53 protein-coding genes and 1 pseudogene are annotated in these 57,671 nt (G+C 45.8%); 27 read left to right on the top strand and 27 right to left on the bottom strand.

Annotated features, from left to right (window positions below; all coding sequences use genetic code 11):
- Positions 1-93: 93 nt before the first annotated feature.
- The gene (locus EMM73_RS12785; protein ID WP_127686857.1) at positions 94-363 is read left to right on the top strand and encodes a hypothetical protein; all 270 of its coding nucleotides are present in this window, start codon (positions 94-96) and stop codon (positions 361-363) included.
- 153 nt (positions 364-516) lie between these two features.
- On the opposite strand, the gene EMM73_RS12780 is transcribed toward EMM73_RS12785, so the two are convergent.
- The 6 genes from EMM73_RS12780 to EMM73_RS12755 form a co-directional block, all read right to left on the bottom strand.
- Complete coding sequence (locus EMM73_RS12780; RefSeq protein ID WP_127686855.1) at positions 517-1,752, bottom strand: ABC transporter permease; 1,236 nt, start codon at positions 1,750-1,752, stop codon at positions 517-519.
- Between the two features lie 10 nt (positions 1,753-1,762).
- Positions 1,763-3,073 (bottom strand): ABC transporter permease, encoded by a 1,311-nt coding sequence (locus EMM73_RS12775; RefSeq protein WP_127686853.1) that lies wholly within the window; start codon positions 3,071-3,073, stop codon positions 1,763-1,765.
- A 9-nt stretch (positions 3,074-3,082) separates the two neighbouring features.
- On the bottom strand, positions 3,083-3,787 hold the full coding sequence (locus EMM73_RS12770; RefSeq protein ID WP_127686851.1) for an ABC transporter ATP-binding protein: 705 nt from the start codon (positions 3,785-3,787) through the stop codon (positions 3,083-3,085).
- 27 nt (positions 3,788-3,814) lie between these two features.
- Positions 3,815-5,089, bottom strand: coding sequence for an efflux RND transporter periplasmic adaptor subunit (locus EMM73_RS12765; protein ID WP_127686849.1), 1,275 nt, complete (start codon positions 5,087-5,089; stop codon positions 3,815-3,817).
- Between the two features lie 246 nt (positions 5,090-5,335).
- Entirely contained in the window at positions 5,336-6,187 is an 852-nt protein-coding gene (locus EMM73_RS12760; RefSeq protein WP_127686847.1) for a DMT family transporter, read from the bottom strand.
- A 519-nt stretch (positions 6,188-6,706) separates the two neighbouring features.
- Complete coding sequence (locus EMM73_RS12755) at positions 6,707-7,735, bottom strand: serine hydrolase domain-containing protein (RefSeq protein WP_127686845.1); 1,029 nt, start codon at positions 7,733-7,735, stop codon at positions 6,707-6,709.
- Positions 7,736-7,867: 132 nt separating this feature from the next.
- Between EMM73_RS12755 and EMM73_RS12750 the strand changes: the two genes are divergently transcribed.
- Positions 7,868-8,629 carry a helix-turn-helix domain-containing protein gene (locus tag EMM73_RS12750; RefSeq protein ID WP_127686843.1) on the top strand — a complete coding sequence of 254 codons (762 nt, stop codon included), beginning with the start codon at positions 7,868-7,870 and terminating at the stop codon, positions 8,627-8,629.
- Between the two features lie 314 nt (positions 8,630-8,943).
- Positions 8,944-9,390: a hypothetical protein gene (locus EMM73_RS12745; protein ID WP_127686841.1), complete on the top strand. Its 447-nt coding sequence runs from the start codon at positions 8,944-8,946 to the stop codon at positions 9,388-9,390.
- An 80-nt stretch (positions 9,391-9,470) separates the two neighbouring features.
- On the opposite strand, the gene EMM73_RS12740 is transcribed toward EMM73_RS12745, so the two are convergent.
- The 6 genes from EMM73_RS12740 to EMM73_RS12715 form a co-directional block, all read right to left on the bottom strand.
- Positions 9,471-13,892, bottom strand: a complete 4,422-nt coding sequence (locus tag EMM73_RS12740; protein ID WP_315851045.1) for an EAL domain-containing protein — start codon at positions 13,890-13,892, stop codon at positions 9,471-9,473.
- Between the two features lie 216 nt (positions 13,893-14,108).
- Positions 14,109-15,068 (bottom strand): cobalamin biosynthesis protein CobD/CbiB, encoded by a 960-nt coding sequence (locus EMM73_RS12735; protein WP_127686837.1) that lies wholly within the window; start codon positions 15,066-15,068, stop codon positions 14,109-14,111.
- On the bottom strand, positions 15,069-15,782 hold the full coding sequence (mtnN, locus tag EMM73_RS12730; protein WP_127686835.1) for a 5'-methylthioadenosine/S-adenosylhomocysteine nucleosidase: 714 nt from the start codon (positions 15,780-15,782) through the stop codon (positions 15,069-15,071).
- A gap of 102 nt (positions 15,783-15,884) precedes the next feature.
- Complete coding sequence (locus EMM73_RS12725) at positions 15,885-16,769, bottom strand: pirin family protein (protein ID WP_127686833.1); 885 nt, start codon at positions 16,767-16,769, stop codon at positions 15,885-15,887.
- 164 nt (positions 16,770-16,933) lie between these two features.
- Positions 16,934-17,413: a methylated-DNA--[protein]-cysteine S-methyltransferase gene (locus EMM73_RS12720; protein ID WP_127686831.1), complete on the bottom strand. Its 480-nt coding sequence runs from the start codon at positions 17,411-17,413 to the stop codon at positions 16,934-16,936.
- Positions 17,410-18,813: an AlkA N-terminal domain-containing protein gene (locus tag EMM73_RS12715; RefSeq protein WP_127686829.1), complete on the bottom strand. Its 1,404-nt coding sequence runs from the start codon at positions 18,811-18,813 to the stop codon at positions 17,410-17,412. The genes EMM73_RS12720 and EMM73_RS12715 overlap by 4 nt, the downstream gene beginning before the upstream one ends.
- A 203-nt stretch (positions 18,814-19,016) precedes the next feature.
- Between EMM73_RS12715 and EMM73_RS12710 the strand changes: the two genes are divergently transcribed.
- The 3 genes from EMM73_RS12710 (at position 19,017) to EMM73_RS12700 (ending at position 21,396) form a co-directional block, all read left to right on the top strand.
- On the top strand, positions 19,017-20,348 hold the full coding sequence (locus tag EMM73_RS12710; RefSeq protein WP_127686827.1) for a PP2C family protein-serine/threonine phosphatase: 1,332 nt from the start codon (positions 19,017-19,019) through the stop codon (positions 20,346-20,348).
- A 10-nt stretch (positions 20,349-20,358) separates the two neighbouring features.
- Positions 20,359-20,856: an STAS domain-containing protein gene (locus EMM73_RS12705; RefSeq protein WP_127686825.1), complete on the top strand. Its 498-nt coding sequence runs from the start codon at positions 20,359-20,361 to the stop codon at positions 20,854-20,856.
- Between the two features lie 78 nt (positions 20,857-20,934).
- Positions 20,935-21,396 (top strand): VOC family protein, encoded by a 462-nt coding sequence (locus EMM73_RS12700; protein WP_127686823.1) that lies wholly within the window; start codon positions 20,935-20,937, stop codon positions 21,394-21,396.
- A gap of 782 nt (positions 21,397-22,178) precedes the next feature.
- On the opposite strand, the gene EMM73_RS12695 is transcribed toward EMM73_RS12700, so the two are convergent.
- The 3 genes from EMM73_RS12695 to EMM73_RS12685 all read right to left on the bottom strand — a co-directional run bounded on the left by EMM73_RS12695 (position 22,179) and on the right by EMM73_RS12685 (position 24,249).
- A complete protein-coding gene (locus tag EMM73_RS12695; RefSeq protein ID WP_127686821.1) occupies positions 22,179-22,526 on the bottom strand; it encodes a hypothetical protein in 348 nt (115 codons plus the stop codon).
- 160 nt (positions 22,527-22,686) lie between these two features.
- The gene (locus EMM73_RS12690) at positions 22,687-23,130 is read right to left on the bottom strand and encodes a hypothetical protein (protein WP_127686819.1); all 444 of its coding nucleotides are present in this window, start codon (positions 23,128-23,130) and stop codon (positions 22,687-22,689) included.
- A gap of 93 nt (positions 23,131-23,223) precedes the next feature.
- The gene (locus EMM73_RS12685; protein WP_127686818.1) at positions 23,224-24,249 is read right to left on the bottom strand and encodes a hypothetical protein; all 1,026 of its coding nucleotides are present in this window, start codon (positions 24,247-24,249) and stop codon (positions 23,224-23,226) included.
- Between the two features lie 74 nt (positions 24,250-24,323).
- Here EMM73_RS12685 and EMM73_RS12680 point away from each other — a divergent pair, with 74 nt between their 5' ends.
- A complete protein-coding gene (locus EMM73_RS12680; protein WP_127686816.1) occupies positions 24,324-24,680 on the top strand; it encodes a HopJ type III effector protein in 357 nt (118 codons plus the stop codon).
- Here EMM73_RS12680 and EMM73_RS12675 read toward each other — a convergent pair.
- From EMM73_RS12675 to EMM73_RS12665, 3 genes are all read right to left on the bottom strand, one after another.
- A complete protein-coding gene (locus EMM73_RS12675; protein WP_127686814.1) occupies positions 24,677-25,060 on the bottom strand; it encodes a response regulator in 384 nt (127 codons plus the stop codon). The genes EMM73_RS12680 and EMM73_RS12675 overlap by 4 nt on opposite strands.
- A gap of 259 nt (positions 25,061-25,319) precedes the next feature.
- Positions 25,320-27,269, bottom strand: a complete 1,950-nt coding sequence (locus EMM73_RS12670; RefSeq protein ID WP_127686812.1) for a phytase — start codon at positions 27,267-27,269, stop codon at positions 25,320-25,322.
- 14 nt (positions 27,270-27,283) lie between these two features.
- On the bottom strand, positions 27,284-30,037 hold the full coding sequence (locus EMM73_RS12665; protein WP_127686810.1) for a TonB-dependent receptor: 2,754 nt from the start codon (positions 30,035-30,037) through the stop codon (positions 27,284-27,286).
- A gap of 198 nt (positions 30,038-30,235) precedes the next feature.
- On the opposite strand from EMM73_RS12665, the gene EMM73_RS12660 reads away from it, so the two are divergent.
- The 3 genes from EMM73_RS12660 to EMM73_RS12650 are packed head-to-tail and all read left to right on the top strand — an operon-like array spanning position 30,236 to position 33,133.
- Positions 30,236-31,135 (top strand): GGDEF domain-containing protein, encoded by a 900-nt coding sequence (locus EMM73_RS12660; RefSeq protein WP_127686808.1) that lies wholly within the window; start codon positions 30,236-30,238, stop codon positions 31,133-31,135.
- Entirely contained in the window at positions 31,135-32,151 is a 1,017-nt protein-coding gene (locus tag EMM73_RS12655) for a helix-turn-helix domain-containing protein (RefSeq protein WP_127686807.1), read from the top strand. The genes EMM73_RS12660 and EMM73_RS12655 overlap by 1 nt, the downstream gene beginning before the upstream one ends.
- 25 nt (positions 32,152-32,176) lie before the next feature.
- Positions 32,177-33,133 carry a metallophosphoesterase family protein gene (locus EMM73_RS12650; RefSeq protein WP_127686805.1) on the top strand — a complete coding sequence of 319 codons (957 nt, stop codon included), beginning with the start codon at positions 32,177-32,179 and terminating at the stop codon, positions 33,131-33,133.
- A 222-nt stretch (positions 33,134-33,355) separates the two neighbouring features.
- Here the strand turns inward: EMM73_RS12650 and EMM73_RS12645 are convergent, their stop codons facing one another.
- Both EMM73_RS12645 and EMM73_RS12640 read right to left on the bottom strand, forming a co-directional pair.
- Positions 33,356-33,583: a lipoprotein gene (locus EMM73_RS12645; RefSeq protein ID WP_127686804.1), complete on the bottom strand. Its 228-nt coding sequence runs from the start codon at positions 33,581-33,583 to the stop codon at positions 33,356-33,358.
- A 26-nt stretch (positions 33,584-33,609) separates the two neighbouring features.
- A complete protein-coding gene (locus EMM73_RS12640; protein ID WP_127686802.1) occupies positions 33,610-34,317 on the bottom strand; it encodes an SIMPL domain-containing protein in 708 nt (235 codons plus the stop codon).
- A gap of 148 nt (positions 34,318-34,465) precedes the next feature.
- Between EMM73_RS12640 and EMM73_RS12635 the strand changes: the two genes are divergently transcribed.
- Both EMM73_RS12635 and rlmC read left to right on the top strand, forming a co-directional pair.
- Positions 34,466-35,209 (top strand): dienelactone hydrolase family protein, encoded by a 744-nt coding sequence (locus EMM73_RS12635; RefSeq protein ID WP_127686800.1) that lies wholly within the window; start codon positions 34,466-34,468, stop codon positions 35,207-35,209.
- A gap of 91 nt (positions 35,210-35,300) precedes the next feature.
- Positions 35,301-36,452, top strand: a complete 1,152-nt coding sequence (gene rlmC / locus EMM73_RS12630; RefSeq protein ID WP_127686798.1) for a 23S rRNA (uracil(747)-C(5))-methyltransferase RlmC — start codon at positions 35,301-35,303, stop codon at positions 36,450-36,452.
- 23 nt (positions 36,453-36,475) lie between these two features.
- Here rlmC and EMM73_RS12625 read toward each other — a convergent pair whose 3' ends face one another.
- Complete coding sequence (locus EMM73_RS12625; RefSeq protein WP_127686796.1) at positions 36,476-37,105, bottom strand: outer membrane beta-barrel protein; 630 nt, start codon at positions 37,103-37,105, stop codon at positions 36,476-36,478.
- A gap of 292 nt (positions 37,106-37,397) precedes the next feature.
- On the opposite strand from EMM73_RS12625, the gene EMM73_RS12620 reads away from it, so the two are divergent.
- From EMM73_RS12620 to EMM73_RS12585, 8 genes are all read left to right on the top strand, one after another.
- Positions 37,398-38,966 carry a methyl-accepting chemotaxis protein gene (locus tag EMM73_RS12620; protein ID WP_127686794.1) on the top strand — a complete coding sequence of 523 codons (1,569 nt, stop codon included), beginning with the start codon at positions 37,398-37,400 and terminating at the stop codon, positions 38,964-38,966.
- A 295-nt stretch (positions 38,967-39,261) separates the two neighbouring features.
- The gene (locus EMM73_RS12615) at positions 39,262-39,888 is read left to right on the top strand and encodes an energy transducer TonB (RefSeq protein WP_222422659.1); all 627 of its coding nucleotides are present in this window, start codon (positions 39,262-39,264) and stop codon (positions 39,886-39,888) included.
- A 54-nt stretch (positions 39,889-39,942) separates the two neighbouring features.
- On the top strand, positions 39,943-40,512 hold the full coding sequence (locus EMM73_RS12610) for an RNA polymerase sigma factor (RefSeq protein WP_127686793.1): 570 nt from the start codon (positions 39,943-39,945) through the stop codon (positions 40,510-40,512).
- Positions 40,505-41,071 (top strand): hypothetical protein, encoded by a 567-nt coding sequence (locus EMM73_RS12605; RefSeq protein WP_127686792.1) that lies wholly within the window; start codon positions 40,505-40,507, stop codon positions 41,069-41,071. Before EMM73_RS12610 ends, EMM73_RS12605 begins: the two co-directional genes overlap by 8 nt.
- A gap of 68 nt (positions 41,072-41,139) precedes the next feature.
- A complete protein-coding gene (locus EMM73_RS12600) occupies positions 41,140-41,646 on the top strand; it encodes a M48 metallopeptidase family protein (protein ID WP_127686791.1) in 507 nt (168 codons plus the stop codon).
- A complete protein-coding gene (locus tag EMM73_RS12595) occupies positions 41,643-42,146 on the top strand; it encodes a gamma-glutamylcyclotransferase family protein (RefSeq protein WP_127686790.1) in 504 nt (167 codons plus the stop codon). Before EMM73_RS12600 ends, EMM73_RS12595 begins: the two co-directional genes overlap by 4 nt.
- Before the next feature lie 4 nt (positions 42,147-42,150).
- Entirely contained in the window at positions 42,151-43,368 is a 1,218-nt protein-coding gene (locus EMM73_RS12590) for a serine hydrolase domain-containing protein (protein WP_127686789.1), read from the top strand.
- A 73-nt stretch (positions 43,369-43,441) separates the two neighbouring features.
- Positions 43,442-44,914 (top strand): hypothetical protein, encoded by a 1,473-nt coding sequence (locus EMM73_RS12585; RefSeq protein ID WP_127686788.1) that lies wholly within the window; start codon positions 43,442-43,444, stop codon positions 44,912-44,914.
- Positions 44,915-45,472: 558 nt separating this feature from the next.
- On the opposite strand, the gene rlmA is transcribed toward EMM73_RS12585, so the two are convergent.
- Both rlmA and EMM73_RS12575 read right to left on the bottom strand, forming a co-directional pair.
- On the bottom strand, positions 45,473-46,294 hold the full coding sequence (gene rlmA / locus EMM73_RS12580; protein ID WP_127686787.1) for a 23S rRNA (guanine(745)-N(1))-methyltransferase: 822 nt from the start codon (positions 46,292-46,294) through the stop codon (positions 45,473-45,475).
- Between the two features lie 317 nt (positions 46,295-46,611).
- The gene (locus tag EMM73_RS12575; RefSeq protein WP_127686786.1) at positions 46,612-46,998 is read right to left on the bottom strand and encodes a VOC family protein; all 387 of its coding nucleotides are present in this window, start codon (positions 46,996-46,998) and stop codon (positions 46,612-46,614) included.
- Between the two features lie 155 nt (positions 46,999-47,153).
- Here EMM73_RS12575 and EMM73_RS12570 point away from each other — a divergent pair, with 155 nt between their 5' ends.
- Both EMM73_RS12570 and EMM73_RS12565 read left to right on the top strand, forming a co-directional pair.
- Complete coding sequence (locus EMM73_RS12570; RefSeq protein WP_127686785.1) at positions 47,154-47,486, top strand: DUF440 family protein; 333 nt, start codon at positions 47,154-47,156, stop codon at positions 47,484-47,486.
- A gap of 137 nt (positions 47,487-47,623) precedes the next feature.
- Positions 47,624-49,171, top strand: coding sequence for a response regulator (locus EMM73_RS12565; protein WP_127686784.1), 1,548 nt, complete (start codon positions 47,624-47,626; stop codon positions 49,169-49,171).
- Here the strand turns inward: EMM73_RS12565 and EMM73_RS12560 are convergent.
- Both EMM73_RS12560 and EMM73_RS12555 read right to left on the bottom strand, forming a co-directional pair.
- Positions 49,168-49,962, bottom strand: a complete 795-nt coding sequence (locus EMM73_RS12560) for a S1/P1 nuclease (protein ID WP_127686783.1) — start codon at positions 49,960-49,962, stop codon at positions 49,168-49,170. The two genes, EMM73_RS12565 and EMM73_RS12560, sit on opposite strands and share 4 nt — an antisense overlap.
- Before the next feature lie 11 nt (positions 49,963-49,973).
- Positions 49,974-50,816, bottom strand: coding sequence for a 23S rRNA (adenine(2030)-N(6))-methyltransferase RlmJ (locus EMM73_RS12555; RefSeq protein WP_127686782.1), 843 nt, complete (start codon positions 50,814-50,816; stop codon positions 49,974-49,976).
- A gap of 190 nt (positions 50,817-51,006) precedes the next feature.
- Here EMM73_RS12555 and EMM73_RS12550 point away from each other — a divergent pair, with 190 nt between their 5' ends.
- From EMM73_RS12550 to EMM73_RS12540, 3 genes are all read left to right on the top strand, one after another.
- Positions 51,007-51,894, top strand: coding sequence for a tRNA/rRNA methyltransferase (locus tag EMM73_RS12550; protein WP_127686781.1), 888 nt, complete (start codon positions 51,007-51,009; stop codon positions 51,892-51,894).
- A gap of 320 nt (positions 51,895-52,214) precedes the next feature.
- On the top strand, positions 52,215-52,742 hold the full coding sequence (locus EMM73_RS12545; RefSeq protein WP_127686780.1) for a GAF domain-containing protein: 528 nt from the start codon (positions 52,215-52,217) through the stop codon (positions 52,740-52,742).
- A gap of 95 nt (positions 52,743-52,837) precedes the next feature.
- Positions 52,838-53,458: a DUF2238 domain-containing protein gene (locus tag EMM73_RS12540; protein WP_127686779.1), complete on the top strand. Its 621-nt coding sequence runs from the start codon at positions 52,838-52,840 to the stop codon at positions 53,456-53,458.
- 33 nt (positions 53,459-53,491) lie between these two features.
- On the opposite strand, the gene EMM73_RS12535 is transcribed toward EMM73_RS12540, so the two are convergent.
- Both EMM73_RS12535 and EMM73_RS20530 read right to left on the bottom strand, forming a co-directional pair.
- A complete protein-coding gene (locus EMM73_RS12535; protein WP_127686778.1) occupies positions 53,492-54,256 on the bottom strand; it encodes a DUF4097 family beta strand repeat-containing protein in 765 nt (254 codons plus the stop codon).
- Positions 54,257-54,411: 155 nt separating this feature from the next.
- Positions 54,412-54,816: pseudogene (locus EMM73_RS20530) on the bottom strand (lytic transglycosylase domain-containing protein).
- Positions 54,817-55,305: 489 nt separating this feature from the next.
- Between EMM73_RS20530 and ahpC the strand changes: the two are divergent.
- Complete coding sequence (gene ahpC / locus EMM73_RS12525) at positions 55,306-55,872, top strand: alkyl hydroperoxide reductase subunit C (RefSeq protein ID WP_046518441.1); 567 nt, start codon at positions 55,306-55,308, stop codon at positions 55,870-55,872.
- A gap of 163 nt (positions 55,873-56,035) precedes the next feature.
- A complete protein-coding gene (gene ahpF, locus EMM73_RS12520) occupies positions 56,036-57,580 on the top strand; it encodes an alkyl hydroperoxide reductase subunit F (protein ID WP_127686777.1) in 1,545 nt (514 codons plus the stop codon).
- Positions 57,581-57,671 lie beyond the last annotated feature (91 nt).

Genomic DNA, 57,671 nt, shown 5'->3' with positions numbered 1-57,671 from the left:
CAATCCTTCAATGTTGTCAGCGGATTAATTTAAACACTGCAACCTAGGCGTTATCGCTGCTGCAATCAAGTTATTCAGAAGAAGGAGATCGAAATGAATCTATCACCAAGTTGTATGAGTTCTTTGCGGAGATGGTTAGCTGGACATTGGCACACAAACCATCCGACAGATATGGATATGTTTTATAAATTTGTCGATCAATATATTGCTGACCATGGATGTAGTGTTAATGAGCGAGGATTACGACATTTAATAGCTACTCTAGTTAAGCCGGATTATCCAGTAGAACCAACGGAGTTAATTTCGAAAAAAATAATATTGATGTATGAGATTATGGACTTTATTAGAGTAACAGGGCGCTAAAGCGCTTAATTGATTTACAACATGTGTAATCGAGATCCGCAATAAGGTGCTTAGGGGGTTGCACTTGAAAACAAAAATCCCTCAGCCGAAGGACAAAAAAGCTGAGGGAGAGGTTGGTAACTTTTTACTTACCAGGGAGTCGTTACGGCATGTCTAAGCTCGTCCTCTGGTCGCTGTCGCAGGCGAGATTTTTGACGCGACTAAGGCCGGATAGCTGACCGCTAACTGGCCTACTATCAGCAAGGCAATAACACCAATCACCAGCAACACAGGGCTTAACGGGCTCATACTGAAGGTTGAAACCAGCCAGATATTTAAACCTACTGCTCCTGCAGCACCTAGCACCACACCAGCGAAGCTTATCAGCAGATTTTCCAGCATAAAGTAGCGCATCACCTGCCACTGGCTGGCGCCTAAAGCGCGGCGGGTGCCGATTTGGCGAGTGCGTCTGTTGATACTGAACATCGCCAGACCGACAATGCCGAAGCCGGTGATCAGGGTAAGTACAATAATGACCGTTAGCAGAATAGTGTTGGTGGCCTGATGCTCCTGATAACTTTCGTCACGGGTTTGTTCCATGCTGGTGACCTTACGGATAATGCGGCCTCTGTCGCTTTCGGCCAGCATTTTTTCTATCACAGGCATTAACTCGTCACGACGGCCCGGTTCGGTGCGGATAAAAAAGCGGCTGCCTTTGCCATCCAGTTGCTGCGGCACCAGCATGCTGCGCTCTACGCCATTCCAGCCGTTCCATGGTGCTTGCAGTGTGTTGATAATACCTGTGATTTGCATTGGCTGATGGTTGTCAATGTAGACAGTTTTTCCTAAGGCACTTTTCCAGTCCCCTTCAAACATAGCTTCTGCTAATGCTTTGGTGATAATGGTTTTAGCAGGCCACTTGGTACTGCCTATTTCACGCCAGCCTATATCTGGGCTTTGGAAGTTTTCACCAGCGATAAGCTCCAGGCCTAAAGCATCGATACCATGCTCGTCCACCATGTAAACTGCGCTGCCTGTGCCTTCAATATCATCGCCGGCTTTGGTTTGCAGGCTCATAGACCAGCCGCCGCCGCTTAACGGTATTGCATTGATTTGGGTGACATCGACCACGCCCGGAATTTGCCGAATGCGTTGCAAATCCTGCTGTAAAGCGGTTTTCACATTGTAGTTTTGCGCAAAGATGGTGTTGCTCAGATAAAAAGTATTGGTTTCATCTAAGCCACTAGCTCGAGCCATTTGCTGACTGCGTTCCTGCATCATAAAAATGGCGTTCACCATAATGGTCAGGGTTAGGGCGATTTGCAGGGCGATCAGCAAAGCACCAATTTTATTGCGCATTAAAGCGCGGAACATAGGGCCCAGTTCCAATCGGGCTAACAGTTCTAACATGGCAAACTCCTTATTGGCTTTTCAGCTGAACGGACGGCTGCACCTGACAGGCACGCCATGTGGGGTATAAACCGGCTAATAAAGCACTGACAACAGCCAGGCTGATTGCCATAGCGACCAAGGTGAAATCCAGCTGAGCTAAATCTCGGATCCAGTCGCCGTACATCACTTTGATGGCTTCAAGCCCAAGTAAGGCGAGGATTAAACCCAATAAGCCACCTGCCAACCCTATACAGCCTGATTCAATTAAATGCTGAATAAACAAATCGTTACGGCTGGCACCTAAGGCCTGCCTCACACCGATTTCTGCCGCTTTGCCTAAAAATTTCGCCAGCAATAAACCTAGGGTATTGAGCAAACACACCAGCAGAAACATCAGCGACATCGCCATCATCATGCTGGCGTCGTCTGATACCACTTCGGCGTATTCCAGCCACTGCATCACATCGCGTAATTTGTTGTTGTCAGTGCGGGCAAAACGGCCATATTGGTGCTGCTCTTTGGCGTAGGCATTCATAAAGCTGAAGTAAGCTTCTTTATCCTGAGCTGTGGGTAATTCCACCCAGAGTTGCACCCAGATACATTCAGAATCTAAGAAAGCCTGAAAGCCTGATTCTGTGGGTTTCCAGCAGTTGGTATTGCCAGAGCGGCTGAACTTTTGTTCGGTAATGAGGCTAAAAGGCACAAAGACTTCTTCCACATCATTAAAAGCACCAGTGCTGATATCGTAGAACTTAGGTTTAGGGTTCCATCTGTCGATCACGCCAGTGATTTTGTAGTCTTCACCTGCCATCCGTACTGTTTGGCCTGTCGAGTCTTTGCCACCAAATAAGCGTTCATTCAGTTCGGCATTGATCACTATCACCCGCTCTTTTTTCAGATCAGCCTGATGGTCCCAGCCGCTACCATATAAAAAAGGCACATCAAACATAGGGAAAAAGTCGGCACTGTTGGCGCGGCCCTGCACCATAAAAGGCAACACTTCTTTGTCGGCAGGCTCTATTACTGCAGACATACCGCTTTGAATACTTTGGCGTTTAGCTTTTTGTGCCTGCCATAAATAAGTGGCATCCCGATAGGTTAACTGGGTTGGGGCATCGCCATCGTCGTTGAAAGAATCATTGGGCTGCCAGGCGTCCAGTTGGACAAAATACAGCTGTTCACTTTTATGCGGAATAGGGTTGGCCGACATCAGGTAGTTGACAGTAATAGTGGTCATGGACGCGCCAATACCTAAACCTATAGCGCAAACCATTAGCAAGGTCATGCCCCAGGTACGTTTACAGCTTAACCAGGCTAGTTTTAAATAATAAGAAAACATAGCAGCTCCTTAAGCTTCGTTAACCAGATGCAGGTTCGGGTTATTGCTGGTCAGCTCGCTGACATGGCCATCTTTAATGTAAATCTGACGTTTGGCGCGGGCAGCCAGGCTTGGGTCGTGCGTCACCATCAAAATAGTGGTACCAGCTTTATTAATATCTTCCAAAAGGCTCATCACGCTTTGTGCCATTTGACTGTCCAGGTTTCCTGTTGGCTCATCCGCCAGTAAAAAACGGGGTGATGTGGCCAAAGCTCTGGCTATGGCCACACGTTGCTGCTGACCGCCGGACAATTGACTTGGCAGGTGTTTCATCCGTGAGGCTAAACCCACCTGATCCAGATGATGCTCAATACGTTTTCTGCGCTCAGCTGTATTCAGGCCGCGGTAACGTAAAGGCACATCGACGTTATCGAACAGGTTTAAATCCGGAATAAGGTTAAAACTTTGAAAAATAAAGCCTATTTTCTGATTACGCATGCGGGAGCGGCCGCTGTCGTTTAGTTTGGCTATGTCTTCACCGTCCAGCAGGTATTCGCCGCTGGTGCTGGTTTCCAGCAAGCCTGCGATATTTAAAAAGGTGGTTTTGCCTGAGCCGGAAGGGCCTGTCACACTGACAAAGTCGCCTTCGTTGACATGCAACTGAATATCGCGCAATGCATGAGTGGCCACATCGTCCGTGATAAAAGATTTACTGATTTTGTTCATAGTTAACATACTAAGTCCCTCTATGGTTTGCCTTCATTAGTTATTCAGTTGCACTGTACTGGCGCCGTCGAATATATCGGTGCCTGAAGTGATGATTTGATCGCCTGGTTGCAGCCCTGCCAGAATCTCGACTGAGTTCAGACTGCGCGCTCCCAGTTCAATTGGGGTTTTGATGGCTATACCATTGCTGACTTTGTAGGCAAATTTGCCATTGCTGCTGTCGAGGAACTGGCCACGAGCCACCTGTATCACGCCTTCACGGTGTTCCAGCAGAATACGGCTGCTTAAACGTTGGTTTTGACGCAGGGCAGGGGGCGCTTCTTTGGTAAAACGCACCCGGCCTTTCACCTGGTTTTCAAAGACTTCAGGAGAAATAGTCACCAATGAGCCCATATATAGCTTCTGCTCAGCAGTGACTTCTACCGGCAGGCCAATGATTAAGTCGTTGGCATAACTTTCTGGTACGGCAATTTCTACCTCAAACTGGCTTAAATCCACTACAGATAAAATCAGCTGGTTTTTGCTGATATAGGTTTTGTTTTCTACCGCCAGATTACCCAATAAGCCATTGACCGGAGAACGGACTTGCAAGCCATTGACCTGACGCTGGAAGTCTTCCACCAGCAAACGTTGGCGGTCTAACTGCTGAGCTAAACTTTGCACTTCAAAATCGAGGTTTTCTTTATTCAGCCGGGCATCTTCCACAGCGTGCTGGTGCTGCAATTTGGCGGTTTCTAAATCGTCCTGTGCTTTTTCATGTTCAATTTTGCTGATCACACCTTTGTCAAAACCCTGATCAGCGCGGCGTTTTTCCCGCTCTGCTGTGGTTAAGGTCACTTGTGCTATATCCACAGCTTTTTTGTCTGTCAGTTGCTGCTTTTTCGCTAAGATTTTTTGACGGTTATGGCTGGTTTCCAGGCTGTAAAAGGTAGCTTGTTCCTGCTGTAGCCTATTGTTTAGCTCGGGGCTGTCGATAGTCGCCAGCACATCGCCTTGTTTCACTTCTGTACCTGCATCAAGTAATAAGCTGATGGTGCCCTCTGCAGGTGCGTACAGCTTAGGACTGACCGCTGCGACCACCTGGCCCTGAGCTGAAATATCGCGGGTAAAATCTGCTGTCCTGACTGTATCCAGTCGTACTCGCGATAAAGACACTGAGATATCTGACTGCGACCAACTGCGAGCCGCCGGAACTATCTGCCATAACAGCAAGACCAAAAGCAGACTGACGGAGCCTGCGACCCAGAGTTTTTTAGTGGTTTTTTTTGGTGCCAGCCGTTCATCCTGGCTGCTGGTATCCGCTATTTTCATGGTTTTCCCTGTGCTTTGGCTCTTTTTTGGTAAGGTATCGACAAATGCCGTTATTACCAATGAGTCGTCAGGGGCAGGAAAAAGGTTTGAACGAAATAAAAATAAATTTTGTTGATTGAAAACCATGAAGATTGTTTGGTAAGACGTAGGGGCGACCTTTATGGTCGCCCGCGATATTAATTCAAATTAATGTGGGGGCGAAAGAACTCAGTCAACAAAGCGCGCAGCTTCAAGGACGCAGGGCAGTTACCATAACCTTTGTCTGGTGCTGATATATCCAGCATAAAAGATAATAGCCACACCAGCAAACCAGCTCATAGTCACAGGTTCAGACCAGAACAGATAACCAAAAAGCCCGGCAAAAATCACTGAGCTGTAAGTCCAGATACCAATATCAGAAGCAGGCGCCAAGGCATAAGCTTTAGTCATGGCCATCTGGCCTACAGCGGCCAAAATACCCATAAAAGCAAAGGCCCACCAGGCGATGGCAGGTAATTCCTGCCAATAAAAAGGCACGGGCACAAAAGAAATAATGGCGGTTAGTAAGGAAAAATAAAAGACAATACGGGCTGCGGGTTCAGTGTCAGACATATAACGAATGGTAGTTTTGGTGACTGCTACTAACACGGCAGATAACAGCGCTATTAAAAACAGATAAAAAGCGCCTCCACCGCTGGCTACAGGTAAAGCCAATAACACACCACCAAACCCCAGCGCTATACCGAATAAGGTCAGTCGGCTGGCCGTTTCTTTTAGCCAATATTTGGCAATCAGCGGCACGATAAAAGGCGACATTAATAGCACCACCATAGCTTGGGCTAAAGGCAACTGGCTGATGACATAAAAGAAGCAGTACATCGAAATAATGCCGGTGACAGAGCGGCTTAAATGCAGATACCAGCGTTTGGTATAGAGCAACTGTTTACCATGCACCCAAAGCCAGGGCAACATCACCAATAAGGCAAAAAAGTTGCGGAAAAACACCACTTGCGCATTGCTGGCACTGTCGCTGGTCAGTTTGACTAAAGCGCCTATACCAGCAAAACTAGCTTCAGCCAGTAACAGCAATAACGCGCCTTTCAGCAAATTGGGTTGCATCGGAAATCACATCCATCGAAGAGGCGCGCAGTATAGCAGAGTAAAAAATGTAGGGGCGACCTTTATGGTCGCCCGTCTATGGGTTAAAACGAATTCAGGGCGAAATCACGGGCCAACTACAACGCAGAGTCGCTGTGAATACATCCATCCAGGCAGCTCTGGGAGATTCGAGGGTTTTGCTCTGCGAAACCCGTTCAGTTGGCAGCAAGTCAGATAACTGACTTGCTAAAATACAGCCTTTCTCCTGCTAGACAGAGTCTGCTAACTTGTTGTCCAGTCGGCTTCTGAGTTACTCTAAATCGTTACTCTGTGCCAGCAGCAGAAATTCACTGAGAAACGATTAAATCGGCGCTTTTCACTGAAAGCGGACATTTCTGACCATAACTGAACTGGGACTCTCGAAAATTTCGAGACATCACGAATTGCCAGAACGTTTAAAAATAATGTGTTATTAGTTTCGCTTTTCCGCTGATTGCCAGCGCTCAGACTATATCGCTGAGCATTTAGGCTAAATGTTCGTTAACGTCTATATAGTTTTTGTGCTAATTGTGGAAGGCAGCCTCTTTTTAGAACGTGGTTTGCTGAGATATTACTTAATATAGCAATCCCACTTCGTGTTTGAATATTCATGAAAACTATTGATGTAAATCCGTTTGTTCCACCGTCGTGAAAATAAATAGTATTATCGCTATTTTGTTTTTTTGCGATGAACCACCCTAACCCGATACCCATTTGTTTATTTACTGTCGCAGTTTTTTCACGTTGCAGCTCAAAGCCGGAATTCGTATCGTTTATGTTATGAATAATATACTTTGCCAAATCAAAAATACTTGAATATATACCACCAGCCCCCAACAATGCGCCTAAATCCCAATGTGGTACCGGGATCCCTTTCGTATTTAGTCCCTGTACGAGATTTGATCCCGCGTTTTCACGTGATGTTGTGATTTGTTTTAAGCCTAATGGCTCACATATGGCTTTTTGTAGCATAGATTCATACGATACTTTATTTACTTCGCTCAATACGAAGCCAAGTAAACCAGCTCCTAAGTTAGAATAGCTAAATTTATCTTGATTTTTTATTTTCAACTTCTGCTGCAAATATTCCTTTAACCTTGACTGATCATAATTAGCATATGGATTATCCTTATTTTTAAAAAATAGTTCCCAAAACAAATCTGATGGGATCCGTGATAACCCTGAAGTGTGATTTGCTAACTGCTTGAGTGTAATTTTTGTGTTGTTATTAAATTGGAACCCAAGGATTTCAGACACTTCATCATTGAGCGAAAGTTTCCGTTCTACAACTTGTTGCGCCAATATTGCTGATGTGAAAGTTTTAGCAATAGAGCCTATGTCAAATACAGCGTAGCGGTTATCAATATACTCAACCTGTGTATTATTTTTAATTGCTCCATAAAATTGAGGCTGATTATCGACAATCCTTACCATTGCTAGTTGGCTGTTTGTTGGAAACTTTGCCAACGTGCCATGAATAAATTTTACCTCATCTGCGCCAAAATGATCGGGGGTTATTGAAGCTTCCATCTGCTCGTGATCCTGAAATTGCCATTGTCTGAATTCAATTGTATCAACCAAAAAAAGAAGTCATAGCGCTAACTGTAAGGTATCGTTATGTGATACCTTTTTTTGTAGTCAGGTAACTAAATAACTAACCCAATGACCCCCTCAAAAAAATTACAACAGTGTCTATTCCTGTTAAAAAGAAAATTAAAAGACCAAAATATTACCTATCAGCAGCTTGCAAATAGATTAGGAGTTTCGTTACTCACCGTTAAAAGGCAACTGAACTCTGAAGAAATAGCCTTCAGCAAACTTTTAGCTATATGTGATTCAGTTGGAATTGAGTTTCATGAAATTTGGCAGCAAGTTGAGGCTCAAAAACCTGAGCATACGATGTTCACTAAAGAGCAAGACAATGCATTTTGTCGATTTCCAAATTTATATCAGTATTTTGTTGAGTTGTTTGTTAATAAAAAAAATCCACAGCAAATTCAAATTGAACACAAACTTACTGCCGTGTCCTCTTATTTGTACTTACGGAAACTAGAAGAAATACAGTTAATTTCCTTAAGTGTTGGCGGTAAGGTATCGTTTCTAGTTAGTGCCCCATTAGGGTTCATGAAAAGTACGAAATTTGTATTCAAAGAAATCCAAAATGCATTGTTCGAGGTATCAAACAGACTTTTTGACGATGAAAATCACGAAGATTTTGTACTTGTCAAACCACTGATGCTTCCAGATGAACTAAGGGCTAAAATGTACAAAGAGACAATGGAACTGGTTTCGCGTTATGCCGAATTATCTGAAAGCTATTTTACCCAATCGGAACATCCATCACATCATTTTGTAGTTTGCGGCTACAGGAAAGACGACATTAATCTGGGCTTTAAGATAACAAATATTACAAATTTTGATTAATGTAGTGGCGCACTGAAATTGGCCACCTGATCTGAGGATACACTCTGGGTTCACGAAAAAACGAATGTCTGCAAATAAGGCAAAGCAGAGATTCGTTTTTTCGAGAACGCGTGCTCTGAACAACTGCTTTTCGCTCAAAGTTGACATTCACTACCTAGACGTAAATCAAGAGGGTAGTCTACAAATCACTCCTTCTTCGATTGTGTTTTGCAGACCACATCAACCAACAGTATTAATCTTTGGTGCGTGAATCCAACGGGCTGGTTCATTTAGAATCTGCTCGATTAACGCAATTTAACCTCAGAGAGTAACTCATGACCGATAAAATTCCTGGCTTGCAAGACTGGCAAGGTTATAAAGATGATATTGATGCCCGCTATGCTTTTAAGATTTTCTTCGGCAAAACGCTTGCAGAGTTACAACCCCTGTTCAAACGGAATGTGATTGAGCGTACCGATGAACTGCGGTTTATGCCGGTGAGAGCTTTTCAGTATTATATTTTTGCGTTGCGTGACTATATAATTGATGAGCATTACAGTTCCGACGACAGTGATTGTGCCGTCGATTGTTATTTTAATCTGGTTCAAGCAAAGCTTGATGCTGCGCCAGAGGCTATTTTACCGGTGATGGAGCTGTTGCTGCCTTCGCTGCATTTTATTTCTGGTAATGTTGCAGCTTATAAAATCGATGAAGAGATCTATGGTTCCATTCCACAACGGCTGCAAACTCTGTTACAACGCTATCGGCAATTACGCTGCTGATCTGGTCGTACTGCACCTCGCTAATCCGCTTAGACCAACCCTCAAGTAAAATTTTCTACTCCGACGGGCGTTATGACCACTTAATTCAAATGCTCACTATGCAGCCAGTTGATCAGTTCTATCGCTGGCATAGGCTTAGCAAACAAATAGCCTTGGATCAGATAACACTGGCGGCTACTGAAGAATGCCAGTTGTTGTTCTGTTTCTACGCCTTCGGCAACACAACTCATACCTAAACTGCCAGCCATAGACAAAATGGCTTCGATAATGGTTTCGTCATCCGGATCTATGCCGATATCTTTAACAAAACTACGGTCAATTTTAATGGCGTCTATGGGTAATTCTTTTAAATATTTTAACGATGAATACCCTGTACCAAAATCATCCAGTGCGAGCTGAATACCCAGTTCGTTCAGTGCCAGCATAGTAGTAATGGCTTTTGCGTGGTCCCGCATCAGGGCGCTTTCTGTGACTTCGTAGCGAAGGCATGAAGCGGGTAGCTGATATTTTTGCAGTAACTTAGCAGTATGTTCAGCCAATGACAGTTGTTCCAGATGGCTAGTGGATAAATTCACCGACAAATACAGATCTAAACCTGCATTACGCCATTGCTGTAAGTCAGCCAAAGCACGTTCCAGCAGTGATAACGTCATAGGAATAATGAGGCGTAAATCTTCAGCCATAGGAATAAATTCTGTTGGCGGTATTAGGGTATTTTTATGACACCAGCGCATTAAGACTTCCACACCTATGACGGATTGACTGCGGCAGTCAACTATAGGCTGGTAATAGTTAATGAATTCTCCATCTTTAAAGGCTTGCCTTAACTGGGTTTCTTTGGCCAGTTGCATCTGGGCTTTTTCGTTCATTTCGGCAATAAAAAACTGGAAGTTATTACGGCCTAAATCTTTTGCATAATACATGGCAACGTCTGCATGTTTTAATAAGGCATTGGCGTCTGTCGCATCATCCGGATACACAGCTATACCTATACTGGGCGATACGCTGACGACATGAGTACCCAATTGCATTGGCTCGCCAATAGATTGCAGCATCTTGCGGGCTACATGGCTGATATTGTCGTCGTTCTTGTAGCTTTCCAGTAACACCACAAATTCGTCGCCACCTAAACGCGCTATGGTATCGGTTTCTCTTAACGTCGAGCGCAAACGTCTGGCGACTTCCTGTAGTAACTGATCGCCAACGTCATGGCCTAAAGAGTCGTTGACTTGTTTAAATTTGTCGAGATCAATAAAACATAAGGCCAAAGATTTTTTGGCGCGTTTTGCTTGGTCTATGCCATGTTGAATACGGTCCATCAGCAAGGTGCGATTAGGTAAACCTGTCAGCGAGTCGTAACTGGCCAGATAACGTAATTCTTCCTCTGCCACTTTTTGCGCTGTGATGTCAGTAAACACCAAAACAAAAAACTCTACTTTATCCACATCACCAATAGCGCTGATGTTAATCAGGGCAGGGCGCTCTTTACCATCTGGTGTATGCACCAGCTCTTCACCTTGCCAGTGCTGGTTTACTGTTAAACCCCTTAACAAAGAGGTGTAAAAACGGCGGCGCTGCAGGCTGATGCCCAGATGGTGAGTTTTAGGGCTAACCAGATACTTGTCGACAGAGCCAAATACGTCAGTAAAAGACTGGTTAGCAGCTATCACTCTTTGGCTTGCATCTAAAATCACTACCCAATCCCGGGTTTGCTGGAAAGCTTCACCAAAAAGCCTGGCTTTTTCCTGGTTTGCTCTGGTTTCGGTAATGTTGCTGAAGGTACCAATAACCCGTTCTGGCTGTCCTTCATCATCCACTTCAGCCACTTTACCTATGTCACGGAACCAAAGCCATTTGCCATTTTTATGTTGCATGCGGTAGGTGTGATCAAAGGTTTTATCCGGCGTTTGCATCAGTTTTAGCCAAGCTTGCTGATACGCGTCTTTATCTTCCGGGTGCACTAAGGATAAATGTTGGCTCATCGCCAGCGGGTTGAGAGCTTCCTGATACCCCAGCATGCTGTAAATACGGGACGCAAACATAATGTTTTTACGGGCATGCCATTCCCAGGCGCCACTGTCGATGGAATCCAGCGCTTGTTTTAAACGCTGCTCACTGGCTGTAACTTTGGCATGGGCCAGTTTGAGCATGCGTTGTTGCTTCTGCCGGGTGCGCAGGTAAAACAACATAATGATCAAAGACACTGTGGCATACAGCATGTAAGCCCAGTGACTTAACCAAGGAGCAGGCTCGACGAATAGACGCAAAGTTGCTACTTCGCTCTCCAGCCCGGTCACAGGGGATACCGCCACAACATTAAATTGGTAATGCCCTGGTGTGAGCTGAGGAAACATCACTGAACTGGAGCTTTGTTCGGGGAAAACCAAACGCTGCGGGCCGTCCAGCCAATACCTGTAGCGCATTTTTCCACTGTCGCGAAAATTCAGGCTGGAATAACTGATGGTTAAGCCCTGACTGTTGTAGGGCAAGCTAAAAGACTGTCCAGATAAATCTGTCAGTGGACTCTCAATAGGGGAGGACAATAAATCCAGTTGTGTAATAACAATACGAGGTTTACGCCGAGGTTCAGTCAACTGAGCCGGCGACAACAGGTTCACTCCCCGAATGGAGCCAAAAGCGACTTCGCCATTGCTTAAGGTCTTACTGCTCTGGCTAATAAATTCATTGCTGGATAAACCATCATTTTTACTGAACTGTTCTATATGCAGAGTATCGACATTTAACGAGGACACGCCATGTAAGCTGGAGAACCAGATGTGCCCCATTAAATCGCTATTTACCGCATAGACTGAATTTGTATGTAGTTTGTTTTTACTATGAAAATGATGCTTCAATGTCATGGTTGTCACATCAAAAGCCAGTAAACCAATGTCTGCAGCGCTGAACCACAGAGTATTGTTTTTATCCACAGTCATCTGGTCTGCAAAACGCATGCGAAAAGTTGGGCTGAAGTCTGCTTCATACAGCAGCTTTAACTCTGTTGTTTTCTCATTGTAGGCCCAAAGCTTTTCATAAGCGGATAACACCAGCCAGTCAGGTTGGCCTGGCCATTGGCCTAAAATAGCGAGGATCTCAGCCGCAGGTAATTTTTCATTCAGAGCAGTAAGTTCTTCTATTTGCCCCGTTATCGGGTTATAGAGGTAAAAACTCTCTCTGGTTAACAGATAAAAAGGATGCTGCTGATTGAGCCAACTGCCGGGTCTTGCTTTGCTAAGTACAGACCTATAATGCGGCTGTGCAACTGGCGGTAACTGTAGCTCTTTGTTTTGGTCGGAGAAGTAGTTCAAACCGCTGGAAGATAAAAACCAAAGGTCGCCCGCTTGGTCCATTGATAAATTCATTATGGTACTGCTGTGCCACACAGCTTTAGGATCAGGGTTAACCAGATAATGCTGAACCTGTTGTGTTTTCAAATTTAATAAATTCAAGCCATTGCGGCTGCCGAGCCACAGCTCCTCTCTACTTTTTTCGGCAATGGCGGTAATTTTGTCATTACTCAAGGCCTCAGGCCCGGTGCGACTGAAGTTGCGAATGGCTTTGCTGCGAGGATGCCAATAATAAGCGCCATCAAAGCGACTACCCAGCCAGTACCCCCCCTGACCATCCTCTTCTAACGCTATGATGTTGTCGTCAGACAAATTAAAGTTACTGTCGCTGAATTTCAGTACCGACTCAGTTTTGCCCAGCTCTGGCCTATACCTCAGCAGACCACGTTCTGTCGCTACTAATAAATCATCAGACTGGATTTTAATTTGCCAGACATTGGGCTCAGCCATTAATACTTTGCTCTGAGGCCTTTGCCCCGTTGCTAAGAATTGTTGGATTGCTGACAATTCCAGTTGATACAAGCCTTCGACTGTACCTACAAGCAGAGATTGATGCTGAATTTTTAGGGCTTTGACATGGCGCTGGTATTCCAGGGATGGCCCCGAAGGTAAATGAGGCACAAGTTTGAGCTGTTGGCTGGATTTGTCATAGATCACTAAACCATGACTGGTACCAAGCAGTACCCAATCTTTTGTATTGAGCAGCACTCGAATGTTAGCTACCTCTAACTCTACGTCAGCAAGCTGAGCTAACGGGAGCAACTCACTGGTCTCTGTGTTATAGCTGAACAGCTCAGTTCTGGTACTCAGCAGCAACTGTTGATCGTCTGATGGTATTAAATTGATAAAGCGGTTTTGTAGTGTCACTGCACCAGGTAAGGATTTATGCAGAATAAGTTGATTTTTAATAGGATCAAATAGATACAAACCCGAACGTGGCGCCAAAGCCCAGACATGTTGTTTTGTGTCTATCAGCAGTTTAGTAAAGCTCAGGCTTTGTAGCTGAGAGGAATCTGCGCCAATTTGCAGGTTTTTATAGCCATCATAGCGGTTTAACCCAGCATCAGTGGCAATCCATAAGAAACCCTGACGGTCAAGCAGCAAGTCATTGACTGAGCCTTGGGATAGGTTTTGGTCAGGGGTTAATGGCTGCAACAGCGGTGCAGCTGTTACAACTTGGCAAAAGCAACAAAGCAGCAACAGACAGCAAACATAGCGCAATAAGGCTAAAACAGGCAAAACTATTCCTCTGAAGATATGATTATTATTGTTATTAATGCAGTGCTGGTGGCATAAGTTTAAGAAAATACAGTGAATGGCCTTACAAAGTCCAGCATAGTCCCAAAGAAATTTACAAAAACACAGAGCAAGTTAATAGATCAGCAACAGGCTTTGTAACAAGATGAAAATAAACACCAGAAAAGCGCAATAAAGCTGGAATTGTCGGTTTAGTTTCAGTGACTTAAGTAGGTCACTTACCTCAGGTAAACGAGTGGGGCCAAGCCGTTGGCGCTGATATTTTTGTTGTTGATAAATAACGGGACCTGCCAGATTCACCTCTAAAGCCGAAGCCAGGACGCCCAAAATAAGCCATTGGGGCAGACAAAGTTTTAACTGGGTCGCCTGCTGCCATTGCCTGAATGCACCTGTTAGATTGGTCAATAAGGCCAGTAAAAGTGCAGTGAGCAAGCAGGCAGGAAAACTGGCCCACTGGGTCAGCAAAGCTGCGGGGCGGCCAAAATAGCGGAAGTTGTCTTGTTTGTCATTCCACTGTTGGTTACATAACAGCAGTAAACGATAAGCCACAGCAGCCAGTCCTCCTCCTATCAGAAACCAGAAACTGACGCCTATCCATTGTTTAGCAGTACGAAGCCATAGCATTTCGATGGTGGCTTTACATAAGCCTGTACTGCTTAAACCTTGGGTTTGGCGTAACACCAGAGGTTGTAACAGATCTTTGGCTCTGCTGTTTTGTTGTTGACTGACTGCCAGGGTTATTTTGTGACTTTGTTTGCGGTAATACACAAAATCCAGACAAAAATACAGTAACAGCCCATCCAGCACCAAAGGCCAATCGGATAACCAGTACAAAGGGGCAAGCAAGCCGAGCGTAGGCAACATGACTAAGGCTAAAGCTAAACTGCCAGAAATTAGCTGCTGACTGCTGGCTCTGTTTGGATCAGGATGAACTTTTGCGGCCAGTTGTTTGGCAAAAATGCGGAAAAAGGTTAAAGGTTGATAATCCTGCGGCAATAACAACTGGCTGCCAAGCAACCAAATGCTTAGCATTACCAGTGGATAAGCCGAAAGATCGTCCAGCCAATACAGCATTTAGCTTAACTGAACCGTTTTCAGATTTTTCAGCAGTTCCAGCACCATGGCAGAACTGTTTTTCGAGGCGATTTCTAAATAAGCTTCAAAAGAGGTTGGCGACTCTTTGCCTGCGATATCACTTAAGCTGCGGATCACCACAAATGGAGTATTAAGCTGATAACAAGCCTGAGCTATGGCTGCGCCTTCCATTTCTACAGCCAGCATGGTTGGGAATTGTGCACGGGTTTGAGCAATACGCTCAGGCTGGCACATAAACACATCACCAGTGGTGATTAAGCCTTTTTTCGTTTTGCAAAAACCTAAGGTAGTGATGCTTTGCTCAGCTGCGCTAATAAGCGCCGGATGGGCGGTAAAAGCTGCTGGCATGCGGGGCACCTGACCCATTTCATAACCAAAAGCTGTCACATCTACATCGTGATGTCGTACTTCAGATGAAATTACCACATCGCCTACATTTAATTCCGGGTCAAAACCACCGGCTGAACCTGTATTGATCACGCAGTCTGGTTTGAACTGGCTAATCATTAATGTGGTGGCAACTGCAGAAGCTACTTTACCTATGCCTGATTGCACTAACACGACTTCAGTGTCGGCCAGACGACCCCGATAAAATTCATAGTCGGCCAGTTTGACACTGGTCATATCGCTTAACTGAGCTTTTAAAATTGCAATCTCCGGCTCCATAGCGCCGATAATACCCACAAGTTGCATCTGCCGATCCTCAAAATAATAAAGGGTAGATGATACCATCCGCCCTTTATTAATTACACCCGAACAATAGGCGCGCGGAGATAAACCACCGCCCCCACATCATTAGATTGATTTATGAATAGCTAGGGTTTTGGCTTGCTGATTATTGGTCAGGGTTCCGGCCTGGTAATCACGAATGGCTTGCTCTATTTCCTCTGGCTTGTTCATCACAAAGGGACCGTATTGCACTACCGGCTCTTTTATCGGCTTGGCTGCTAACAGGATAAAACGCGCTTTATCTTTTGCAGATACCTTAACCTTGTCGCCATCTGTCAGAACAGCACCGTGATGATTGGCCACTTTTAAACCTTCAACAAACACCTCGCCTTCAAAAGGATAAACATAAGCGTTATGACCAGCTGTGACCGGAAAGGTCAGGCTTTGTCCTGCATCTAATTGCACGTCCAGATACAAAGGTTCGGTCGATAAGCCAAAAATAGGGCCACGAATCATTTTGCCATTCAGCACTGTCTCACCGGCCAGCACTTTGACAAAACTATCAGCTGTTAATTGTTCCAGTGGGATATCCGCCGCCGGAATATCCACGTAAGCGGCTTCTTTCATTTTTTCGGCTGCAGGCAGATTAATCCATAGCTGGAAACCTCGCATCAGGCCAGATTCCTGCTGTGGCATTTCAGAGTGAATAATACCGCGGCCTGCAGTCATCCATTGCAAACCACCACTGGTTAAATGGCCTTGATTGCCAAGATGATCTTCGTGCAACATATGACCATCAAGCATATATGTGACGGTTTCAAAACCACGGTGTGGATGGGCGGGAAAACCAGCAATATAGTCATCGGCTTTGTCTGAGCCAAAAGCGTCCAGCATTAAAAACGGGTCCAATCGCACAGCCTGACTTTGGCCCAGACTACGTTTAATTTTTACGCCAGCGCCATCAGAGGCCTGCATGGCTGGGATCAGTTGTTTTAAAGTACGGGCTGTCATGTTCGCTTCACCTATTCAGTGGTTGTTGATAGGTCTATTAAAACAGCTCTTTAATCGAAGCAATAGCGGATAGTTTTGTTATCACTGTTCGAAAAAATTGAATATTCCTCAGTCGCTAGGTGGGATTTATTGATGCGGGCGACCCTAAAGGTCGCCCCTACGGGTCATGGAAATAAGGCCAGGGTCTGCGCTGTGTTTTGTTCATGTTTTAGCAGCCAGTCTTTGCGCTCTAAGCCACCTGCGTAGCCAGTTAAGGTGCCGTTGGCTCCTATTACTCTGTGGCAGGGCACAATAATGGTCAGAGGGTTACGGCCATTGGCTGCACCTACGGCCCTTACTGCTTTTGGGTTATTCAGTGCATGGGCAATATCACTGTAGCTACGCAGCTGTGCAAAAGGGATTTTGCTCAGTTGTCGCCATACTGCTTGTTGAAATTCAGTGCCAATGGCGGCTAAGGGCAAATCAAATTGCTGCAAGGTGCCGTTAAAATAGGCATCAAACTGAGCTTTGCAGTCCAGTAACAACATATCATTGCTGTGATCCGGTATTTCTGTCGCATCGCGAAATAAAACAGACTCAATGCCCTTGGCATTGGCAGTAACAACCAAGGCTCCCAAAGGAGTAGAAAATTGCAGTTGTTTCATTTGATCACCTCAGTTACGGCAGGGCGGGATAAGCTAAACCACAGTTGAAAGGTGGCGTAACTGCGCCAGGGCGCCAGTTGCTCTGGTGTGAGTTCACCATGGCGTTTTAAGGCTTTTTGCACACCTAAATCACCACCTAACCAGATATCCGGATCGGCAAGGCCACGCATTTTGCTGTATGCCACAGTCCATGGCCCTATGCCTTTGAGTTTTAACCAGTCATCCGGCGTACTTTGAGGTTCAGCTATCACTGTCGCGGCCAGTTGTTTTAAGGTATCACGCCGTGCTTGTGGCACTTTAAGCATCAGCAATTCGTTTTGAGTGATGGCTTCAGGAGTCGGAAACAGCTTTTTCTCCGGATCTTCAGCTAATGGTTCCGCTAATGCTGTCAGTAACCTATTGAGCTGAGTACGAGCGCCTTGCACACTGACTTGCTGACCTAAAATAGCTCGTATAGCCGCTTCAAAAGGACTCCATAAACCTGGCAGCCGTAAACCTGGTTCCAGAAAGTCGCCAAATACAGGTGCAAGCTGCTGTTCTATTTGTGACATATTGGCATCTAAATCGGCCAGTTGGCGAATACGTTGCAGCACAGAGGCCAGTTCCTGCTGGCTCGGCCAATGCAGTTTTAACAACATAACTCCTTCTTTTATGGGACTTAATTCAAACCAGCCATGCACTATGCCTTGAGGTGTGGGCCAGCTAAAAGTTCTGCCATAAGCATCACCTTTCACCCATTCCATGCCATCCAGAGTACGCTGACGCCAAAAATCCAGCTGAGCTTGCCAGTTTAAAGGTGGCCTATAACTAAGTTGTAATTCAATCACTGAAGAGTGTCCTGTCATTTTTTTACGGCGGATTTGGCTGGGGTTTAACAGCAACTGCTGCTTAAAGGCATCGTTAAAACGCCTGATGCTGTGAAACCCGGATAACGCGGCGATCTGATGCACCGGCAATTGGCTTTGATGCAACAGCTGTTTGGCTAACAGTACTTGTTGATATAGCGCATATTGTTTGGGAGCAACCCCTAAATGCTGCTGAAACAGCTTACGTAAATAACGTTCACTCATACCAAGGCGCGAGGCTAAAGCGGCCTGATCGCCATGCACCAAAGCTCCTTCAGCTATCAGCTTTAAGGCTCGCCTGACACTGGTTTCCACCCCCAACCAGGCCGGAGACTGTGGCGCACTGTCGGGTCTGCAACGTAAACAAGGCCGATAACCAGCCGCCGCGGCCGCTGCTGCGCAGGAAAAATAACTCACCTGATGTTCAGCCGGAGACTTTGCCGGGCAAATAGTACGGCAATAAATACCAGTGCTTTTCACCGCAATAAAAAACAGACCATCAAAACGACTGTCGCGCGATAAACGAGCTTGTTGGCAAACCAAAGGATCCAGCATCACGGAGGCTCATCAGTAAAAACTAAACTGAGTGTACCTTGATAGCGATAAAAAAGCTGGCCGGATCCGGTACTGAAACAGCAACTGTTTTTACAGCAAATGCGAGGTGTCAGCCGCAATTTGAACTCAGGAGTCTATAGTTAAAGGATAGCTCAGCACAGCTTTGACTTGTGCTATCAGACATGAATCTGAGGAAATGCTGGATGGAACAACACTTTAATGCCCTACAAGAAAGTAGTTCAGGCAACGAAATCTTGCTATTCGCTGCTGATGTTGAAGTTGCAGAGCAAGAGCAAGCCTGCTGGACAGTACTGATAGTTGATGACGAGCCGGAAATCCATCAAATCACCTTAATGGCGCTGAGCGATTTTAGTTTTTTACAGCACAAACTGCAGTTTATTAGTGCTTTCAGTGCTGCTGAGGCTCAGGATATTTTACGTCAAAACAATAATATAGCCCTGATCTTACTGGACGTAGTGATGGAAACTGATGACGCAGGGCTGATGCTGGTGCGTTATATTCGTGAGCAGTTACATAACCAATTGGTGCGTATTATTTTGCGTACAGGCCAACCAGGTCAGGCGCCCGAGCATCGGATAATACTGGATTATGATATCAATGATTACCGCTCTAAAACTGAACTGACAGTACAGCGTCTGACCACCAGCCTGGTGTCTGCATTAAGAGCCTATATTGCTATAGAGCAATTGGCACAGCTGAATGAAAATCTCGAACAGCAAGTACAAGCCAGAACACAACAATTAGAGTCGACTAATCAGCAATTACAGCAGTCTCTCGCCGAACTGGAAGCGGGAGTCAGAGCGGGTAAGACGGTGCAATTTAAATTGTTACCAGCACCAAGTTTACATTGTGCTGAATATCAGTTTTGCCATGCCTTGTATCCATCTGAATATATGAGTGGCGATTTTGTTGACTACTTTGCGGTCGATGAGCACAAGGTGGCGTTTTATATCGCCGATGTGTCAGGCCACGGTGTGGCATCCGCTTTTGTCACAGTGTATCTGAAACGTTTTATCGGCGCTAAACTCGAGTCTTATCAGCGGGGGGGCTGTAGCCGTCTCATTGATCCCGCTGCTATTTTGGCTGAGTTAAACAAAGAGTTACTGAAAGAAAACATTGGCAAATACATAGCGCTGTTTTATGCGGTGCTGGACACCCGGACTGCAGAAATAACCTATGCCAATGCCGGAGCTTTTCCCTGGCCTCTGCTGGTGCAGCAACAGCATGGTAGCTATCTGGAGTTAAAAAGTACCCCTGTGGGTATGTTTGACTTTGCCAGCTATAAGAATCAACGCTTGTTGATGCAGGAAAACAGCAGCTTAGTGTTGTGGTCCGACGGTGTATTAGATGTATTGCCACAACAAAACACAGAGCAAAAACTGCAGCATTTATTGCAGGCTAGTGCAGAGCAAAACGACATCGCCGCTTTGCTGAAGGCTTTAGCCATAGATCCAACTCAGCCTTTGCCCGACGATTTAACTATACTGAAGCTAACCCGCCACCCACGCAAGTAAAGGGCAAGCTATGACAACTCCACAAGATCAAATTCTGTTCGCCTGCGTTGAACATTGCTGTTTTTTCAAATTGCGTGGTGAGCTGCGTTATACCAATGCCACCGGCATGGACGATCTGGTTGAACGGCTGTTTTCTGCAAAATTGCAGTGTAACCAACTGGTGGTGGATTTAAACCAAGCCAGTTTTATGGACAGCACTTACATTGGTTTGCTGGCCAGTCTGGCGCGCTATTGTCAGCAGCAAGATTTACCAAAACCTACTTTGTTTTCCACTCAGCCCCAGGTTAATGAACTGCTGTTTAGCCTTTGCCTGGATCAGGCTTTTGATATAGTGCAGCAGAGTACAGATGAAGAGTTCGATATGAGCAGCGTTCAAGCACAGCCTTATAGCGATCAGCAAAAAGGCCTGATGATCCTGCATGCACACGAAGCACTGATCGCATTGAATGAGAAAAACAGAAGTGAGTTTCAGTCGGTGGTGGATGTATTAAAACAGCAGTTAGGTTGAACAGTGCAGCCTGTGTATCTCTGACTATACTCATAGCGTTTTTTTCACTTCAAATAAACGACTTATAAGGAGAAGGCTATGTCCGACGTTCAGGCGGTTCCACCAGGCTACTCTGCAGTATTGCCTTATCTGGTGATCAAAAATGCGGCGGCGGCACTGGATTTTTATCAGAAAGCTTTTGGTGCCGAAACCATAATGCGGATGAATATGCCGTCCGGTGCTGTAATGCATGCCGAAATGCGTATAGGCGCTGCAGTATTTATGCTCAGTGAGCAGAGTGATGAGTGGGGCACAAAAAGCCCGGATATGCTGGGTGCCAGCCCTGTGACTTTGATGATCTACGTACCTGATGTGGATGCTTTTGTAGAGCGCGCAGCAGCGGCTGGAGCCACTTTGACCATGCCGGTATCGGACCAATTCTGGGGCGATCGTAGTGGTTGTCTGCAAGACCCTTTTGGCCATCTGTGGATGATTTCTACTCACGTAGAAGATGTATCTGAAGAAGAAATGGCAAAACGCTCTGCACAGATGTTTGGGTAGCTTTGTGCTTGCAGCCGCAGCGACAAGGCTTAGGTAGAATGGCTTGTAGGTTGTACTTGCCGCGAAGCGGCAGTACAGCAACGAATTCATGAGGACTGCTTGTTTGTTAAAAGAGTTTCGCTTTTGGCGGGACTAGGCGAACAAAGGCAGCAGGTGTCGTACTTTGTTAGTTGCAGGTGTTAATTAAGTTGATACTTTTGCTCTTTTTCGAAAAAGGCTAATCCAAAAAAAAGCTTCGAAAGCAAAACCTAAAATTATAAATGCAAATACACCCGTTGAATCGCCATAACTGTATGAGCTAATAGCTGCAATAATGAGTACAGCAAGAATTAAGAACCTATACATTTTATTCACAGTGTGCCCCTTATAGTCTGATACCAACTCAAAGACTCAGAGTCGAATTTTACCTATTGTCTCGTTGCCTAAATGAGAGCTCTATGAGCTGTTTTGCTTTTATTTCCGTCAAACGCACTGAAATTAAATCAACAAATCATTCTGAGACAAGGGGTAAAACCTTGCATAGAATTTCTTTGTTTCAAAGGCAATCCGTCCTCAATTCAAACGTCTTTTTACCTTCATTATAATTTCTACTCATATCAAGCTAGCTCTGATGTACCCTTATTTCAATAAATTTTTCTAAAATCTCTAAATTTATGTCAGACAAATTTGCGGGGGGATTACCAGGCTAAATGACAAAAAAAGCAAAAGCGGACTTCATGCACAGCCTGTCCGCTTGATCTGGTGAAGGTTGCAAGGCCGTAGGCCCCGAATACCGCAGCTTGTTAGCTGCCCACTTTGCTTACCACTAGTGTCAGTTTTTTATCGCCAATTTCCATGGACGCTTCTTTATCGTAGGCGAGGATAAATGACGGCTTTATAGTGTCACTACCAAAGGTAACAGCAGTAGCAACACCGACAGTTTGATCCTGCTTTGGTGTGATAGTTAAGTTGTAGCTAAAGTCATCACCTAGAATAAAGGATGCCGTTTTGTCCGCCTCTACGATCAGCATGGGGGCTGCAACTAACTCACCATTCTTAAAAAAAGAAGTCGAAACCTGATAGGTCTCAGCGGCAAAACAGACCACAGAGGCTAATAAAGAGGCGACTAATAAACTTACCTTAATTTTCATTTTAATATCCTTATGTACTATGAAGGGGAAAGCAGCTGACTTTTTAGCGCCTTATCTGATGTTCACAACAGATAAATGTCTGTGAAACGATAGGGCGCTCTTTCGTTGTCCATCTGATACTAATGGCATTTTTACATTTAGGGAGCAACTGGCCTTCAGATTAATTACGGGCCAGTTGTAACAGTCTGTTGTATTGTTGTTGATTAATGCCGTAACGCTTCAATGGAATAATCTCTGCTTGATCGGTGTTTTTTAAACTTAGCTTTAATAATTTGGAGTCAGGGGATAACTCAAAACAGCTGATGTCTTTCCAGCTATAGCGCTTCATACCTGATACCGGATCACCAAATTGAATACCTTGCTCACTGGCAACAAAAATGCGCTGTGGTCTGATCCCGACTTGTATTGAAAGCACCAAAGCTATAGCTGGCCCCATTACGATCATTGCGACCAGTTTTCCTGCATTGCTATTCCCTGAACTAAGAACATCGGAGATGTAGTGGAAGCCAATAAAGGTTGCTGTCCACAGGGCGATATTCAATAGGATGATTTTCAGCGCTTTTATACCTGCACTTTGGCTTAGTTCCCGCAGTTCAAATTCCATTTTTTATAACTTTCCATAGGCTTAGGCTATGAAAATACACTACATAGGTGCAGAACCAAGGTCAATTTCTGAGACAAGCTTTGTTTCTGCCTCTCACACTTTCAAATCAATCTGTTGCAATAAACCTACGTTTTTATCCTCGGTGATAAAAATGGAGCTGCGCTCCAGCCGGCCTTGTACTTCGTTTTTGTGCCTTAAGCTAAAAGGAGTGGCTATTGAGTCAAGGCTTAGAGCGACCACCCCCATATCTTTCATGCTATACAAGCCTTTCTCTTCAGGGCGCCATAACCATAAATTTTGCCAAATTGGATCCTGTTTATCGATCAGGCCGTTTTGGTCTTGATCAAAAGCAGCCAGTTCAGCAAAACCTTCACCTGTAGTGGGGCCAAACAATTCGCTGCCAGAATCCACCACGCCATTGGCATTGCTGTCTTTAGCCAGATAATACTGGCCTTGTGCCAGTTGCTGAATATGTTTGGCATTGTCGGTCAGCTGAAAAGCTGTAGTTTGGCCTGTCAGCTCGACAGGTCGGCCGTTAAAGCTCATCACCAGCGGGTCTTTCATCGGTTGCTCAGTGCGTTCGCTAAAGCTGAATTCTTCGTAGCTCATGGCAAATTGCATCGACCAGCTAAAACTACTGCCATCCTCCAGCGCTACTGAACCTGAAAAAGCAGCGCTTACAGCTTCATAACTATAGGACCATTCACGGATAGTCACAGCGCCTTGATTCAGATTTTCGGCTTGGGCTGGTGTGTCGCTGCGTGCTGAGCCATTGAATGCACGATTTAATTCTGCTGGGTCTGCCCAGCCTTTTAGCTCTTCGCCTGTTAATTGTTCCAGTAAACGTTTTATGGTACTTATGGAATACACTGCATTAAACAAGCGGTTTTCAGATTTGGTATCATCCACCTCTGTGGTTGGTGAGGCGGCAGTTTTTGATGCAACAGTATTTTCTGCAGAAATACCATTAGCCAAAGGTAACACAGCAGTAGGGGTTAAACTTCTGTTATCCTTTGTTACAGTTGAGCTGTCATTTCGATCTGGACTCGCACTGCGGCCTGAATACAATAACTGCTGACTGCTGGAGATCTGTTGTTGCTTGATGTTGAGGATTTGCACTTGAGTTCACCTCTGACTTTAGCTTAACGACTGTATCGACCAGGATTGTATAAACTTTAATCAGGGACTTAATAATGTTAGAAAGTTTTTTCCGCCAGTTGACTACAGATCCAGACAGCATTAGTTTTCAACAAAGTATAGAGTTGATTGAGAGTCTCTATGACTTTACTGAAACCGCCTTTGAAAATGGCGATAAGCACAATGCCGCTGGCGAAAATAATGGTTCCTGCAAGATTTTAGCTTTTGCTTTGTTACACCGTTTGTCAGAACCTCAAGCCTTGCAGATGTTTGGTGACTTTTATCGCAAAGATGTGTTGTCCAGTTCTACCGGAACCGACCACGCCAATATCAGACAGTTTATGCAACATGGTTGGGACGGTATCTCTTTCAGTGGCGAAGCGTTGAAGCCAAAATCAGTTTCAACTCTTTAGGCGTGGGGCAGTTTGCAGATTCGATTTAAGGTCGCATGAATTTTTTGTGGGGTAAAAGGTTTCGCCATAAAGCCACTGGCCCCACCTTCGACGCTCCGCTTTAAATTTTCTACCGTGCTGTGTGCCGACATAATCACCACATGGCAGTTAGGTTCTATGGCTTTGATGCGGGTCAACAACTCGTGGCCATTGCTGTCTGGTAATTCAATATCCAAAAAAATAATATCAGGATGCTGAGTGCTTACCGCCATTAAAGCTTGTTGCCCTGTGCTGGCTTCTGCTACTTTTTCTGCGCCCATAATGCGCAAGTTTTGATTCAGGAAGTAACGAACAGAGCTGACATCGTCGACGATCAGGATAGAGGATTGGTCTATAGTCATGCGCAACATCCTTGCTTGGTGCATTCATTGTTGTTAAGCATGTCGTGATTAAATTAAAAGCGCAATACGTAAAAGATATTTTCCTAATAAAACCAGTTCAGCAGAGTAACAGAAATAAAGCCGAAACCATGGCTGATGAAAAATGCAGCGAAAAAGCCAAGCCAGAATGCTGTAAACAAAAAAGCGACTGGTGTGTTTGTGCTAAACCAGTCGCCTTGCTGTTTTTTTATCTAAGGTCAGAACAGAACATCAGCTGTTGTTACTCTCTGTTTTGGCTCTGCTTCTGTAACTCTTGCAGCAAACTCTGCCATGGCACCAGTTTCATATTCTGGCCCTCTTCCGGCATCCGGTTGCGGCCGTCCTGCACTATTAAAGCACCTTGCTCAAAACCCGGGCCTAAAGAGCGGGTTGTGACTTCAAGACCATCAGTTTCAGAAGCACCATCTATGGCCAAGTGAGGATTTGTGGTCACTCTGAATCTCAGCCGTTCAGTGTAAGGTGGGGTTGCATCATAAATCACATAGCTGTCATTGCCCTGACTGGACACCACCAGATAGCTGGCTCCATTGTGTTCAGCCAGCGCTATGCCTTCGACGTCATCGACCAGACGTTTGCCATCTACCAGGATGATTTTCTCACCTTTGCTGTTCGCTTCTGCACCTGCTGCAAAACGCCATACAGCTTCGTCTTCTTCGCCAACAAATAAAACACCACGCTTGTCATCGGCAACACAGCCTTCAGGCTGGCTTGGCACCTGTAAAGAGCGCACCAGACTGCCCTGCCACTGTGCGCCATCGCTGTCGATGCGGTACTGCTCAATTAAGCCAGATTTATCATTCACAAAAACATAAGGGGTGCCAGTTTTGGCATCCTGGTACATGCACAGGCCATAAATTTCTTGCATTGAGGTTGGCACTTTGCCGGCATTGTGCAACTTTCCTTGCGGATCAATAGCAAAAAGTTGCAGGCTGTTGTCATCGCGTAAACTGGCTGCGGCGATGTCATGTGGTTTGCCTTGCCAGCTCAAGTTGTAACGTACATCCACATTATTTAAACGTCCAACGGCCAGTTGTTGCACTCGCTTGCCTTGCATGCTGTACACATCAAGGCCTGCGCGTTTGTCGGTGCCGAGGATCAGGCTCAGCTCTGGTTGGGAAGGATGATGCCATACGGCAGGGTCATCCATCACATCTCCCCTTTGGCTGGCCGCTTCGGTTTGCAAAGTGGGTTGTACCTGCACCATAGCCGGTTTTGTGGCTAGCACACTAGTCATGGTTTCCTGCAGTGTCAGACCTTGCACCTCAGCCGCATCCTCATTGCTGATATAGGCTGTTGTGCTGCTGCCTTGCACTCTGACCGATAAGCCACTGGCGGCACTAAAGGCCGGAACCATGTTTTGGCTTATCACTTCACCTTTGCTGCTGATATGCAGCAGTCTGGCCGGTTCTTCTTCCAGCGCCAGCAGGCTGCTGTCTGGCAGCACTTGCAATGCCATAATTTCGCCTTGCAGCTGACCAAATGGCTGATTAACCTGAACTAAATTGCGGCCTTCATCTGCTTCAGGCTCTGCCTGGTAAGACCAGACAGCTCTGTCAGCTTCAGAGATATAAAGTGCGGCAGTGTGCTGATCTACAGCACAAGCTTTGCTGTCATAAGGTACATTCAGCTCACGTATCACCACTGGCTCTGCCAGCCACTCTTGCTGCTGTTGCAGCAATAATTGGTCAGCACCACCGCGGCCCCCGAGTAAAAATAAGCTCAATTGCTGATTTTCGTGGCTCTGATAAAAACACAGGTCTTCCACCACTCTGCTGCTGATCAGTTGCTGTCTTATCAGCACTAATGGCTTTTGTTCTTTAGGTGAAAAACGCCATAAGTACAAGCTATTGTCGTTGCTGTCCATTGCAGCGACCAGCAGGCTGTCTGCTGAAAGTGGCTGTAGGGTCAGACGGTTAAAGCTGCCACCGTAGCTGCTGTGTTGAGCCTCGCCCTGATTGATTTGTAAACCCTGAGCATTGGTGAAGAGCTGATATTCAGCACCTGCAACCGCTACCTGATGGTAATGGCTGGCTTTGATGTTCAGCGCTGTAGACGCAGAAGCAGAAGTTGCTACTTGCTGCTGGGCTATATCCGGCTGACAGGCACTCAGGACAGTGCTCAGCGCCAGAGTGATGAGGCTGAGTTTAAAAAAATGCGTAGTCGATATCATGTTGTTTTCCCTACTTACCAGTTGGTGATTTGCAGACCCAGCACAAAGGTGCGGCCATATTGCTCATACTGGAAGTTATAAGGCTTGCGCCCTGTGTAAGCGTAATAAGGTTCATCATTGACGTTGACGACATTAAAGTACAATTGCATACCTGGCTGTACTGTCCATTTGCTGGTGAAATCAATCTGCATATGGTCGTCAGCGTGCACATCGTAGGCACTGTCAGTGACATCACCCACTTCAGCCAGATAATCAGATTTGTAGTTTGCTGCCAGGCGCAGGCTCACAACGTTGGTTTCATAACCCAGGCTGAGGTTGGCTGTTTTATCGGACTGGCTGGGTAAGGCCACTTCACGACTGAATAAAGTACCATCATCAAACCATTCGATGTCGGCGGCTGAGTCCGTCAGCGTCAGGTTGGTTGACAGCAGCAGGTTGTCCAGCCAGTTGCCAAAACCTGAAACTTTATGCACAGCATTCAGTTCGATACCATATAAATCTGCTTTACCGCCGTTGACATAGGTTTCTGCCACAGCAAAATCAGCATATTCACCCCGGCCAGCTAGGTCGGCTTCGTAGATGAAATTATCAATTTGTTTGTAAAACAACATGGCAGACAATACACCCAGTTGATCGGCGTAGTGCTCAATACCCAGGTCAAAATTGTTGGAGGTCAGGGCTTCTAATTCAGGGTTTCCAAAAGCTGCTTCCAGCTCGTCGTCGTCCTCTTCCAGTAAAAAGGCGGGTGACAGTTGCTCAAAGTTCGGTCTTACCAAACCTGTGCTGAACGCAGCGCGCACTATACTTTGCTCGGACAGGTTATAACGCGCCACTACGGCCGGCAACCAGTAACCTTCTGAGTTTTTTACCTGGTTGGTACTGAAGCTTTCGTTGATGGCGTCATAACGGCTACCGAGAGCATCGCGTTTTTCATGTTCATAGCGTACACCTGTGATCAGCTGCCAGTTGTCGCGTTCCCACTGTGCCATCAAATAGGCCGCGCTGATATCTTCGTCCACCTGATAGTCATTAATTTGTGATTCAACTTCATCCACAAAATCATCGCGGTTCAGGCTGTTCACTAACTGATAGATGTCGTTGCTATTGATGGCTTGACCCATAGTGCCCAGACCATAATCTACCTGTCCGTTTGAGTAATCGGCCATGCTCAGTGCACTAACGCCTGAGTCTTCAAAATCTTCAAACAACCAGATGTCTTCATCTGCAGTTTTTTCACGCTGGCTGAATTTAGCGCCGCTTTTGACGATCATGCTGCCCTGGCTTTGAGTAAATTCGCGACTCAGGTCAAATTTGACATTACGCTCGGTCTCTTTGGCATAGGTGTCGCCCATTTCCACTTCTTTTAACTCATAGCCATCGGCCAAATAAGCTTCTGCTGGCGCTGTTAGTCGTAAAATATTGCTGCCGCTGTAGCCTACACCCTGGTCAAATTCCTGCTCAAAGTCGGCAGCGCTAACATTAAATGGCGTATCTTCATCAGCTTTGCTGGCACCGGCTTCCAGTTGCCATTCCCAGTGGCCTGAAGTTTGTTTAGTACCCAATACAAAAGCACTGATACTCTGGGTTTCTTCCCGTTGTTTTAACGAACGGATCAGCGCAGCTTCACCTGTATCACCGGCTAAAAGTGGGTCAGCCAGTTCAACAACCATACCCTGACGTTCTTCTGTATCGCTAAAACGGCTATACAGAGTGCGCAGGTAGTAGTCGTTGTTGTTGCCTGGTCTGTAGTCCAGATTCAGTGCCACACCCAGACGCTCCCGGCTGATGCTATAGTCCCGTAATTCAAATTCTTCCAGGCCTTCATCAAAATCCCAGTTACCACCTGTTTCAACGTTTTCAGAGCCAAACTTACGTTCAGCAAAACTGGCAGCCAAAGCCACACCCAAGACATCAGTCTCGCCACCTAAATCCATAATCTTGCTGATCACACCAGACACTTTAGGGCTGGTTTTGCTCTGTAACTCGTTGTGACCTGCTTCTACAGTGGCTGAATAAAAGTCGTCGCTGCGGTCAAAAGCAGATAAACTTTTGATTTCCACTGTACCGCCCAAAGAGCCTGCAGGCATATCCGGAGTCAGGGTTTTATTCACTTCCACCGACTCAAGTAAGTCAGAAGGAATAACGTCCAAAGCGACAGCTCGGCGACCTGCTTCAGGCGCTGCCAGTTGAGTGCCGTTGTAAGTCACCGCATTGTAGTCTGGCGCCAAACCCCGTACCCGCACAAAACGACCTTCGCCCTGATCCCGTTCTACAGATAAACCTGCCAGACGTTGCAGGGCTTCACTGACGTTACTATCCGGGAACTGACCCATTTCATCTGTACTTGCCACTGTCACAATGCCATTGGCATTACGTTGGCGGTTTAATGCTTTGCTGATAGCACCAGACTGACCGACCACTTCGATATGCTCAACAGAATCGCTGGCTGAAAGCAGTTTGATATCACCCAGACGCTGAGGAGTGTCCGCAACCAGCAGTACCCTTTTTTCTGGAGCTGCGCCCAGGTAATTGATCAGCAGAGTATAGGTACCGGAAGGCAATTGGTTGAAATGAAAGCTGCCGTCTGCACCTGTAGTGCGGCGAAGTTTTAATTCCGGGATACTGACTTCAGCGCCAGTCAGCAGACTATTACGGTTATCCGTGATCCGGCCTTGTACATCGGCATCGGCCAGCAGGGCCAGAGATAATGTGCTACAAGCCAGTGTTACGGCGCAGGCCAACAGGTTTGGGCGATAGTTAAGTTTCATGTGTGCTCTCAGTGTGCTTATTAAAACTGTGAGCCAGTGTGCCGTTGCTCTGTGACAAAACACCGCTTCTGAACCTGTTTGCGTGAGCGCTGCTGACCCGGGTCTTTAGCGCTCAGACTGCTGTAGTCTTGGCTGTGCTTTGTCATGTAATTGTCATGAGTCAACCGCAAAATGCTGTTTATTTGCCTGGACTTGAATATGATGTGGCGCCAACATCGCTATAAATTACTGTGCAGCCTGCTGCTTTTGCTCAGCGCTTTTCTGCTGGCACTTTATTGTGGTAATGCCAAACAAAGCTATGAATTTGACTGGGTAGACGTGCTGGGCGAAGGTACGACCTTACTAGTTGCTTGTGGCTGGCTGGGACTGATTATCAGCAGTCGTCCGGCAGGAAGGGTGACAGAATGGTTGTATTACGGCAGCTTATTGCTGGTGTATTCGTACTTTCTGGATTTATTGGACGAGTTTATTCAATACCCGGATGCGGTTCGGTTAATGGGCTGGCTGGAATCACTGCCTGCTCCTATTGGCATGCTGGTACTTACTTATGGCTTGATAGGCTGGCACAGAGAGCAGCGGGCTATTAACAGACAACTGCGTGGACGAGAGCTATTTTTACGCAACCACGAATTGATTGACCCGTTAACACAGCTGTATGGCGCTGAGTATTTAATGGCGGTGTTGCAAAGGGAGATTGAATTGCATCAGAGCCAACGTCAGCCATTAAGCTTGTTAGTACTGGATATTCAAAACTTTGCTGATTTTAACCGACGTTACGGCATAGCTGCAGGCGATCATTACCTGAGCCAGTTGAGTGAGTTGCTGCTAAGTCAGTTGCGCCACAGTGATGTGGTTTGTCGTTACAGCGGAGATTGTTTTGTCGCAATTTTACCCGGTACAACTGAAGCTGCAGCTCAGATCATTGCTCAGCATCTGCAACAGCAGGTGCAACAACTCAAGGATGCAGAAGGAAGGCCGGAGCTGACTATGGCCGCTGTGCAAGTAAACCAGCACTCTTCCTCTGCTGCGCTTCAAGCCGTGCTTTCGATGCTGGCCGCTGCTAAACAGAGCACTGACTTCAGATTGCAGCCTGTCTGATGCCAACACGCCATTTTGATTCTCACGACAAAATTCTGTTGCTGCAACATGGCAGCACAGAGTTGCTGGCTTTGGCCCAACGTCGTGGAGTTGAACTGCATAAGCTGTTAAGTGGCACTAGTATTTTTGAGCAGGACTTACAAAGGCCGCATGGACGGCTACACCACGCAGATTGGCTGAAACTGCTGCAGAATTGCCAGCATCAACTAAAAAGCCCAGAGCTGCCTTTTTTACTGGGCAGCGCTATGCTGAACAGCCGTTATATCGCAGTTTGTCAAAGTTTGCAGTTCGCAAAAAACCTGAAACAAGCGCTCTGTCATTTGTATTACTTCCGTCATCAGTTGTTTCCAGGTTTTTATGTCAGGCTGAGCCAGCAAAATGAGCACCTCATTATTGAGTTCAAAGCTGCTGTTGATTTAGGGCCGCAACATGCCTTTATGCTGACTATTTTATGCTCCTTGCTGCTTAACCTGATCAAGCAGCAATTGGGTTCTTTGGCTGGAGTTCGTCTTCAGGTTCAGCATAGTTGTAGCCAGCATCAGTTGTGGGGCTGTGATTTGGCTATCCTTCAGCCATGCGATAGTTTATCTATTCCGCTTGACCTGCTGCAGAAGAAGTTTGCTGATGCAGAGCCTGTGCAATTTAAAGCAGCCCGACGAACTTGCCGTCAGTTAAATCATGTGTTGATTAAGCAACGAGGTGTGCTGGAAAGCATTTGCCGATTACAGCAGCGCGCTCTGCCACTGTTACTAAGTCAGGAGCAGGTGGCTGCTGCTTTAGGTCTAAGCCACAGCACTCTTAAACGTGTACTCAGCCGGCATGACACTAATTTTGCCCGTTTAATAGATGAAGTGCGTCGTGACGCTGCCCGCAATTTATTGCAACAAGGCCAATATTCAAACCGCCAACTTGCCCTGAAGCTGGGCTACTCAGATGAACACAACTTTCGTCGTGCCTTTAAACGCTGGACAGGATTAATCCCCAGCAGTTTTAAAGGTATGTTCCATTTTAATTAACCGGCAACTTTTGACAGGATTATCTATGAAAACCAGTTTCAGCCTTTTTGTACCTTTGCTACTCAGCGTGTTGCTCAGCGCATGCTCTCCGGCAGACTTACCAACAGAGACGAAACAATCAAGCCCACAGGCGCAAGTCGAATCTGCTATGGCACCTGCAGTGGCTACAACACCAGCAGAAGCTGGCTCTGTAGTGCTGGCTTTTGCTGTATTGGGTGATGCCGAACCTAAACCTGAGCCTCAGTTTCCAAATTTGGCTGCAGCAGTCGCCGATGTAAATCAGCTGACAGAAGCTCTGAAGCTGAGTTTTGTGGTTGGGGTGGGTGACATAGCGCACAAGGGCACTCAAATCCAGTATGAAAACGCAACACCAGTACTACAACAACTGAAACTGCCGTTTTATCCTATTATGGGTAATGAAGAGCACGGCAGCACAGTAGAGCGTTTTATGCAGTATGCCAATCTGTGGAATCAGGGCAAAGTGACCATTGACTCACCCAGTTATGTGCTGGAGTATGATGAGGTCGCTCTGGTTTTTGCGTCACCAGATCATGGCCGTGATTTTAATGATCAAGGCATCAGCTGGATCCTTGGCGAATTAAAGCGCTTAAGTAATAAATCAGTGCTGTTAGTTGTACATGGTGCTCAGGCAGGTGTTTATCCTGAAAATGCAGAAAAAGGTATTCATCATGCTGGTTTTGCAGAAGTGATAGCTCAGCCCAATCTGGTCGCTGTCATCTCAGGTGATTTGCATATGGATATGGACAGAACAGAGCATTCAAAGCAGCTAGGTCAGGTGCAATATTTACATATTCCAGCACTGGAGCGCACCAAAATTCCTGATGAGACCAAACATACCCCTATGTTCAGAGTATTCAGCCTGAATGACAAAGGCATCATACAGGTCGACACTTACCAGACGGGCGTTGCGACACCGCTGCCCCAACATAGTTACAGTTTCAGCATAAAGCGCGCGTCCTAATGCTGTTAACTGCTAAAACCTGACCTTGTCAGGGCAGTCTGAGATATAAATAAAAAGGCCAGAGCTTTGTGAAATCACTTAGCTCCGGCCTTTGCACACTTCCTGCAGATCAAAAACATAAAAAACTAAATTTACCCTTGGTCTAAATCAGCGTTTAAAGCTTAGTTCGTTTTAGCTTTTTGCGCAATAATGCCTGTCATTTGTGGTGGTAACTGCAGTTAACTACTGTCGATGATAATGGCGTTTTTGCTTGTTTTGCTTTTTATGATAGTGCCGATCTTGATCATAATGCCGCTCTTCAACTACAACTACTGTGGGTCTTGGCTCTACTACCAGAGCAGTGCCATAATAGCCTGCTGGTTCAACCCAGACCGTGGGGCCACGCACCACACAACCTGTTAATGTTAGTAAAACTGCGATACTGCTGGTCAGAAACAATGCTTTTTTCATCATGGGCTCCCTTGGTAAAATCGTTACTAATCTGACAGGTAATAGTCAACCGTCGCGACCACTCTTACTTTTTTGATATAAGGTGTATTGCTGTCACGGTCGCTGATACTGAACTGACCCTGGCTGGCGGTTTTAATTTTGCCCAGTTTGCTGTTTGAATCAGCGGCAAATTTAGTGGCCACTTCACGCGCATTGCGGGTGGCCTCTTCAATCATGTCAGGTTTTAATTCGTTTAAACCACTGAAAATAAATTCAGGCTTACTGTCATAATCCTGCCCTGCTATGGCAATGCCGGTTTTACTCAGCTCCAGTAACTTCGCCATCGCCTGATGCACTAAATCGACATTGCTACTGTATACGGTGACAATAGAGCTGGCGGTGTAACGCAGCTGATTGGCATTCGGGTCGTAATAACCTGCCTGACGATCGACAATTTGTGGCACAGCCACAGAGATCTCTTTTGGACTAAAGCCCTGCAGTTTCAAAAACGCCTGAATTTGCTCGTTTTTACGCTCAACATTAGCCACCAGCGTGGTCAGGTTATTGTCGACATCGTTAAATTTAATAGGCCAAATCACCGTATCTGCGGCAACTTCCCGTTCAGCTAAACCTTTGACCTGAACAACGCGCTCCATAGCCCTGAACTGGAGCAGACTGCTGGCTAAAATAGCGCTGCCTGCAACTATACCCAGAGCCAGAACTGCTGCAGAAAGCCATAAACGGGACTGATTCATATAAAAACTCCTGTTATCTGATGATTCAAGTTTATGCCCTTCAACTGAATGCCTGATTAATACTTGTCTGAACGAAGAAATCTTACTAGTGACTTTTGCTTTTGCTCTTTATGATAGATATCCAGCTTTCTATGCAGACGACTTTTTTATGCAAATTGAACACAAAAAAATCACCTTAACTACGCCAACCGGGCCTATGCTGGTGTATCAGTACCAGCCATTAGGGGCTGCTACTCTGGGTAAAACCTTTCCGGCTATTTTGTTTTATTCCGAGATTTTTCAGCAAACTGCTCCTATAGCCCGCAGTGCTGCACTGCTTGCCAGTCATGGTTTTGTGGTGCTGGTGCCTGAGATTTTTCATGAATTAAATCCGCTGGGCACAGTGCTGGCTTATGACGATGCAGGCAAAGACAAAGGCAATCAGGACAAATGGACTAAGCCGCTGGAAAGTTATGACAGCGACAATCAGGCCATGTTGGATTATTTAAAAAGCCTGCCTTATGTCCGGCCTGAAGTTGGGGCTATGGGCGTCTGTATTGGCGGTCATCTGGCATTTCGTGCTGCGCTCAATCCGGCTATCAAAGCCACTTATTGCTTGTATGCCACAGATCTGCACAGCGATACCTTACCTTGTGGCGAAGGCCAGCAGACCTTAAGCCGCGCGGCTGATATTCAGGGCGAACTGGTGATGGTGTGGGGCAAACAAGACCCTCATGTGTCTGCTGAAGGGCGGCAGAACGTCTATCAACAACTAACCCAGGCCAAAGTTCATTTCAGCTGGTATGAATACAATGCTCAGCATGCTTTTATGCGTGATGAAGGTGAGCGTTATGATGCAGCTTTGGCGTTGCATAACTATCAGCAGGCTGTGGCTTTGTTTCGCCAGATGTAGCTGCCACAGGCAGTTTTTCTGGCTTTGGCTTTGCTTAACGTCGTAAAATGACGGCTAATCCTTACAGGCCTTTAAGTACAGTTGAGAGACGATGAATTGTGTTGAGTTTTTAGCCGGACGTTGTAGCTCCTGTAGCCAGCTTGCTGTGCCTTATGCTGAACAATTAGCACAAAAACAACAGAAACTGGCGCTTTTGATGGCGTCTTTTACTGGAGCTGAACTGCTGCCTGCAGTAGCAAGTGACGTACAAGGCTTTCGCACTAAAGCCAAAATGGTGGTGTCTGGCACAGCTGCAGAGCCTGTGCTGGGCATTCTGAACGGCCAACAACCTGTCGATTTATCCGCTTGCCCTTTGTATCCGCCAGCCTTTGAGCCGGCTTTTGCTCTGATTAAACGCTTTATTCAACGCGCTGGTTTAACCCCTTATCAACTGGAGCAAAAACAGGGCGAGCTGAAGCTTGTTTTACTCAGTCAAAGTCAGCATTCTGGCCGTTTTATGCTGCGGTTTGTGCTGCGCTCGAAAAACTGCCTGGCCTCAATCCAAAAACATTTAACCTGGTTGCAGCAGCAATGGCCTGAACTTGAGGTCTGTTCGGTGAATCTTCAGCCCGTGCATATGGCGGTGCTGGAAGGGCCGGAAGAAATTGTGCTAACTTCAGCAGATTTGTTGCGCGAGCAGTTAAACGGCATTCCGCTTTATTTGACGCCACAAAGCTTTTTCCAGACCAACAGCACAGTGGCTGCAGCTTTGTATGCCACAGCAAAACAATGGGCAGAACCCTTATCAGGCCATAAGCTTTGGGATTTATTTTGCGGAGTAGGTGGTTTTGGTTTGCATCTGGCCAGTTCAACACAGGGTCAGGTTCGGGCTTTAACTGGTATTGAAATTGCGCCCAAAGCCATTGCCAGTGCAACACGTTCAGCCGCTGAACTTGGACTTACTGAAGTAAAATTTCAGGCTTTAGATGCCACTGCTTTTGCCAAAGCGGCAGAACAAAGACCCGATCTGCTGCTGGTGAATCCACCACGTCGGGGCTTGGGGTCGGAACTTTGCAATTCAGTGTTGGCGTTACAACCAGCATGGCTGATTTATTCCAGCTGCAATCCTGATACGCTGGCCAGCGATTTAGCCTTGCTGACAACAGAATACCAACTGCTCAAAGTACAGCTGTTTGATATGTTTCCTCATACCCATCATGCAGAGGTGTTAACCCTGCTGCAGCGACGGGATCTGCTGAGCTGAATCTGTGCTGACCCAGCAGCCTTTTAGTTAAAACGAAATAACAAAGATAAGCTGTAGCTTTGTTGATCCAAATCCATCAGTTCACCAGATTCAACATCAAAGGCAAGTGACATATTGCTGTTGATGCTGTAGCCAAAACCTGCGGCCAGCAGTGTTGATGTAGCTGTAGTTTTTGTTTCCTGCACTTCATAGGGATCAAGAGTGCTGAGTTGTTCCTGCGTAGCGCTTTGCCATACCAATCCCAATTGGCCCCGAACATACCAGTCATTATTAAAGGGATAAGACAAAATAAGCCGGCTGTCGGCGCCCAGTGCTGTTAACTCGCCAGCAATCAGAGTAGTACGCTCTGTGGTTTCAGTCGCTTCAGTGTAAATCGAAAAATCGGCTTTTGCCGGGCTCAGCACACCAAGCTCCAGGGCCAGATATTTATTAAACTGAAAACCTGCAGCCACTCTGAATCCTATGCCTGAGTCACTTTGTTCTAATGTTGCTGGCTGCAACAGCTGTTGTTGTTCCATGCTCGCAAAACGCACATCATCATAGCTTTGCTGAGCAGCAGACAGACTAAAATAGCTGAACTGATTCAGGTTAGCATGTGCAGAGACGGAAGCCAGCAAAGTGGTGGCAAAGCAGATGGCTGTGAGATAGTTCATGGTATTCTTTTATCAATCAATTCCTTAGGGGGGCGAATCATAAAGTAACAGGCTGTAAAAATAAATCTCCATTTGTGCTTAAAGCATAACTAAAAAGTTAAATTTTGTGTTGTCATGCGAGCCTGTTTTGGCTTTTTCAGTCTTTTCTTCGTAATATTGAGTGTTTTTTTGAGCTTTCCTTTCTAAGTCGCGGATCTGCTGCTAGGTTTTTACCAGTATTTTCATTTCTCTATCGTCTTTTTACAGTTGTTGAAGTGAGTCCTGTAGTTCACCACTAAGGAGAGTGTAGTTAATGCGTAACAACCTACCTGTCACCGAAAAAGAACGTACTTTTCCGAAAGAACAGCAGTTGATTTCCTCTACTGATATCAAAGGTACCATTTTGCATTGCAACGACGCCTTTGTTTCGATCAGTGGTTTTAGTAAAGAGGAGTTAGTAGGAAAACCTCACAATATTGTCAGGCATCCTGATATGCCGGAAGCTGCATTTAAAACCATGTGGGACTATTTACAGCAAGGTAAACCCTGGATGGGGTTGGTAAAAAATCGGTGTAAAAATGGAGATCATTATTGGGTTAATGCGTATGTGACACCTGTCACTGAACATGGCCGTATCGTAGGGTATGAGTCGGTTCGTACTGTACCTACCCGCGCTCAGGTTGCTCACGCTGAGCAATTGTATAAAGCTATTAAGGACGGCAAAAATACTCACAATGCAGGCTCAGATGTAGCTTCAGATTTGCGTTGGTCTATTTTACCTTGGGTGGCGGTGCTGGTTTCTAGCATTTTATGGTGGACTTTGGGTTCTGGCGTCGCCGCTGTTGCCTTTGCTCTGACGGCGGTATTAGCCTACGTTGTTGGAGTTGTTCGGTACAAACAATCCCTCAACAGCTTACTTAGCTTATTGCCTACCGCTTTTACAGACGCTTTGGCTGTTGCTTCGTACGCAAAGCATCAAGGAAGATTAGGGCAATTGGAGGTGGCATTGCTTGCTGAGAGTGCACACTTAAATACGGTATTAACCCGGATTGAAGATTCGTCTACTAAAGTGGCTGTGTTGTCTGAAAAAGTGCGACACATGTCAGTCGACGCAGCAGACAGTATTCGAAAACAGCAAATGCAAACTGAGCAAGTGGCGACTGCGATGAACGAGATGACCACTACTATTGCCGAAGTGTCTTCCCACGTTCAGGACACAGCCACTAAAGCTGAAGACGCTGATACCTTAGCCCGTTCTGGCTCCGCTGTGGCAGGTCAAACTCGTGGTGCCATGCAACAGTTACAAAAAACTGTGAATGACATCAGTCAGTCAGTTGCTGATCTGGCTGATCAAACCAACAAAATTGTTGGGGCGGCTCAAATTATTGAGCAAATCGCAGAGCAAACGAACCTGCTCGCATTAAACGCTGCTATTGAAGCGGCACGAGCTGGTGAGCAAGGCCGGGGCTTTGCTGTGGTTGCTGACGAAGTCAGGTTGTTAGCATCACGCACTACGGCATCCACCAAAGAGATTTACGACATTATCCAGCAACTGTCGACCAAAGCTAAAGCTTCGGTTCAGGTCGCAGAAAATGGTCGTAAGGACGCTGAGTTAGGCGCGACTCAGGTGGCTCAAACTGAACAAGCATTGGCAGGGATCAGTGTTGCAGTGAGCAGTATTGCTGCTATGGCGGGACAAATGGCTGCTGCAGTGGAGGAACAAGCCCATGTAGCTGAAGATATTAATCAGCAAATTGTTAGTATTTCAGATTTAGCCAGCAAATCTCTGGAGCAGGGGACTGCTGTCAGCGAAAGTGGTAAAGATTTGCAGAATACCTCTGAACAATTGCATGAGTTGGTAGAACGTTTCCGTAAAGTGTAATCAATCCAGGCCAATATCGGCGATGGTCATCTACTTGCGCCTTTCCCTCAGTAGATGGCCTGCTCCTGCATCTACATTTATTGTGTCAGCCATTAGATGTGCAGTTTTGCAGTGAGGTGCTTTCACGCGCTTCAATCAGATGCAATGAGTTTTTTCGAGATGTACTGAAGAAGCCAGACTCTAATTGAACTCAGTGGGTCCGAAGTTTATCAGTTCAGCCATAATTTTTTCATAACGGCTTAACCCCTTTTTCCTTGCTGTTTCGTCTAACTGAAAAACAACAGGAGAAAACCAGATGAACGCCTTTGAAACAAGCACAGATAAACAGAAGATGATGCTGGCTACAGCACCGGCTTTGCTGATCACCTTTTTATTATTCGCCTTAATGCAGCAGCTTATAGGCAGTGATAAAGTCTCACTACAGCCACCTATGGTCACGATAGAGAGCGAGCTGCACGAACCAAGAAAAGATCGTGCTGCTACTACCATAGTGCGTGTTTTGCCAGAGCCGGTTAAACCTGTGACAAGACCTACAACTGTGGCGCCTGAAAGCACTGGAGATTCTGGCCCTTTCATTGAGTTATCTTTAGATCCCGTAATGCCTGCACCGGATTTAGGTGAAGCCAGAGAAGTAACCCTGATGGATAAAACTGCTACAGCCATAGTTCGGATTGATCCCAGATATCCGGTTGAAGCGGCAAAAAATGGTATAGAAGGTTGGGTTAAGTTGAGTTTTTCAATAGATGCCACTGGCGCTGTAATTGATGTTGAAGTGCTGGATGCTGAACCCAAACGTCTGTTTGATCGGGAAGCTGTCAAAGCCTTGCGAGCCTGGAAGTATCAACCTCAACTGGTCAACGGGAAAGCTGTGGTGCAACGTAATTTGCAAGTGCAGCTGGATTTTAGTCTGGATAAAGCATAAATATAACAGGTCCACAGCCCTTGGTTGCGGCTAAGGCGGAAAGAGGAGTAAGGGATGCTGTTATCCTGGTTCAATCGGGATCAGACTCTGCCTGAGACTGATCCACAGCAGTTGATGCAAAGTTATGTACAAACAGATAAGCCCGCTTATCTTACTCAGTTGATCCAATGCTACGGCAATGATTTGTATCATTTTCTACTGAGACAAAGCGATCCTGCGCTGGCGGCAGACTTAAGTCAGCAGAGCTGGTTAAAAGTGATGGAGCAAAAACAACAATTTGCCGGGCATAGCAGTTTTAAAACCTGGTTGTTTGCGATAGGCCGTAACTTAATGCTGGACGAATTCAGAAAGCAAAAACGCTGGTGCTACGACAACCAGGAAGACTTAGCCACAGAGGAATATAGCCCGGCTGATTTAGTAGAGCAGCAACAAAATGAAACAAAGCTACAGGATTTGTTAATGCAACTACCGTTATTGCAACGCGAAGCTCTGTTGCTACAACTGGAGGGATTCAGCGTACTGCAAATAGCCCAAATCACCACAGCAGAGCCTGAAACGGTCAAAAGCCGCCTGCGTTATGCGCGACAGGCTCTGGTAAAACAGTGTGGAGAGCACGATGAATAAGCTGGACGAAAAACTACAGCGCTTGTATCGCCAAAGCAAAGCTGAACACCCCATGCCTGCTCAACTGAGGCAGCAGCTCTTGCAGCTGAAATCCGAGCAAGCCAAAACGAACTGGACATCTTACTGGTCTGTTGTACAAGGGCTGGCCGCTTCTGTGGCGCTTATTTGGTTAGGGCAACAACTTTGGGGGCAACCAGAGTACTACCAAATTCTGGTGCAGTCGGATGCAAGCTATCATCAGGTGCAATTACATACTTTAGCTAAAGCGGATACTGCATCACGGCAAACCACTTATCAGCAGCGATACCAACATTACCAGCAAGCCCGTGACCAGCTTGAGCAAAGTAACAGTCTGGTGGGGCAACTCAGTTTTAGCGGCCAACACTGGCAAGTTGAAGTCTGTGATCAACTGCTGGTTAAAATTGATCAGCTATTGGCGTCGGAGTTACAGCAGGACCTGCAGTGGCGAAGCGGACAGTGGGTTGAACTTAAAACAGGTCAGCAGGGCCAAATTCTGGCGGTCATTTCAGGCAAAGCCCCTTTGCATTGCGGTAGCTAAAGAAAACATTCACATCGCAGCAGTTATTTTTATACACTAAGCGTCATTTTTATGCCGGATGATGCTTAGTGGAACCCCTGTTAAAATTTTTGACCTCTTACCCCGAAGCTGTGCTGTTGCAAGTGCAGTCCCTGATTACTCAGGGCCGTCTGGCAGAAGTTCTGGCAAGTCGTTATCCAGAGATGTCGCATGATATTCAGAATGACAAAAGTCTGTATCAGTTTACGCAAGAACTAAAGCAGCGTTTTGTAAAATCCAGTCCTCCGGTCAGCAAAGTGTGTTTTGATGGAAAAATTCACCTGGACAACAGCTTGGGTTTGCATAGTTTTGTCAGCAGGGTGCAAGGCGGTAAACTGAAAGCTAAACAAGAGATCAGAATTTCTGCTTTGTTTAAACAGCTGCCATTTGCGCTGTTAAAAATGGTGGTTGTGCATGAGTTAGCGCATTTGCGCGAAAAAGATCACAACAAAGCCTTTTATCAATTGTGTCTGCATATGGAACCCCAGTATCATCAACTGGAATTTGATTTGCGTTTGTTTTTAACTTTGAGGCAACTGGAGGGGAAAGCGATATGAAACCTGAGGGTGATGCAGTTTTCGTCTATGGTTTGTTGATGCTACCCGAAGTAGTGTTTGCTATTACAGGTAAAAACTATGTGATGCAGCCGGCCAGCCTTGTTGACTACAAAAGATATGGGTTAAGCCAGCAACCCGGAGAGACGCCAGTACCAGCTTTGGCTCATTCTGTTGGCGATCTCCAGCATGGACAGCTGCTGTTAGAGGTGTTAGCTGAAGATCTTGCACTGCTGGATTTTTTTGAGGAGCTGGACTCAGGTTTATATCTGCGGCAAAAAGTGAGAGTTCAGTCTCTGGGGTTATGGCTGGACGCTTGGTGTTATACTGCTGGACCAGCTTTGCAGCCCTATCTCAGTGGGGAATGGTCTTTGCAACAGGTCAGTCAAAGCCATAAAGAATATTTAATCACAGAGCTGATACCCTCGATGCTCGCGACTTATCATAGCTTGCGTTCCCATACTAGCGCTATAACAAAGGGTACTCCTTTGTCTGAGGACTGATACATTGAAATTAATCCAATTACTGGTGGGCGCCTTCTTCGTCTTTTCCCCCCAGTTACTGGCAGCGGATGTTGATAAACTAGCTACCAATTTTGACAGGCATTTTCGTCAAACATTAAAAAAGAACCATATACCTGGCGCAGCCTACGCTATTGTCAAAGACAACAAAGTCGTCAAAGTGGGTACCTATGGGGTTCGGAATGTTGGCACTAAATCAAAAATAGACGCTTATACAGTGTTTCGACTGGCGTCTGTATCCAAAACCTTTACTGGTCAGTTGTCTTCTTTACTGGTGCACCAGGGGCATTTTAAATGGGATGATACGGTTACTCGTTATGTGCCCGCTTTTTCTTTCAAAAGCCCAAGGCATACTGGCGCTTTGAAGGTAGAGCATTTGTTGTCGCAAAGTGCAGGCTTGGTGCCAAATACCTATGATGATTTAATTGAAGCCAATCAAACTCCGGCGCAAATTTTGCCTAAGTTCCGCTATTTGAATCCCCGTTGTGCACCTGGTAAATGTTATGGTTATCAGAATGTTTTGTTCAGCCTGATCCGCCCTGTTATGGAAAAAACCACAGGCAACAGCTTTGAAAGCCTGATGGAGCAAAAACTATTTAAACCATTAAAAATGCCAACAGCCTCCGTGGGTTATTCCGCGTTTTTAGCGTCTAAAAATCGCGCTATGCCGCATGTCCGGGCGAAAAGAGGTTGGGCAGAAGCGAAGGTGAATCCCAGTTATTACAGGGTCAGTCCAGCCGCTGGTGTCAATGCCAGCGTGATGGATATGAGCCAATGGCTGATAGCGCAATTAGGTCATTATCCCTCGGTACTAAGTCCAGCTATGTTGCAGGATGTGCGCAATAAAAGAGTCAAGGTCGCAGATGATTTAGGTGGGCGTACCTGGGGTCAGTACGTCACAACTTCGCATTATGGATTGGGGGTGCGCATCTTTAACTTCGGTGGCAATGATGTTTATTATCACGGAGGTTGGGTTAAAGGTTACCGCACTGAAATGGCCTACTCCAAAGACAAAGGTGTGGGTTTGGTGGTACTGATTAATGCTGAAACCAATTTGGTCGGAGACTTATCTACCTGGTTCTGGTCAAATTTGCTTGCGGTTAAACCACAGAACAAGAAAAAAATTGCTGCGCAGATGCAAGAGGAATGGCAGCTCGAGATTGATCCTGAACAAGAGTGGCAAGTACCGATGTTGGCAGACTAAGAAAGGAACTCAGTGGCTGCTATACTTCAAAGCTCATAACAAAATAGCCGGCAAAAAAGGACAGATGTGCGTTATGTCGATGGGAAGCATAAGTCAGTCTTCGTACAGTAAAACCGTCAAAACTGTGCTGAGCAAAGTCCATGATGCCACGGCATTGAACGATTCAGTCTATGAAGTAGCCACAGATTACTTTCGTCATGCCAAGCTGCAAGAAGAAAAGCTGCTGAAGCTGCAGCTTCAGGTTCGCGGACTTGAGCAAAAGCAGGAGTTATCATCTCGTGAGCAAAAACAGTTAGCTGAAGCTCAATCAGGGCTCAAACTTTATATCCGCATGCTGGATGACCGCAGAGTTGAACGCTACAGGTCCCTAAAAGCTGTTTGTTTGACAGTATTGCAGTTAACTGAAGGCGAAAGTTTTGAAGAGACAGTACAAATGTCCTCGAAGTTTTTGGGCACCATTCAACTGTTAGCGCCGAGCAATGGTAAATATGTCGCGTCCGTTAATCAAAAGTTTAAGCATCTGTACAAAGGTATCTTGAGCCTGCGTTTACTCGATCGCTTGTTGTTGGACAACGAACTAAACAATAACTACGTTATTGCCAAAATGCGCGCTGCCAAAGAAATGCAGGATGCTGACTCAGCAGCTGCTTACAAATCTGACTATGCACCTTTTCGAGACGATGTGCAGTTACCGTTACTCATGGCAGCTCTGTTACAAGACATAGGGACTTATCACCCTGATGCTTTGGCTATCCTAAAAGGCGCTGAGGGTGAGCAGGATGAGTTTCGTGTACTGGACGAGGAAAACCGCGTTGCGCTGCTGAAAATCAACTATCAGGAGACCCTGAACTATGTCACCAAGGGCCTGTCTTGTGATCGCTACGTGGGAAATTCAAAAGAAGAACGAGAGCTGTTTAATCAGAACGAACAAGACAAATTGAATTTTGTCTATACCTTGCTTAAAAACGCCATTAAACCCGAAGGTGGCGTTGGTAACCTGCTAAAAATACCGCAAATTTATACTTCAGTGGTATTGTCCACCAAGTCCAATCACAGCTATGAATCTTTACCTAAAGCAGCTCTGGTGCTACAAAGTGGAGTAGAGCGTGGTTATTACCATAAAGCTGCTGTGGATGCGCTGATTAAAATTACCGGCTTGTTTCCGCAAGGCTACGGCGTGACTTATATCCCAAAAGACTCAGATAAACGTGATTTAGACAGATATGAGTATGCTCTGGTCGTATCTTTATATCCACCAGCCCCTGATGTACCTGTCTGTCGGGTTGTTACCCGGAATATGGCGTTTAGTCATGCTGGCACTAATGTGGTGATCAGCGTCGACAATAACCTTCATTTTCCAGCGGCCAGAAAAAAGCTGGAAAAAATGAGCGAAGAACGTTTATTGGAAATTCTGAGTAAGCTGGTTTCCAATTTTGAAGAACGAAAAAATATGGACCTGATCCCTAAATGCTGGTTCCCCGACGAGTACTTTTCCTACAGTAAAAATCAGAATTTGTGGAACAGAGTGACCACTATTCAGAACTGATCAACCTGAACTCGGGATAATGAGTGTCTACTTGTATCGATTTAACCAATTAAATCAAGGAAGTAAAAATATTACGTCAAGCAAACAAAGTCATTGCTGACCGAATGCACAGATTTTTGTGGAGCTCAAGGTGCTTTGTCGTAGGTCTGGGTCATAGCAAGCTATGGTTAGACAGTGCAACGCAGAGAGGCGTTAAAAGATGTCTATTCAGTGGCACTGCGTATCACGGGTTCAGGTTGATTATTCGACGACCTTTTACCAAGGATCAGATCTTTTGCTAAGACCAAGCTTGGGCAAGGTGAGGTGCTGATCTAAGGTCATTTCGCCAGAAAGCTGAAATCCTCAGGGCGATATAGTCAGTGCTCCAGAGATAAAAAATGCCCGGCTGAATAGCCGGGCTAAAGAGTGCGGTTTTGGGAGATGAATCAAACCGCTTGCGCTTAACCCCTTAAACTCTGTTTAGCTTAAACAGAAATACAGAGGGTATCTAAGGTTTTAATTCAATCGACTCTATCGATTTAACGGATTAAAAAGCGCAAGAGATTTTGAGCTCTGTTGTTATTCCATCTTTACATCGAGTTTTCGATATAAATCTAAATAAAAGTTTAGGCTAATTTGAGGCGAGCTTTGCGCAAATTCTTGTTTTTGTTCAGGTTTAAATTTCCAAGCTAAGGGCGTCATTTCCAGCAGGTTCAGTACCATGTCAGAGGGCAAATCAGTGAGTTGATACTTTAGTTCCTGCCTTTGCTGGTGGATAAATCCTGGGATAGTTTCAATCTGTTCACTGTGCAGGCGCACTGAGCTATAAACTTGTTGTTTGATCTCGACTAAATGCTCTGGAGCCGGGGTCACAGTGAGTAGCAAAGCGTTAGCTTTTAACACCCGCGCCAATTCCTTTGGCTCACAAGGAGCACATAGTTTCAAAGCAGTATCAAAACTTTGATCGGCAAAAGGCAGATGCCAGGCGCTGGCGACACAAAAGTGAATCGCAGGGTAAGTTTTGGCAGCCTTTTTAATGGCGGTTTTGGCTATATCCACACCATACAGAGAGGCTTCTTTATCTGCCAAAGCGTGCATCAACCTGTTGCTGTAATACCCTTCACCGCAGCCTAAATCGAGCACTACAGGCTGTTTAGAAAGCACAGAGGCGAAACTTTGGTTCACTGCATCGGACAGCAATTGGTAATAACCGGCATTTAAGAAATCACGGCGGCATTGCATCATCAATGCAGAATCGCCCGGTACTTTGGAGTTTTTTTGCTGCACTGGCAATAAATGCAAATAACCCTCTTTGGCCAGATCAAAGCTGTGGCCCTGAACGCAGGCAAAGCTATTGTGGTGTTGAGTCAGGCTCTGTTGGCAAAGTGGGCAGCGGTACATAACAACTCCGGTTTTAGGCTGTGTTGACGTTTTGAGATTAGATTTTGTTCGTTCTGGCGGTGCTTTGATCGCGAAACGAAGGTTAGTTAACCTGACCTCGGGATAATGAGTGTCGAGTGAGGCTTCCGCTCCTGCCCGTGCCTCTTACCTACATCCATTAGGCAACAAAGTTCAGGATGGCGTCTGGCTTGCCTTTCTGCTGTGTTAGCCCTCGTTTTTGCAGAATAGCTAGATTGCACTCGCGCTGTCTTGCATAAAAACCGGCCAGCTGCTGCAAAAAAACTCTGAAACCTCAACACACCCTGATAAAAGCTCAGTTAATTCAGTTGCAACAAATCCCAGCGGGTACCGTACAAATCTTCAAACACGGCCACAGTACCATAAGTTTCTTCGCGTGGAGATTCGAGAAACTTAACTCCTTGTTGTTGCATCATATTGTGATCGCGCCAGAAATTGTCTGTGTTTAAAAACAGAAAAACCCGGCCACCACACTGATTGCCAATCTGTTGCTTTTGTTGTTCATTACTGGCTTTGGCCAGTAAAATCGCTGCTTCTGACGCGCCTTTAGGTCGCACAACCACCCATCTTTTGTCACCTTGTGGGCTGTCTTCTAGTAACTCAAACCCCAGTTTTTGCGTATAAAACTCTATCGCTTCGTCGTAGTCAGCCACTAACAGACTTATTAAGCCTAAGCTTTGTTTCATGATAGGTGGTTCCGGCAGAGGAAAAACTGGCGCTATGCTACCGATCCGATGTAGTGGAAGCCAGCAATTATTGGCCTTTTGTCCTTGAGTTGCTGGGCAGTTGAGTATGGCTGTTGGTATACTGCGATTTTTATTTTATCTTGGTGGAGAGAAAAATGTCTGGTGCAGAACTGGAACTCTGGTCTTTGGATGAGCTGTGTGATCACGCTTTTGCTATTTTTGAAGAGCTGGCAGAAGAGAATTTATCAGTTGAAGATTATGCAATATATCAACAATATGCGTCGGCTTCAGCTTATGTTGACCTGGTGCCTGCCATCGATGATTGGGTGGATATGATCGCCATGGATATTGACCCTGAGCTCCATGTCGAAGCTCGTATTGGTCTGGCTGAAGTCAATGGCGTTGCTGAAATTGTGCTTGCAAGAATTTTATTATCCAAAGAAAAATTTGAAACTTTATGTCATGCCCGTTGGCGCGGACAGGACTAGAACAGAGTAAAACATCAGCCAAGCCTCAGATTCTATACTGTTTTTCTGCATTTTCTTTTTGCGCTCTGTCAGCTTAGGCCTACACTCAGTAGGTATTGCCAGCAGGGTATTGAATGTTCAGAACATGAGGTAAAGGCTTGAGTCTGACCCGGTTTGATTTTAGTAAATTTTTTGATCTCAATGTATTAGTGATTGAGGCTGATGCTGCGTCTGGTCATCAGTTAAAGCAAATACTGACAGGTCTTGGCATTAAAAAAATCGAGTTAGGCCGAACAGCCCAGTCCTTGCTCTGTGGCGAGAGCTCTGCAGCTTATGACGTGATTTTTCTCGACTACGATGTTGAAACTTCACTGTCCGGTGCTGATTTGATTGAGCTGTTGTTGCAAAAAAATTTCGTTAGCCCTTTGTGTCGTTTAGTTGTGCTCTCCTCTGCTTCTGAACGACAAAAATATGCTGTAGATTATCCTTTTCATCAGGTCGATTTTCTCGACAGGCCCTGCAACAAGTTTCATATCGACGAACAGTTAAAACTACATGTTCGTTTACAACCTTTTATGGATCCACTGCTGCCTCTGGTGCACAAACGCCGTTATGTGGATGCGTTTAAGTTGCTCGGTGAATTGCAACAAAAAGCGGGTGCTGATACCCCCCTTGCGGTGTTGCAGTTAAAAACCCAACTTTTGCTCGAGCTTGGTATTTGTGAAGCGGCTTCTGCTTTGATTAAAGCTGCTTGCAGCAAGCAGCAGGGCTGGGCTTTGTGGTTACAGTTTTTGCTGGATTACGAACAAGGCGATTTGGATGCCTGCTTTAATTTTCTGGCAGATTCTTCTGGTGAGGTGCTGTGTTATCAGGAAAGAAAAGAAGTCTGGCAAGTCTATTTAGCGCTTGAAAACGAAGATTACGCCAGCGCTCTTGATGTAGCCAGTAAGTTTCCGGCTGCAACTATGTCGACTCAAATTGTTCAATTGGTAAAACAGGTGATGATGGTTTCAGGTAAGGCAGAGCAGGCGATTGAACTGATTGAGCGCAAAAGACGTCTTTCTGGCAGTGGTTATCAGTTTTGTGTACTGACCCTAAGCTTGTGTAAGCTACTGGTGTTTTTAATAGCCCAGCCGACATCTGAGCAGCCTGTTGCTCAGTATCAGACCATGCTGCAACACAGTTTCCGTCAGTTGATTGCAGATAAAGAAGCCAGTCAGTTTGCTGTTGACATCCTATGGTTGCAAGGCAGTGTAATTGGCCTGATGGAGGGGAAAGACGCAGCTATTGCTTTCCTGGAAAAACAAAAACAACATTTATCCTCTATGCAGATGTCTGTTGCCAGTCAATGTCAAGGTGCAGCCCTGATGGCAAGGCTTGGCAAAATGAATGCGGCTTTTGATCTTATGTATCTTGCACATAAAGCCTTGAATCTTCTTGCTCATAGCATACATAAAGTCTATGCAGGTTGCGTCTATCAGCAGGCCTTTCACTCTATATACCGAGTGTCGGAGCGAGGACAAGTTTATGCCGAAATGGGCTTTCGGCATGAAAGAGAAAATGAATTACGTGCTGCGGCTCAAATGTACTATAAGGCTTATCTGGCTGAACCGCAGAACGCAAGACATCAAGAACAACTGACCTGTTTGCTTAGCCAGTTAAAGTTGAGCAAATTCAAAACCTTTGTGCTGGACAATTTTAACTAGGGCTGATCTGCACTGGCCTGCGGGTTAAAGCTGTGCTCCAGTACTAAAGCTAAACGCACAGCAGCTTGCTGCAACCTTTGTTCCAGCTGAGGCAAGTGCTGTTGCTGGTAATTTTCGTCTATTAACATACCTGGTTTGTAGCCCTGATAAATCAGTTTCACCAGCAACACCGACTCGTTTGCCCAGTCCAGCACACTGACGCTTTGCCATTGCTGCTGTTTGGCTTTGAGTGCCTGATACAAAGCCTGCTGCTTCGCATCATCCTGATAAGAGGCGGCCTCCAGAATACGGCTGTCCCAGACGCCATGTAAATTCGACGGCTCACCTGCGAAATACACTGCAGTTCTGTTGCCACCTAAATCATCGGCATAACCCGCATGCAAAGGCTGGTGCAAATCACCTATAAAGTGTCCGACAAAAAGCAGAGCTTCTAACTGGGTTTTTGATGGTGCAAATGGCGTCAGCTTTTTCCGCTCTTGCTCAATAGCGGATAACACACAACCTTCAGCGGGGCAGTGCTGCATGGTTAACTTAGTGTCAGAACGTTTGATATTGACGTAATGCCAGACTTTGGTGTGCTGATACTCTGGCAGTGAGCGCACCTGATCCGGCCAGGAACAAGCTTGGGTAAAATCTTTCTGTTCGTGCAATTGCATCAGTTGCTGCACTTTGTGCTGGCTGACCGGGCTTAATAATTGATAGGCCATGGAACAGACCATCTGATGGCCTAATTCACCAAAAGCAAAGACCGGGCTGCAAAACAACGCCAAAGCTAAGACTAGATTACGCATAGGGTACTTCCTTATTCATCGACAAGTTGAGTGACTTGCCAGTGGGCGAGCGGGCTTTGTGAAAGCAATGGTGCCAGCTCTTTTAAACAGCTTTGCATATCTTGTTTTAGCGTAAAAGGCGGGTTAATCACTAGCATGCCGCTGCCTGTCATGCCAAAACCTTCAGTATCTGGTTGCGGGCAATATTCTATCCGCAGCTGGTTACGAATTTGTGTATCGACAATAGCTTCAACAAAGCTCTCAACCGCCTGGCGTTCTATCACCGGATACCAAATAGCATAAGTGCCTTGTGGAAAACGCTGGTAAGCTTGTTGCAGGCCTTTGATCAGATCCTGATATTCAGTTTTTAATTCATAAGGCGGGTCAATCAGCACTAAGCCACGTTTGGATAAAGGCGGTAACATAGCGCGCAAGCCAGCCCAGGCGTCCATTTTTTCAATACGGCTGTGGCGGCGACGCTGAAACTGACTGGCCAGAATAGGATGATCGCTTGGGTGTAATTCGGTGGCCTGAATGGTGTCGGTAGCGCGACATAATAAATCAGCAATTTTGGGTGAACCCGGGTAAAAAGCTAAATCGTCGCTATCGTTTACCAATTTGATGGTATCGACATAAGCTTGGATATCAGTATTGCTACCCTGGTAGTTCCAGAGTTTGTCTATACCTGTTTGGTATTCCGCAGTTTTTTGTGCTTGTTCACTATGCAAGCTGTATAAACCAGCACCTGCATGAGTATCGTGATAGCAAAAAGGCTTATCTTTGCGTTTTAGGTAATTCAGGATACACACCTGTACCAGATGTTTAATCACATCGGCGTGATTGCCTGCATGATAACTATGACGATAACTCAGCATAAGAAGACTCTTTTAACGGTAATGTTTCAGTGTTTTTCGCAGCAATAGCGGCATAAGGCGCCAGCATACTGCGCCAGAGCAGAAAGGCAAGTATTCTGTGTATCGCGGTAAGTCATAAGTTGCTTGGGGTTCTGGCTGGTGCAGTGTTAAAATCCTGACCATTAGCGACAGCGCCCGTACAGGATCTCCCTTGAATCGTAAAACTTCAGCACCTCAGCATAAAAAAACTCAATCAGGTTCAGAACTACAGAAACCATGGACTAAAACCAACGCAGCTGTAGCCAAAAAACCAGAAACAAAATCTGTTCAGCCTAAAGCTGTGTCTGCCAAAGTGTTAAAACAAAATCGGCAGGAAGAAGCCAAAATTTATGGTGAAAATGCTTGCCGTGTGGCCTTCTTGCAACGTCCTGAAGCTTTGGTGCGTTTGTATCTAAGCGAGCAGATGGCGCCTAAGTTTGCAGATCTGATGAAGTATTTAGCGGCCAATAAAAAAGCCTATCATGTAGTGTCTGAAGCCGAGCTTGAGAAAGTAGCAGGCAGCCAGCATCACGGTGGTGTGGTGTTGTTGGTGAAACGTAAGCCCGTGCTATCGCTGGCGACTTATTTAACCCAAAATGGTCGCAAAAAACAGGATTGTTTGCTGGCATTAGATGGTGTAGGTAATCCACACAATTTAGGTGCTATAGCCCGTAGCTGCGCTCACTTTGGTATCAGTGGCATTGTGATGAAAGACCCTGATTTACTGGCGCACGGCGCTGCAGCGCGCACTGCTGAAGGTGGTGTAGAGTTTGTCGAAGGTTTAAGTTGTGACAACCTGCCGCTGGCATTGCAGCTATGTAAACAAGCCGGTTATACGCTGGTAACTACCTCAAGCCATGGTGGCGTATCGCTGTACAGCAGCCAGTTACCTGCCAAAGTCGTGATAGTTTTTGGTGAAGAGATGTTTGGTGTCTCTCAGTCTGTGGCTAAATCTGCTGATATCGCCTTACAAATTCCAGGCACTGGCAAAGTGGAGTCGTTAAACGTCAGCGTGGCTGCCAGCCTGATTTTAGGTGAATGGTATCGCCAACAGCAGTAGGTAAAGACAAATACACTGTATTCAGTTAGCGCAATGAGGGCAATTCGCTGCCAGGCCGTTGTTTTTGTGGGGCAGGTAAGGCCCTGTTAACAAATTAAAACTCAAGCCTATAAGACAGCTAAAAAAGCACGGGTAGCGGCGATATTGCTTTTCATTTGAATCCCTCACCAGGTATGAAGCTGACCTGAGTGAATAAATTTTCTGGTTTGTCACTCGCAGCAAGAGTGGAGCAGGGCTATGCTGGAGCTGTATCGCTATAGAGTCATTGTAGTGAGCGTCTTGACCCAAAAGCTGTGTTCTTATCTAAACGGGAGTGTTTTATGCCTGATCAATCAGCCTTATTGCTACTGGTGAAAGCATATAAAGATCAACAAATTTCTGAAAGTCAGTTTTATCAGCAACTCACCGAAACTATCACTGCAGCCTTGGGATGTAGTAGAGCCAGTTTGTGGTTGTACTCCGACAGTTTACTCAGTGAAATAATAGCTTTAGACCTGTATGATCGTAATTCGGATACCCATTATCAAGGTATTGCGCTGCACGAAGATGACTTTTCAGCCTACTTTGAAGCAATGCGAAACGATGGTGGTATTGATGCAGCTTATGCTATGGAACATAGCGCAACCAGCTGTTTTACTGAAGCATATTTTGAACCCAATGATATTTATTCGTTGCTGGATGTTGGGATCCGTTACAGCGGCCAGTTAGTTGGAGTGTTTTGCTGTGAAAATGTGGGTGAAGTGATGGTATGGACAGAACAGCAAAAAGTTTATTTGGATCAAGCCGCTAAACTGATTACATTTGCGTTAAAGCCCGCACTGCAACAGAAGTTTGCCGCTTTATTTTAAGCCTTGAATGCAAGACAAGCCTGAACTTAATTCAGGCTTGTTTTTTTGTTACTTTATTATTTTTATAGTATTCATAGGTCAAGGACGGAGTCAGTATGAAACAAGGTGTGTGGTTAGCAGTATTTTTTGTCGTACTGATTTGGTCTGGCATAGAGCCAAAAGACCAGTTCACCTGGTTGCTGGAGGTTTTACCGGCCTTGATTGGCCTGATTGTGCTGGCGGTCACTAAAAGCCGTTTTCCATTAACCCCTTTGCTTTATGGTTTAATTTTGCTGCATTCAGTGATTTTGATGGTCGGTGGCCATTACACTTATGCCGAAGTGCCCTTATTTGACTGGATCCGTGACTGGACGGGCGGTGAGCGGAATAATTACGATAAAGTCGGGCATTTAGCTCAGGGTTTTATTCCCGTGATGATTTGCCGCGAAATTATTCTGCGTAGAGGATTAATTTTTGGTCAAAGCTGGCAATGTTTTTTTAGTATTTGTTTTTGTTTAGCCTTCAGTGCTTTTTACGAGCTGATCGAATGGTGGGTCGCCTTAGCTTCAGGTGAAGAAGCCGAAGCCTTTTTGGGCACCCAGGGTTATGTCTGGGATACTCAGTCCGATATGCTTTGGGCTTTAATGGGGGCTTTGCTTGGCTGGTTTATGCTGAAAAGTTTACATGATAAACAGCTAAGGCAACTGCGGACTGGCGTGGACAAAGGTCAGAGTTAAACTCTGACCTGCTAGTGTCGATGCCTGTATGTATTAGTCTTTACTTAAACTGACTGGGCCCTTGATCTGATCAATCTTCAGCTCACCTGAACCATCCTCGAGTAAAGTAAAACCACCTGCTTGTTGCACCAGGATATCACCTGAACCATCACTGATAGTCACCATACCTTTGACTTGCTGAATATCTATATCGCCAGAACCATCTTCCACCATTACAGCGCCTGCAACCTGCTGAATAAACAAATCACCTGAGCCATCTTCGACAGTCAGATTGCCGCTGAGCTGAGTCAGGCTGACATTGCCTGAACCATCTTCCAGTACCAGATGACGGCCACCTTGCACTGTTAAATTGCCCGAGCCATCTTCAATCACCAGATCAGAGCTTAAGCCTTCAATACTGATATCACCTGAACCGTCTTCCAGCGCCAAAGCAAGTTCAGCTGGCATTGTCACGACCAGATCAGCATAAGCTGAGGAACCAGTGCAAATACCGATACAAGAGCTACCGACAGCCTTCAGTACAGCAGCAGAGCCTTGTTTTTCCAGTAATAAGGTAAAAGGTCTGGCTTCGCTGGAATAAATATCGGCGGTCACTTCGATCTGACTGGCCCCTTTGACACCGACAATTTTCAGGTCGCCAGCTTCAGTTTCAGCTTTTAACTCGCTTAAACCTGCAGCGCTTAACTGCAACTGGCGTTGTTCGTGTTGCAGATTTTCTGTTGCAGAACTATGACCTACGTGGATCACACAGCCACTGAGCAATAAGATGGGAATACAGACAGCAATCAATTTTTTCATAACAGGTCCTTAAAACAATTCCTTGAAAGTCTTGTTAGTCTGCCTGTTGTGCTGAGCAATTGCAAAGGAAAGGTAGGTGTTAAAGCCTTTTAAAAACAATAACTTATAAATTGTTACCCTTTATCTTTAAATGTTTCAGTCTGGCTGGCTTGCTGCTAGCGAAACCAGAGTAACTGAACCCGCTCTACATAGGTTTTAGTTTCAGCATAAGGTGGCATGCGCTGGTGTTTATCCATAGCAACTGGCCCTGCGTTATAGGCTGCGCTGGCCAGTTTGATATTGGCTTTATAAGGTTTCGGTAAAAAAGCCAGATAAGAAGCTCCGCCCTAGATATTCTGTTGTTGATGCCAGATCTTTTTCACTGCCACTTCAGTGGCAGTAGCGGGCATGAACTGGATTAAACCTGCGGCACAGGTTTTGGACAAAGCTTTGGGATTAAAAGCAGATTCGGCATGAATCATAGCTCGTAACAGGGCAGGAGCTAACTGATGATCCAAAGCCGCTGCCGCTATTTCAGGCGGATAGTCGTCTAAGTACAGTGGGGTATTGTACCAATCCACTGTGCTTTGCACTTTGCAGGCGAAACAATCAAACCTCACCAGTCGATAAGGCTGGTTTTTGGGCCCCGTCGGAAAAGCTCGTCACGCCATTGGCTTGCTGGTCAGGGTACAGAGGCGGATTCTCTGCAATCGCAGTAGGAGCCAGCAATAAAAAACACGGCCAGTCAGGGCTTTAGCTGCTTGAAGTTTCAATTTATGCCCCCATTTTAATTCTAAGTCATTGAGCATAGTCATTGTTTGCACTTTTTGTGGTGTGAACAGACAAAGAAGGATAGCGCTACAGATGCAGTAAGCACTGAGCTTTTATGCTTATGTCATAGTAGCACTGTAAAATAAAGTGGAAAAACAGATAAGAAGCTGAGTTTTTCAATCACAAAAACAGATTAGCTTTATAGATTTAATTCGTTATCTCAAATCGTTCGGAACAGCTATTCTTTGTTCCATCGAAGCGAGTTCATTTTTAATAACCAACCAACATGGAGTAAGACAATGTCTTCAATTATCAACAGCACCATCAAGCCATTTAAAGCGACTGCCTTCCATCACGGTAAATTTGTTCCAGTGACTGAACAGGACCTGTTAGGAAAATGGTCAGTAGTAGTGTTCTACCCAGCTGATTTCACGTTTGTTTGCCCAACTGAATTAGGCGACCTGGCTGATTTCTACCCTAAGTTCCAGGAAATCGGTGTTGAAGTTTACTCAGTATCTACTGACACGCATTTCACTCACAAAGCGTGGCACGATGCTTCTGAAACTATCAAGAAAATCAACTACCCAATGATCGGTGACCCAACAGGCACTATCACTCGTAACTTCGGTGTGATGATCGAGGAAGAAGGTTTAGCTTTACGTGGTACTTTCGTCATCAACCCACAAGGCGAAATCAAAGTTGCTGAAATTCACGACTTAGGTATCGGCCGTAGCGCTGCAGAACTGTTCCGTAAAGTTCAGGCTGCACAATACGTTGCAAACCACGACGGTGAAGTATGTCCAGCTAAATGGACTCCAGGTGAAGCGACTTTAGCTCCATCTTTAGACCTGGTTGGTAAAATCTAAGTCTGATTAAGACTGTGTGGGGCTGAGTTCTCAGCCCCTTTAATTCCGAAATTTGTGAGTTTTGCTCACCAGAACATACTGGTACGGCGAAGCTTTGTCCAAAAGGGCAGTGGCAATCCACCTGAAGGTGGCCGTGACTGTGGCAATAAGAAAGGGGCCAAATATGTTAGATACCAACTTAAAGAACCAATTAAAAACCTATTTGCAAAACCTGAAAAGCCCGGTGGAGCTGGTAGTTGCGTTAGACGGCAGCGATAAAGCAGCCGAGTTAAAAAGTCTGGCCGAAGATATCGCCAGTTTAAGTTCGCTGATCCATTTAAAAGATGAGACAGACCCGGCAGTATTAAAGCCATCTATGCTGGTGCGCTCTACTGCGAAGAACACTCAAATTCGTTTTGCTGGTGTGCCTATGGGCCACGAGTTCACTTCATTGGTGCTGGCATTATTGCATTCTGGTGGCCACACCATTAAAGAAGAAGCTGCTGTACTGGAGCAAATTGCTGCACTGCAGGGTGAATTTAACTTTGAAGTCTTTGTGTCGTTAAGCTGCCAGACCTGTCCTGAAGTAGTGCAGGCGCTGAATTTAATGGCGGCAGTGAATCCAAATATTAAAACCACCATGATTGACGGTGCTGTGTTCCCTGATGAAGTCAGCAAACGCAATATCATGGCTGTACCAACAGTGTATTTAAATGGTCAGCAGTTCTCTCAGGGCGCTATTACCCTGACCAATATTCTGAACAAAGTCGACAGCGGTGCTGCGGCTCGTCAGGCTGAAGCTCTGAAGACCAAAGACAACTTCGACATGCTGATTGTGGGTGGTGGTCCTGCTGGTTCTGCAGCTGCTATTTATGCCGCCCGTAAAGGCCTGAACACTGGTATTGTTGCCGAGCGTTTTGGTGGCCAGGTGGCGGACACTGTAGGTATTGAGAACTTTATTTCTGTCAAAGAAACTGAAGGTCCAAAACTGGTGGCTAATTTAGAGTCTCACGTTCGTCATTACGAAGTGGACATTATGAATAGCCAAAAAGCAGTGAAGCTGGGCAAAGATGAATTGTTTGAAATCACGCTTGAAAATGGCGCCGTGCTGAAAAGTAAAAGCATAGTTCTATCCCCCGGTGCGCGCTGGAGAGAGATGAATGTGCCAGGTGAAAAAGAATACCGTGGTAAAGGCGTGGCCTATTGTCCGCACTGTGATGGTCCTTTATTTAAAGGCAAAAAAGTTGCAGTCATAGGTGGTGGTAATTCTGGTATTGAAGCTGCTATCGACTTAGCTGGCATAGTGCAGCATGTGACAGTGCTGGAATTTGACAGCAAACTGCGTGCAGATGCAGTGCTTATCAAAAAAGCTGAGTCTATGGGCAACATCACTATTATCACCCAAGCTCAAACTACAGAAGTGCTGGGCGATGGTCAGAGAGTGGTTGGCTTACAATACACAGACCGTACCAACGGTGAAAGCAAAACTGTGGAACTGGCCGGTATCTTTGTACAAATTGGTTTAGTGCCAAATACCGAATGGTTACGTGGTGCAGTGGAATTAACGCCTCGTGGCGAAATTATCGTCGACAGCCACGGCCAGACGTCATTAAAAGGCGTGTTTGCTGCAGGTGACGCCACTAATACACCGTTCAAGCAAATCATTATTGCGATGGGCAGTGGTGCAACAGCGGCTTTAGGTGCTTTTGACTATCTGATCCGTAATTAATAGCTTGAAAATGGGGTCTGAACACATTGGTTAGGCGTAACTAATGTGTTCAGACCCCACTTTTATTTTCGGCCCTAAACCACCTACTTCA

Origin of the sequence: Rheinheimera sediminis (assembly GCF_004005375.1) — a bacterium.
In the GTDB taxonomy this organism is placed as follows: Bacteria; Pseudomonadota; Gammaproteobacteria; order Enterobacterales; family Alteromonadaceae; genus Pararheinheimera.
This window is presented reverse-complemented; position numbering and strand designations above follow the sequence as displayed.

What these genes read in the sequence shown, in the direction of transcription:
- rlmC (WP_127686798.1), top strand. Translation starts at nt 35,301, where the DNA reads ATGAATTGTGTTGAGTTTTTAGCCGGACGTTGTAGCTCCTGTAGCCAG.
- EMM73_RS12540 (WP_127686779.1), top strand. Translation starts at nt 52,838, where the DNA reads ATGAAACAAGGTGTGTGGTTAGCAGTATTTTTTGTCGTACTGATTTGG.
- EMM73_RS12670 (WP_127686812.1), bottom strand. Translation starts at nt 27,269, where the DNA reads ATGATATCGACTACGCATTTTTTTAAACTCAGCCTCATCACTCTGGCG.
- EMM73_RS12545 (WP_127686780.1), top strand. Translation starts at nt 52,215, where the DNA reads ATGCCTGATCAATCAGCCTTATTGCTACTGGTGAAAGCATATAAAGAT.
- EMM73_RS12650 (WP_127686805.1), top strand. Translation starts at nt 32,177, where the DNA reads ATGAAAACCAGTTTCAGCCTTTTTGTACCTTTGCTACTCAGCGTGTTG.
- EMM73_RS12700 (WP_127686823.1), top strand. Translation starts at nt 20,935, where the DNA reads ATGTCCGACGTTCAGGCGGTTCCACCAGGCTACTCTGCAGTATTGCCT.
- EMM73_RS12770 (WP_127686851.1), bottom strand. Translation starts at nt 3,787, where the DNA reads ATGTTAACTATGAACAAAATCAGTAAATCTTTTATCACGGACGATGTG.
- EMM73_RS12760 (WP_127686847.1), bottom strand. Translation starts at nt 6,187, where the DNA reads ATGCAACCCAATTTGCTGAAAGGCGCGTTATTGCTGTTACTGGCTGAA.
- rlmA (WP_127686787.1), bottom strand. Translation starts at nt 46,294, where the DNA reads ATGTACCGCTGCCCACTTTGCCAACAGAGCCTGACTCAACACCACAAT.
- EMM73_RS12535 (WP_127686778.1), bottom strand. Translation starts at nt 54,256, where the DNA reads ATGAAAAAATTGATTGCTGTCTGTATTCCCATCTTATTGCTCAGTGGC.
- EMM73_RS12780 (WP_127686855.1), bottom strand. Translation starts at nt 1,752, where the DNA reads ATGTTAGAACTGTTAGCCCGATTGGAACTGGGCCCTATGTTCCGCGCT.
- EMM73_RS12710 (WP_127686827.1), top strand. Translation starts at nt 19,017, where the DNA reads ATGGAACAACACTTTAATGCCCTACAAGAAAGTAGTTCAGGCAACGAA.
- EMM73_RS12695 (WP_127686821.1), bottom strand. Translation starts at nt 22,526, where the DNA reads ATGAAAATTAAGGTAAGTTTATTAGTCGCCTCTTTATTAGCCTCTGTG.
- EMM73_RS12645 (WP_127686804.1), bottom strand. Translation starts at nt 33,583, where the DNA reads ATGAAAAAAGCATTGTTTCTGACCAGCAGTATCGCAGTTTTACTAACA.
- EMM73_RS12575 (WP_127686786.1), bottom strand. Translation starts at nt 46,998, where the DNA reads ATGAAACAAAGCTTAGGCTTAATAAGTCTGTTAGTGGCTGACTACGAC.
- EMM73_RS12660 (WP_127686808.1), top strand. Translation starts at nt 30,236, where the DNA reads ATGATGTGGCGCCAACATCGCTATAAATTACTGTGCAGCCTGCTGCTT.
- mtnN (WP_127686835.1), bottom strand. Translation starts at nt 15,782, where the DNA reads ATGCAACTTGTGGGTATTATCGGCGCTATGGAGCCGGAGATTGCAATT.
- EMM73_RS12750 (WP_127686843.1), top strand. Translation starts at nt 7,868, where the DNA reads ATGACCCCCTCAAAAAAATTACAACAGTGTCTATTCCTGTTAAAAAGA.
- EMM73_RS12785 (WP_127686857.1), top strand. Translation starts at nt 94, where the DNA reads ATGAATCTATCACCAAGTTGTATGAGTTCTTTGCGGAGATGGTTAGCT.
- EMM73_RS12605 (WP_127686792.1), top strand. Translation starts at nt 40,505, where the DNA reads ATGAATAAGCTGGACGAAAAACTACAGCGCTTGTATCGCCAAAGCAAA.
- EMM73_RS12585 (WP_127686788.1), top strand. Translation starts at nt 43,442, where the DNA reads ATGTCGATGGGAAGCATAAGTCAGTCTTCGTACAGTAAAACCGTCAAA.
- EMM73_RS12595 (WP_127686790.1), top strand. Translation starts at nt 41,643, where the DNA reads ATGAAACCTGAGGGTGATGCAGTTTTCGTCTATGGTTTGTTGATGCTA.
- EMM73_RS12640 (WP_127686802.1), bottom strand. Translation starts at nt 34,317, where the DNA reads ATGAATCAGTCCCGTTTATGGCTTTCTGCAGCAGTTCTGGCTCTGGGT.
- EMM73_RS12625 (WP_127686796.1), bottom strand. Translation starts at nt 37,105, where the DNA reads ATGAACTATCTCACAGCCATCTGCTTTGCCACCACTTTGCTGGCTTCC.
- EMM73_RS12560 (WP_127686783.1), bottom strand. Translation starts at nt 49,962, where the DNA reads ATGCGTAATCTAGTCTTAGCTTTGGCGTTGTTTTGCAGCCCGGTCTTT.
- EMM73_RS12735 (WP_127686837.1), bottom strand. Translation starts at nt 15,068, where the DNA reads ATGCTGTATTGGCTGGACGATCTTTCGGCTTATCCACTGGTAATGCTA.
- EMM73_RS12615 (WP_222422659.1), top strand. Translation starts at nt 39,262, where the DNA reads ATGAACGCCTTTGAAACAAGCACAGATAAACAGAAGATGATGCTGGCT.
- EMM73_RS12745 (WP_127686841.1), top strand. Translation starts at nt 8,944, where the DNA reads ATGACCGATAAAATTCCTGGCTTGCAAGACTGGCAAGGTTATAAAGAT.
- EMM73_RS12725 (WP_127686833.1), bottom strand. Translation starts at nt 16,769, where the DNA reads ATGACAGCCCGTACTTTAAAACAACTGATCCCAGCCATGCAGGCCTCT.
- EMM73_RS12755 (WP_127686845.1), bottom strand. Translation starts at nt 7,735, where the DNA reads ATGGAAGCTTCAATAACCCCCGATCATTTTGGCGCAGATGAGGTAAAA.
- EMM73_RS12690 (WP_127686819.1), bottom strand. Translation starts at nt 23,130, where the DNA reads ATGGAATTTGAACTGCGGGAACTAAGCCAAAGTGCAGGTATAAAAGCG.
- EMM73_RS12765 (WP_127686849.1), bottom strand. Translation starts at nt 5,089, where the DNA reads ATGAAAATAGCGGATACCAGCAGCCAGGATGAACGGCTGGCACCAAAA.
- EMM73_RS12675 (WP_127686814.1), bottom strand. Translation starts at nt 25,060, where the DNA reads ATGACTATAGACCAATCCTCTATCCTGATCGTCGACGATGTCAGCTCT.
- EMM73_RS12665 (WP_127686810.1), bottom strand. Translation starts at nt 30,037, where the DNA reads ATGAAACTTAACTATCGCCCAAACCTGTTGGCCTGCGCCGTAACACTG.
- ahpF (WP_127686777.1), top strand. Translation starts at nt 56,036, where the DNA reads ATGTTAGATACCAACTTAAAGAACCAATTAAAAACCTATTTGCAAAAC.
- EMM73_RS12720 (WP_127686831.1), bottom strand. Translation starts at nt 17,413, where the DNA reads ATGAAACAACTGCAATTTTCTACTCCTTTGGGAGCCTTGGTTGTTACT.
- EMM73_RS12635 (WP_127686800.1), top strand. Translation starts at nt 34,466, where the DNA reads ATGCAAATTGAACACAAAAAAATCACCTTAACTACGCCAACCGGGCCT.
- EMM73_RS12570 (WP_127686785.1), top strand. Translation starts at nt 47,154, where the DNA reads ATGTCTGGTGCAGAACTGGAACTCTGGTCTTTGGATGAGCTGTGTGAT.
- EMM73_RS12555 (WP_127686782.1), bottom strand. Translation starts at nt 50,816, where the DNA reads ATGCTGAGTTATCGTCATAGTTATCATGCAGGCAATCACGCCGATGTG.
- EMM73_RS12680 (WP_127686816.1), top strand. Translation starts at nt 24,324, where the DNA reads ATGTTAGAAAGTTTTTTCCGCCAGTTGACTACAGATCCAGACAGCATT.
- EMM73_RS12620 (WP_127686794.1), top strand. Translation starts at nt 37,398, where the DNA reads ATGCGTAACAACCTACCTGTCACCGAAAAAGAACGTACTTTTCCGAAA.
- EMM73_RS12705 (WP_127686825.1), top strand. Translation starts at nt 20,359, where the DNA reads ATGACAACTCCACAAGATCAAATTCTGTTCGCCTGCGTTGAACATTGC.
- EMM73_RS12655 (WP_127686807.1), top strand. Translation starts at nt 31,135, where the DNA reads ATGCCAACACGCCATTTTGATTCTCACGACAAAATTCTGTTGCTGCAA.
- ahpC (WP_046518441.1), top strand. Translation starts at nt 55,306, where the DNA reads ATGTCTTCAATTATCAACAGCACCATCAAGCCATTTAAAGCGACTGCC.
- EMM73_RS12610 (WP_127686793.1), top strand. Translation starts at nt 39,943, where the DNA reads ATGCTGTTATCCTGGTTCAATCGGGATCAGACTCTGCCTGAGACTGAT.
- EMM73_RS12715 (WP_127686829.1), bottom strand. Translation starts at nt 18,813, where the DNA reads ATGCTGGATCCTTTGGTTTGCCAACAAGCTCGTTTATCGCGCGACAGT.
- EMM73_RS12775 (WP_127686853.1), bottom strand. Translation starts at nt 3,073, where the DNA reads ATGTTTTCTTATTATTTAAAACTAGCCTGGTTAAGCTGTAAACGTACC.